Origin of the sequence: Carnobacterium sp. (genome assembly GCF_045617425.1) — a bacterium.
Taxonomy (GTDB): Bacteria; Bacillota; Bacilli; order Lactobacillales; family Carnobacteriaceae; genus Carnobacterium_B.
Genome location: NZ_JAZLIO010000003.1, coordinates 57,672 through 115,342, shown reverse-complemented (window position 1 = coordinate 115,342; position 57,671 = coordinate 57,672). Strand labels below are relative to the sequence as shown.

Annotated in this window: 52 protein-coding genes, 1 pseudogene, 1 riboswitch and 1 other annotated feature (2 of these 55 cut by a window edge); of the genes and pseudogenes, 5 read left to right on the top strand and 48 right to left on the bottom strand. The window is 34.9% G+C overall.

Annotated features, from left to right (window positions below; translation table 11 throughout):
• From coaBC to ACKI3H_RS01065, 14 genes are all read right to left on the bottom strand, one after another.
• Positions 1–525, bottom strand: partial view of a bifunctional phosphopantothenoylcysteine decarboxylase/phosphopantothenate--cysteine ligase CoaBC gene (gene coaBC, locus ACKI3H_RS01130; protein ID WP_407370470.1) — the beginning only. 681 nt of this gene lie to the left of the window's left edge; only the first 525 of its 1,206 coding nucleotides appear in the window; its start codon is at positions 523–525; the stop codon falls past the left edge of the window.
• Between the two features lie 188 nt (positions 526–713).
• Positions 714–929 (bottom strand): DNA-directed RNA polymerase subunit omega, encoded by a 216-nt coding sequence (rpoZ, locus tag ACKI3H_RS01125; RefSeq protein ID WP_350450191.1) that lies wholly within the window; start codon positions 927–929, stop codon positions 714–716.
• 5 nt (positions 930–934) lie between these two features.
• Positions 935–1,549 (bottom strand): guanylate kinase, encoded by a 615-nt coding sequence (gene gmk / locus ACKI3H_RS01120; RefSeq protein ID WP_407370469.1) that lies wholly within the window; start codon positions 1,547–1,549, stop codon positions 935–937.
• 75 nt (positions 1,550–1,624) lie between these two features.
• A complete protein-coding gene (locus tag ACKI3H_RS01115; RefSeq protein WP_013710604.1) occupies positions 1,625–1,840 on the bottom strand; it encodes a YdbC family protein in 216 nt (71 codons plus the stop codon).
• 220 nt (positions 1,841–2,060) lie between these two features.
• Positions 2,061–2,687, bottom strand: a complete 627-nt coding sequence (locus tag ACKI3H_RS01110; protein WP_407370468.1) for a V-type ATP synthase subunit D — start codon at positions 2,685–2,687, stop codon at positions 2,061–2,063.
• Between the two features lie 6 nt (positions 2,688–2,693).
• Entirely contained in the window at positions 2,694–4,070 is a 1,377-nt protein-coding gene (locus ACKI3H_RS01105) for a V-type ATP synthase subunit B (RefSeq protein WP_407370467.1), read from the bottom strand.
• Positions 4,071–5,846, bottom strand: a complete 1,776-nt coding sequence (locus ACKI3H_RS01100; protein WP_407370466.1) for a V-type ATP synthase subunit A — start codon at positions 5,844–5,846, stop codon at positions 4,071–4,073.
• Between the two features lie 12 nt (positions 5,847–5,858).
• Positions 5,859–6,170, bottom strand: a complete 312-nt coding sequence (locus ACKI3H_RS01095; protein WP_013710600.1) for a V-type ATP synthase subunit F — start codon at positions 6,168–6,170, stop codon at positions 5,859–5,861.
• Positions 6,160–7,164 (bottom strand): V-type ATP synthase subunit C, encoded by a 1,005-nt coding sequence (locus tag ACKI3H_RS01090; protein WP_407370465.1) that lies wholly within the window; start codon positions 7,162–7,164, stop codon positions 6,160–6,162. Before ACKI3H_RS01090 ends, ACKI3H_RS01095 begins: the two co-directional genes overlap by 11 nt.
• A 15-nt stretch (positions 7,165–7,179) precedes the next feature.
• Positions 7,180–7,761, bottom strand: a complete 582-nt coding sequence (locus tag ACKI3H_RS01085) for an ATPase (protein ID WP_407370464.1) — start codon at positions 7,759–7,761, stop codon at positions 7,180–7,182.
• A gap of 49 nt (positions 7,762–7,810) precedes the next feature.
• Positions 7,811–8,287 carry a V-type ATP synthase subunit K gene (locus ACKI3H_RS01080; RefSeq protein ID WP_407370463.1) on the bottom strand — a complete coding sequence of 159 codons (477 nt, stop codon included), beginning with the start codon at positions 8,285–8,287 and terminating at the stop codon, positions 7,811–7,813.
• Between the two features lie 29 nt (positions 8,288–8,316).
• Positions 8,317–10,278 carry a V-type ATP synthase subunit I gene (locus ACKI3H_RS01075; protein WP_407370462.1) on the bottom strand — a complete coding sequence of 654 codons (1,962 nt, stop codon included), beginning with the start codon at positions 10,276–10,278 and terminating at the stop codon, positions 8,317–8,319.
• Complete coding sequence (locus tag ACKI3H_RS01070; RefSeq protein WP_407370461.1) at positions 10,265–10,591, bottom strand: hypothetical protein; 327 nt, start codon at positions 10,589–10,591, stop codon at positions 10,265–10,267. Before ACKI3H_RS01070 ends, ACKI3H_RS01075 begins: the two co-directional genes overlap by 14 nt.
• Positions 10,592–10,637: 46 nt before the next feature.
• Positions 10,638–10,685, bottom strand: a sequence feature (sodium ion sensor (DUF1646 type); this cis-regulatory element may regulate processes involved in with the transportation of sodium ions).
• A gap of 247 nt (positions 10,686–10,932) precedes the next feature.
• Complete coding sequence (locus tag ACKI3H_RS01065; RefSeq protein ID WP_407370460.1) at positions 10,933–11,802, bottom strand: DegV family protein; 870 nt, start codon at positions 11,800–11,802, stop codon at positions 10,933–10,935.
• 156 nt (positions 11,803–11,958) lie between these two features.
• On the opposite strand from ACKI3H_RS01065, the gene ACKI3H_RS01060 reads away from it, so the two are divergent.
• Positions 11,959–12,285 (top strand): hypothetical protein, encoded by a 327-nt coding sequence (locus tag ACKI3H_RS01060; protein WP_407370459.1) that lies wholly within the window; start codon positions 11,959–11,961, stop codon positions 12,283–12,285.
• A 135-nt stretch (positions 12,286–12,420) separates the two neighbouring features.
• Here ACKI3H_RS01060 and ACKI3H_RS01055 read toward each other — a convergent pair whose 3' ends face one another.
• From ACKI3H_RS01055 to ACKI3H_RS01020, 8 genes are all read right to left on the bottom strand, one after another.
• Positions 12,421–13,089 (bottom strand): ABC transporter permease, encoded by a 669-nt coding sequence (locus tag ACKI3H_RS01055; RefSeq protein WP_350467082.1) that lies wholly within the window; start codon positions 13,087–13,089, stop codon positions 12,421–12,423.
• Positions 13,090–13,091: 2 nt separating this feature from the next.
• A complete protein-coding gene (locus ACKI3H_RS01050; RefSeq protein ID WP_407370458.1) occupies positions 13,092–14,036 on the bottom strand; it encodes an osmoprotectant ABC transporter substrate-binding protein in 945 nt (314 codons plus the stop codon).
• 13 nt (positions 14,037–14,049) lie between these two features.
• Complete coding sequence (locus ACKI3H_RS01045; protein ID WP_407370457.1) at positions 14,050–14,685, bottom strand: ABC transporter permease; 636 nt, start codon at positions 14,683–14,685, stop codon at positions 14,050–14,052.
• A 14-nt stretch (positions 14,686–14,699) separates the two neighbouring features.
• On the bottom strand, positions 14,700–15,884 hold the full coding sequence (locus tag ACKI3H_RS01040; RefSeq protein WP_407370456.1) for a betaine/proline/choline family ABC transporter ATP-binding protein: 1,185 nt from the start codon (positions 15,882–15,884) through the stop codon (positions 14,700–14,702).
• A 162-nt stretch (positions 15,885–16,046) separates the two neighbouring features.
• On the bottom strand, positions 16,047–17,498 hold the full coding sequence (cls, locus tag ACKI3H_RS01035; RefSeq protein WP_407370455.1) for a cardiolipin synthase: 1,452 nt from the start codon (positions 17,496–17,498) through the stop codon (positions 16,047–16,049).
• Between the two features lie 160 nt (positions 17,499–17,658).
• Positions 17,659–18,222 (bottom strand): energy-coupled thiamine transporter ThiT, encoded by a 564-nt coding sequence (gene thiT, locus ACKI3H_RS01030; protein ID WP_407370454.1) that lies wholly within the window; start codon positions 18,220–18,222, stop codon positions 17,659–17,661.
• A gap of 78 nt (positions 18,223–18,300) precedes the next feature.
• Positions 18,301–18,404: riboswitch (TPP riboswitch) on the bottom strand.
• A gap of 88 nt (positions 18,405–18,492) precedes the next feature.
• Positions 18,493–18,987 carry a GNAT family N-acetyltransferase gene (locus ACKI3H_RS01025; RefSeq protein ID WP_407370453.1) on the bottom strand — a complete coding sequence of 165 codons (495 nt, stop codon included), beginning with the start codon at positions 18,985–18,987 and terminating at the stop codon, positions 18,493–18,495.
• 54 nt (positions 18,988–19,041) lie between these two features.
• Entirely contained in the window at positions 19,042–19,707 is a 666-nt protein-coding gene (locus ACKI3H_RS01020; RefSeq protein ID WP_407370452.1) for an HD domain-containing protein, read from the bottom strand.
• Positions 19,708–20,153: 446 nt separating this feature from the next.
• On the opposite strand from ACKI3H_RS01020, the gene ACKI3H_RS01015 reads away from it, so the two are divergent.
• Both ACKI3H_RS01015 and ACKI3H_RS01010 read left to right on the top strand, forming a co-directional pair.
• Positions 20,154–21,350: a glycine betaine/L-proline ABC transporter ATP-binding protein gene (locus tag ACKI3H_RS01015; protein WP_407370451.1), complete on the top strand. Its 1,197-nt coding sequence runs from the start codon at positions 20,154–20,156 to the stop codon at positions 21,348–21,350.
• Positions 21,343–23,137: pseudogene (locus tag ACKI3H_RS01010) on the top strand (ABC transporter permease/substrate binding protein). Before ACKI3H_RS01015 ends, ACKI3H_RS01010 begins: the two are co-directional and overlap by 8 nt.
• Before the next feature lie 109 nt (positions 23,138–23,246).
• Here ACKI3H_RS01010 and ACKI3H_RS01005 read toward each other — a convergent pair.
• The 3 genes from ACKI3H_RS01005 to ACKI3H_RS00995 are packed head-to-tail and all read right to left on the bottom strand — an operon-like array spanning position 23,247 to position 26,920.
• Positions 23,247–24,926 (bottom strand): ribonuclease J, encoded by a 1,680-nt coding sequence (locus tag ACKI3H_RS01005; protein WP_407370450.1) that lies wholly within the window; start codon positions 24,924–24,926, stop codon positions 23,247–23,249.
• A gap of 31 nt (positions 24,927–24,957) precedes the next feature.
• A complete protein-coding gene (dapA, locus tag ACKI3H_RS01000) occupies positions 24,958–25,836 on the bottom strand; it encodes a 4-hydroxy-tetrahydrodipicolinate synthase (RefSeq protein ID WP_407370449.1) in 879 nt (292 codons plus the stop codon).
• A gap of 34 nt (positions 25,837–25,870) precedes the next feature.
• Complete coding sequence (locus ACKI3H_RS00995) at positions 25,871–26,920, bottom strand: aspartate-semialdehyde dehydrogenase (RefSeq protein ID WP_407370448.1); 1,050 nt, start codon at positions 26,918–26,920, stop codon at positions 25,871–25,873.
• 213 nt (positions 26,921–27,133) lie between these two features.
• Here ACKI3H_RS00995 and ACKI3H_RS00990 point away from each other — a divergent pair, with 213 nt between their 5' ends.
• A complete protein-coding gene (locus tag ACKI3H_RS00990; protein WP_407370447.1) occupies positions 27,134–27,886 on the top strand; it encodes an alpha/beta hydrolase in 753 nt (250 codons plus the stop codon).
• A gap of 52 nt (positions 27,887–27,938) precedes the next feature.
• Here ACKI3H_RS00990 and pnp read toward each other — a convergent pair whose 3' ends face one another.
• The 8 genes from pnp to ACKI3H_RS00950 all read right to left on the bottom strand — a co-directional run bounded on the left by pnp (position 27,939) and on the right by ACKI3H_RS00950 (position 38,069).
• Positions 27,939–30,047, bottom strand: a complete 2,109-nt coding sequence (gene pnp / locus ACKI3H_RS00985; RefSeq protein ID WP_407370446.1) for a polyribonucleotide nucleotidyltransferase — start codon at positions 30,045–30,047, stop codon at positions 27,939–27,941.
• 196 nt (positions 30,048–30,243) lie between these two features.
• Positions 30,244–30,513, bottom strand: coding sequence for a 30S ribosomal protein S15 (rpsO, locus tag ACKI3H_RS00980; RefSeq protein ID WP_013710576.1), 270 nt, complete (start codon positions 30,511–30,513; stop codon positions 30,244–30,246).
• A gap of 177 nt (positions 30,514–30,690) precedes the next feature.
• Positions 30,691–32,685 carry an excinuclease ABC subunit UvrB gene (gene uvrB / locus ACKI3H_RS00975; protein ID WP_407370445.1) on the bottom strand — a complete coding sequence of 665 codons (1,995 nt, stop codon included), beginning with the start codon at positions 32,683–32,685 and terminating at the stop codon, positions 30,691–30,693.
• Positions 32,686–32,900: 215 nt separating this feature from the next.
• Positions 32,901–33,155, bottom strand: coding sequence for a 30S ribosomal protein S20 (rpsT, locus tag ACKI3H_RS00970; protein WP_350450214.1), 255 nt, complete (start codon positions 33,153–33,155; stop codon positions 32,901–32,903).
• Between the two features lie 132 nt (positions 33,156–33,287).
• The gene (gene holA / locus ACKI3H_RS00965; protein WP_407370444.1) at positions 33,288–34,346 is read right to left on the bottom strand and encodes a DNA polymerase III subunit delta; all 1,059 of its coding nucleotides are present in this window, start codon (positions 34,344–34,346) and stop codon (positions 33,288–33,290) included.
• A 72-nt stretch (positions 34,347–34,418) separates the two neighbouring features.
• Entirely contained in the window at positions 34,419–36,767 is a 2,349-nt protein-coding gene (locus ACKI3H_RS00960; RefSeq protein WP_407370443.1) for a DNA internalization-related competence protein ComEC/Rec2, read from the bottom strand.
• The gene (locus tag ACKI3H_RS00955) at positions 36,768–37,286 is read right to left on the bottom strand and encodes a ComE operon protein 2 (protein WP_407370442.1); all 519 of its coding nucleotides are present in this window, start codon (positions 37,284–37,286) and stop codon (positions 36,768–36,770) included.
• Between the two features lie 90 nt (positions 37,287–37,376).
• Positions 37,377–38,069, bottom strand: coding sequence for a helix-hairpin-helix domain-containing protein (locus tag ACKI3H_RS00950; protein WP_407370441.1), 693 nt, complete (start codon positions 38,067–38,069; stop codon positions 37,377–37,379).
• Between the two features lie 153 nt (positions 38,070–38,222).
• Between ACKI3H_RS00950 and ACKI3H_RS00945 the strand changes: the two genes are divergently transcribed.
• Positions 38,223–38,969 carry a tryptophan-rich sensory protein gene (locus ACKI3H_RS00945; RefSeq protein WP_407370440.1) on the top strand — a complete coding sequence of 249 codons (747 nt, stop codon included), beginning with the start codon at positions 38,223–38,225 and terminating at the stop codon, positions 38,967–38,969.
• 73 nt (positions 38,970–39,042) lie between these two features.
• On the opposite strand, the gene ACKI3H_RS00940 is transcribed toward ACKI3H_RS00945, so the two are convergent.
• The 15 genes from ACKI3H_RS00940 to pdhA form a co-directional block, all read right to left on the bottom strand.
• Positions 39,043–40,095: a SepM family pheromone-processing serine protease gene (locus ACKI3H_RS00940; protein WP_407370439.1), complete on the bottom strand. Its 1,053-nt coding sequence runs from the start codon at positions 40,093–40,095 to the stop codon at positions 39,043–39,045.
• Between the two features lie 38 nt (positions 40,096–40,133).
• A complete protein-coding gene (gene coaD / locus ACKI3H_RS00935; protein ID WP_407370438.1) occupies positions 40,134–40,625 on the bottom strand; it encodes a pantetheine-phosphate adenylyltransferase in 492 nt (163 codons plus the stop codon).
• Positions 40,618–41,190 (bottom strand): 16S rRNA (guanine(966)-N(2))-methyltransferase RsmD, encoded by a 573-nt coding sequence (gene rsmD, locus ACKI3H_RS00930; RefSeq protein WP_407370437.1) that lies wholly within the window; start codon positions 41,188–41,190, stop codon positions 40,618–40,620. The genes coaD and rsmD overlap by 8 nt, the downstream gene beginning before the upstream one ends.
• A 108-nt stretch (positions 41,191–41,298) precedes the next feature.
• Positions 41,299–41,610 (bottom strand): YlbG family protein, encoded by a 312-nt coding sequence (locus tag ACKI3H_RS00925; RefSeq protein ID WP_407370436.1) that lies wholly within the window; start codon positions 41,608–41,610, stop codon positions 41,299–41,301.
• A gap of 67 nt (positions 41,611–41,677) precedes the next feature.
• Positions 41,678–42,868 carry a CAP-associated domain-containing protein gene (locus ACKI3H_RS00920; RefSeq protein ID WP_407370435.1) on the bottom strand — a complete coding sequence of 397 codons (1,191 nt, stop codon included), beginning with the start codon at positions 42,866–42,868 and terminating at the stop codon, positions 41,678–41,680.
• 104 nt (positions 42,869–42,972) lie between these two features.
• Positions 42,973–46,404, bottom strand: a complete 3,432-nt coding sequence (locus ACKI3H_RS00915) for a pyruvate carboxylase (RefSeq protein ID WP_407370434.1) — start codon at positions 46,402–46,404, stop codon at positions 42,973–42,975.
• 109 nt (positions 46,405–46,513) lie between these two features.
• Entirely contained in the window at positions 46,514–47,683 is a 1,170-nt protein-coding gene (locus ACKI3H_RS00910; protein ID WP_407370433.1) for an FtsW/RodA/SpoVE family cell cycle protein, read from the bottom strand.
• 257 nt (positions 47,684–47,940) lie between these two features.
• On the bottom strand, positions 47,941–49,782 hold the full coding sequence (typA, locus tag ACKI3H_RS00905; protein ID WP_407370432.1) for a translational GTPase TypA: 1,842 nt from the start codon (positions 49,780–49,782) through the stop codon (positions 47,941–47,943).
• 322 nt (positions 49,783–50,104) lie between these two features.
• Positions 50,105–50,902 (bottom strand): inositol monophosphatase family protein, encoded by a 798-nt coding sequence (locus tag ACKI3H_RS00900; RefSeq protein WP_407370431.1) that lies wholly within the window; start codon positions 50,900–50,902, stop codon positions 50,105–50,107.
• Between the two features lie 60 nt (positions 50,903–50,962).
• On the bottom strand, positions 50,963–51,244 hold the full coding sequence (locus tag ACKI3H_RS00895; RefSeq protein WP_407370430.1) for a UPF0223 family protein: 282 nt from the start codon (positions 51,242–51,244) through the stop codon (positions 50,963–50,965).
• Positions 51,245–51,261: 17 nt separating this feature from the next.
• Complete coding sequence (locus ACKI3H_RS00890; protein ID WP_407370429.1) at positions 51,262–52,200, bottom strand: lactate/malate family dehydrogenase; 939 nt, start codon at positions 52,198–52,200, stop codon at positions 51,262–51,264.
• Positions 52,201–52,436: 236 nt separating this feature from the next.
• Entirely contained in the window at positions 52,437–53,843 is a 1,407-nt protein-coding gene (lpdA, locus tag ACKI3H_RS00885; RefSeq protein ID WP_407370428.1) for a dihydrolipoyl dehydrogenase, read from the bottom strand.
• Between the two features lie 12 nt (positions 53,844–53,855).
• Positions 53,856–55,478, bottom strand: coding sequence for a dihydrolipoyllysine-residue acetyltransferase (locus tag ACKI3H_RS00880; protein ID WP_407370427.1), 1,623 nt, complete (start codon positions 55,476–55,478; stop codon positions 53,856–53,858).
• A 128-nt stretch (positions 55,479–55,606) separates the two neighbouring features.
• Positions 55,607–56,584: an alpha-ketoacid dehydrogenase subunit beta gene (locus ACKI3H_RS00875; RefSeq protein ID WP_350450232.1), complete on the bottom strand. Its 978-nt coding sequence runs from the start codon at positions 56,582–56,584 to the stop codon at positions 55,607–55,609.
• Between the two features lie 2 nt (positions 56,585–56,586).
• Positions 56,587–57,671, bottom strand: partial view of a pyruvate dehydrogenase (acetyl-transferring) E1 component subunit alpha gene (pdhA, locus tag ACKI3H_RS00870; protein WP_407370426.1) — the 3' portion only. Its footprint extends 25 nt past the window's final position; the window shows 1,085 of its 1,110 coding nt (coding positions 26–1,110); the start codon falls outside the window, past its right edge; its stop codon occupies positions 56,587–56,589.

The window sequence follows — 57,671 nt, the reverse complement described above, 5'->3', positions numbered from 1 at the left end:
AATGGTTTCAATAATCTTTTCTGGTTCAGGAAAACGCCCTTTTCCCTCGTATCCTTCAGCTAGAAAACCTGTGTCTGGTTCCATGATAAAATGTCCATCGTTTTCTAACAATTGAAAATTTCTTATCGTTGCTGCATTTTCAAGCATATGCTCATTCATAGCAGGTACAATAAAAACAGGTGCTGTGGTAGCCAATAATGCAGTAGTCACAAAGTTGTCTCCAATGCCATGTGCTATTTTCGCTAACGTATTAGCTGTTGCCGGAGCAATTACGGCTAAATCTGACCAGTCCGCCAAATGAATATGACTGACTTTGTCACCCTCACGCTCATCAAATGTATCTGTATATACATGGTGCTTGCTCAAAATTTGAAACGTTAAAGGGGTAACAAATTCTGTTGCAGATTCTGTCATTGCTACTTTAACAATAGCTCCTGCTTTTATTAAACGTCTCACCAAATCACAAGCCTTATAAACCGCAATACCCCCGGTAATATATACAACAACTTTTTTTCCTTTTAACAACTGGCATTCCTCCTGACAAAACCTTGAAAGTAATGTTGCTTCTCTTTCCTATTTTACTAGAAATAAAAGCATTTGTCTTAACTATCAGCCAATTCTTAGTATTAACGCATTCTGGTTTGGATTATTTCAAAATAAAAGTGCTTCAAAGTAAGAAAATCATTACTTTGAAGCACTTTTTGTTGTGTGTCTTATTCTTCTGGGCCAACTGTTACTGGATCAATCACTAAATCGCCATTATTAATTTCTTCTAATGCGCGTCCAACATTTTTATGTGAACGATAGTTTTCTAACATCGGCATTGAACCTTCATCCAGTTCGTGTGCACGTTTGCTTGCTAATGTAACTAAAGAATATTTAGATTCAATTTTTTCTAATAAGCTATCAATAGATGGTTCTAACATCATAATTTTTACAACTCCTCGATCATCTTTTTATAACGCTGTATAACGCGTGAAACTTTTAAGTGTTCACTTTCAATGATTTGTTTGATTTTTCTAACAGCATTTTCAACTTTATCGTTTTCAACCGCATAATCATAATAACGCATTAAATCAATTTCTTCAATTGCTTTCGTCATGCGCTGCTCGATTATAGCCATTTCATCTGTTCCACGACCAATAATACGTGATTTTAATTCTTTTAAATCTGGCGGTGTTAAAAAAATAAATATTCCTTCAGGCATTTTTTCGCGAACTTGAAGAGCTCCTTGAACTTCAATTTCTAAAAATACGTCTTTACCGCTCTGTAGCGTTTTTTCAACATATTCAAGAGGAGTTCCATAATAGTTTCCTACATATTCAGCATATTCCAATAATCCTCCACTTTCAATCAAAGCTTCAAATTCTTTTTTTGTTCTGAAAAAGTAATCTATTCCATCTCGTTCTCCTGCTCTTTGCTTTCGAGTTGTCATTGAAATTGAATAATCAAAATCATTATCGCCGCTCTCAAATATTGCCTGTCTTACTGTCCCTTTTCCTACCCCAGATGGTCCAGAAAGAACAATTAAAAGTCCACGTTCAGTCATGTCAAAATCCTTCCTATCATCAAAATGTTCAACTATTCGTTGCCTATTATCAAAATCTAACAAATTCCAACTTGTTTAAGTAGTTAAAAACTGTTTAAGAGTATCCATTTCTTCATTTGTGAATGTAAGACCTTTTCCCATCTTATCGTGGTCAGGACTCCACTCACGAATATCAAATTTAGGAGGATTTCCGTTCCAACAAACTAAATTTAATTCTTTGCGCCATCCTTTAGCATTTTCAGAAAGTACGGCTAATTCTTCAACAATCTCAAAAGAAAATTTTTGATCCATTTATAAACACCTCAACAATCTTTAGCTACTTCTAAATTTTATCTGTTAAAGATAACTTATTCTCCAGTTTAGCATAAAATGCTATTTTCTTATAGCTTTTTATTTGCAGAATGGGGTTTTTTCGTACTCATTCCCAATTTTTGAGTATACCAATCTATTTTTGGGACTAAAAAATAAACGTTAGACCAAGGATAGTATCCTTGATCTAACGTTTGCTCTCTTAACCCATGTCTTTAACTTTCATCAAGCGCGTAATTGCTGCTCGTTCACTTTCATCTAATTTCATTTGAATAAAATAGATGGTTTCTTCGTAACGAGGAATCGTCATGTATTCAAGAGCATTTACTCGACGACGTGTTTTTTCTATTTCATTTGCCATCAACTGACAAGTTTTTTCTATTTCAGATAACTCTAGCAGTTGTGTCATAACATCAGCCATTTGTTCAATTGACGTATCCAACTCACTATTAGAGTTAAGATAACCATAAATCAATTCATTAGAATCGTCATCATCGTCATAATTGAAATTCATTACTGGAACTTTAACACTCATAATGTTTTTCTCATACAAGTCAAGACTTACACTGCGAGGTGGAATAGCCACTAATTCTTCAATAAATTTTTCGTTCAATAAAGCTTTTGCCATAACAAAAGACTGCATAGCTTTTGTTAATTTTGTTTCAACTTCAGCACGCAATTCATTATTTTTACGGATAAGCAGGATAAATTGTCTCATAAGTTCATCTTGCTTATCTTTTAATAATTTATGTCCACGGTTTGCTGTACTTAATTTTCCTTTTAGTGACGCTAATTCCATCCTTGTCGGATTTACATTTAATTTCACCATTTAGACTTACTCCCCTTTCGGCAGGTATTCGTCTAACATATCGTCTTTAATACGTTTCAATTCAGTTCTTGGTAGAATAGATAACAATTCCCATCCTAGATCCAATGTTTCCTCAATTGTACGATTTGTGTAGTTTCCTTGGTTTACATATTCTTTTTCAAAACGATTTGCAAATTCTGCAAACATTTTATCCTCTGCTGATAATGCAGAATCCCCTAAAACAACTGCTAACTCTTTAGCTTGTTTTCCTTGAGCATAAGCAGCAAACAGTTGGTTCATTGTTGCCGCATGATCTTTTCTTGTTTTACCTTCTCCAGTTCCTTTGTCCTTTAGACGAGATAAAGATGGCAATACATCAATAGGAGGTTGAACACCACTATTGTAAAGATCACGTGATAAAATCAATTGTCCTTCCGTGATATAACCTGTTAAATCCGGAATAGGGTGAGTTTTATCATCTTCCGGCATCGTTAGGATAGGAATTTGTGTTACAGACCCTTTTCCACCTACTAAACGACCAGCGCGTTCATATAAGGTAGCCAAGTTTGTATAAAGATAACCAGGATATCCACGACGACCTGGAACTTCGCGTCTGGCAGCTGAGATTTCTCGTAATGCTTCACAGTAGTTTGTCATATCGGTCATGATAACCAATACATGCATGTCTTTTTCATATGCCAAATATTCAGCTGCAGTTAGAGCCATTTTTGGTGTTGCAATACGTTCAATAGCTGGATCATCTGCTAAGTTGATAAACATGACAGAACGGTCAATTGCTCCAGTTTTCCGGAAATCTTCCATAAAAAACTCAGCTTCTTCAAAAGTAATTCCGATTGCTGCAAAGACAACAGCAAACTTCTCATCTGAATTTTTAACAGTTGCTTGTCTAGCAATTTGCGCAGCTAATTCTTTGTGCGGTAGACCAGAACCTGAAAATACAGGCAATTTTTGTCCACGAACCAGTGTATTCAAATGATCAATAGAAGAGATACCCGTTTGAATAAATTCATCGGGATAGTCACGTGCCATTGGATTGATTGCTTCACCATTGATGTCTAATGTTTTTTCAGGAATCAAATCAGGACCGTTATCGTTAACACGTCCCATCCCATCAAATACTCGTCCAACCATATCTTCTGAAACATCTAAAGATAATGGTCTTCCTAAGAAACGCACCTTTGTGTCTTGCAGATTAATTCCGCTTGACCCTTCGAAAATTTGAACCATAGCTTTATCGCCATCAATTTCAAGAACTTGTCCACGTCTCTTTTCACCGTTTTGCATCTGAATTTCAACTAACTCATCGAATTTAACACCTTCTACGCCTTCAACGGCCATTAAGGGTCCAACAACTTCATTTATCGTACGATATTCTTTAAGCATCTATTCCATACCTCCTTTTGAAACAACATCATGAATCGCTGTTTTGATATCAGTTCTTAATTCTCCAAATTTGCTAATTTGTTCTTCCGGAAAATATTTAGACTTAGCAATTTGTTCACGAGCTGCTACAGTACCCTTCATAATTTCAGCAAAGTATGCACCAAGTTCCATTCCAGCTCTTGATTCATCCTCAAAGCTTAGAATAGTAGCTAGCATTTCGTATTGTTTTTCTCTTGATGTGTATGTATCTACATCATCAAAAGCATTTTGTTGCAGAAAATCTTCACGAATCATTTTAGCTGTTTCTAATTTTAAGCGGTCTTTTTCTGATAAAGAATCAACTCCGACTAGACGCACGATTTCTTCTAACTCGGATTCATCTTGTAATAAAGCCTTTGTTCTTGTAACCATTCCTGCCCAATCTTTATCTAAAATCTTTCCGACATACGCATTTAGCTCATTTGAGTACAGCGAATAAGAAGTCAACCAATCAATTGATGGGAAATGACGTTTTTGAGCTAATAAGTTGTCCAAACTCCAAAAGACCTTAACTACACGTAATGTATTTTGAGTTACCGGCTCAGATGTGTCTCCTCCAGGAGGGGATACTGCTCCAATAGCTGTTATACTACCTTCTCTGCCTTCAGACCCTAAAGTGATTACTTTACCTGCGCGTTCGTAGTATTCCGCGATACGACTACCTAAATAAGCTGGGTAACCTTCATCTCCGGGCATTTCTTCTAAACGACCAGACATTTCACGCAAAGCTTCAGCCCAACGTGAAGTAGAATCCGCCATGATAGCTACACTGTAACCCATATCACGGAAATATTCCGCAATCGTGATACCCGTATAAATTGACGCTTCACGTGCAGCAACCGGCATATTTGATGTATTAGCAATCAAAATCGTTCTTTCCATAATCGATTCACCAGTGTTTGGATCAATCAGTTCAGGGAATTCATTGATTACGTCCGTCATTTCATTTCCACGTTCACCACAACCTACGTATACAACTAAATCAACGTCTGCCCATTTTGCAATTTGGTGTTGAACAACTGTTTTACCTGCCCCAAAGGGACCTGGTACAGCTGCTGATCCACCTTTAGCAACTGGGAACAATGTATCAATAACTCGTTGCCCTGTTACCATTGGTTCAACTGGGTTTAATTTTTTAGCTGTTGGACGACCATGTCGAACAGGCCATTTTTGCATCATCGTAAATTCTTTTACACCATCAGCCGTTTCGATACTATAAATAGTCTCATTGATATCAAATTGACCTTGTTCGATTGTTTTTATTGTTCCCTCTACACCATGTGGAACCATAATTTTATGAGAGATAACTTTCGTTTCCGGAACAGAACCAACAATATCTCCTGTAGAAACTCTTTGTCCAACTTCAACAGCTGGTGTGAATTCCCATTTTTTTTCACGATCTAAAGCTTTGATATTTACTCCTCTAACCAAGAAGTTACTTTCTGTTTTCTCCATAAATTTATCTAATGGACGTTGTATTCCATCAAACATTTGTGCAATCATTCCTGGTGCTAATTCAACAGATAATGCATCTCCTGTCGTTTCAACTGGTTCTCCGGGTCCAATCATGGATGTTTCTTCATATACTTGTATCGAAGCTATATTTCCACGCATTTCAATAATTTCGCCTATTAAGCCCAACTTTCCGACTTTACAAATATCTTGAATATTTGCTTCTTCCATCCCTTCAGCTGTAACTAAAGGGCCGGAAACACTAACAATTTTCCCTGTTTTCAAACTTGTAACCTCCTATAAAATATTCTGTCCAACCGCTTTTTCAACATTCTCTTGGATACGATTTTTCCCGATATCTAATGATCCCATATGATTAGGAATCAATATAATAGCTGGTGAAATCTCTTCATCGTATCGTTTTATGGTATCCGGAATCAATTTACCTAATGGTTCCGTTAAATAAATAATGCCATAATTTTCTGTTGCTAATCGATCAATCGTTTTTCTGGCTTCTTTAGCCTCAGATGCGAAAAAAACGTCAAAACCTAACATTTTAAATGGTAAAATAGAATCTTTATCTCCTACTACACCAATTTTATGAGCCATAGTTCATTCGCATCCTTTCTCTGATAGCTGAAATTGGAAGATTATTTTCTTTACCAACTAGAATAAGTCTTAAATTTTTCACTTCATTCTCTTTAGCGTAAAGATAAGCAATCATCGGTAATGGGCCAAAAACTTCAAGTTTAGCATCTTTTATACGATTGATAAAAGCATTATCTGTTTCTAAGTCTATTTTTTCTGGTGATAACTCTTTTGTTTCATCATCAATTGACGCTAGTATAATGTTTTTGTATTTAGTTTCTGCAAGTTTTTTACCAGCATTGACTAAATTATCTGCCCCAATTTGAACGAGTTGATCTTTAGGTATTGTCCCAGAACTAGATAGAATAGTTGTTAAAAAATTACGCGTTCTTTTTTGACGAATAGCTCTTGTTAAAGTGGATAGATTATTCATATCAATATAAAAAGTTACTAAGTCTAAAATTTTTGTATCATTCATTTGTTCAGCAATATGTCTTAAATGAGTGAAGAACCGACGATCCAGAATAATATCTACGGCTTGACTATTTTTATATTCTTCATATGACTCAGATGCCTCTAATATACTGATTAAATAATCTTCATCTAAATCACTTGATTTTTTTGTATCAACTGCCTGTCTCAATGCTGATATAGGATCCTTACCAATATTTATAAGCAATGAATCAAAATCTTTTTTAGTACCCTTTTCTTTTAACAAAACTTTTAGATTATGATAAGAGTAGCGCAATGAAAATAGTTCAATTAAATCATGATTAGGAGTTAATTGAAATAAATCAGTATAGACAGATTGCAACTCATTCATCAATAGCGTATCGTAATTTTTAGTCTCCTTTAAATCTTCAACATCATTCCGATAAGGAGTATCTTTTAAAACGTTTACCGCTTCTTCAAAATTACTTGCTTGTAACATCCGTTCATATTGATCATTTCTAAGGAGACTACTTTCATATACACGAATGCGTGTATTTGCGCCAACAAAGTCTGTTGATTTCATTTTTTCCTCTCCTTTTTAATCAAATAATTGTTTTGAAACTGATGAAACAAGTTGACCCTTGATATCTTTGACTAGTTCATCAAACAAATAATTGTATTGTATTCCGCTCTTTTTAAGAATAAATCCATTCTTTTTAGAAATAGTTTCAGCAGATAACTGAACATTTACTACTTCTTTAGCTATTTTATCGATCCAGTCGTTTGTTACCTTATTGACTGACTCTTGCCCTACAATCAATTCAATCGAGTCACTGTCTTTATGTTGTTTTAAAACAGACAATAAAAACTGTTGGAATTCTAATTCTGTCCATTGATTCATTTGTTCTTCAGCCTCATTAAAAACGACTGTTAATACTTTTTGTTTTTCAGAAAGCAATTGATTTCGCTTGTTAATCTGTAACGTATGTTTATCTTGTTCAAATTTTCTTGCCAAACGTGAGTCAATTAAACTGATTTGTTTTGCCTTTTCTTCAGCTAAGTTTTTAGCTGATTCCGCAAGCAATTGTTCTTTCTCAGCTTCGGCTTCGTTTATTTTATCTTGTACTTCAGTTTTCTTGTTTTCTATCAAACGATCTGTTAATAGTTTTAAGTCTGACATTTTTACGCCTCCATTCTTTCTTTTTTCACTATAAATGGACTAGTTTTTATTAAGCGTTAAATATCATTAAGAATGAAATAACAAAACCTAAAATTGCATACGTTTCAACCATCGCTGCGTATACGATCCCTTTAGTAGCATGCTCTGGTCTTTTAGCTAAGATTTGAATACCTGCAGCAGCAACACGTCCTTGAGCTATACCAGAAGTTAATCCAGTGAAAGCAATTGGCAATGAAGCCATAAACATGTACATACCTTCACCTAAACTCGTATCCATACCTGTATTCAAATAGATTAAGAAGGCAATAACAAAACCATATAACCCTTGCGTACCTGGTAATAGCATTAAGATTAAAGATTGTCCGAATTTTTCTGGTTGTTCAGTTGTTAAAGCTGCTGCTGCTTCACCAGCGATACCAACACCTTTAGCTGAACCTGTTCCTGCAAATAATGTAGCAAAAGCAACACCTAAAGCTGCAAATACTATTCCACCGTTTTCACTAAAAAAAGTTACCCAATTTTCCATTATAAAATTCCTCCATTACTATCATTTTTTTATTTGTTTGTTCTATCTTTTAAATAAATATGTTTTTCAAAAGTTTTAAAAGGATTTAAGGCTTTTCCTCCGCCTTCGTAAAATTTACCGAAAAACTCAACGTATTGAAGTCTTATTGTATGGATATACGCGCTTAAATAGGTCAAGAAGATATTTAATGCATGTAACACAATAAATAGTAACGCACCAATCGTAAATTTCATTACTGGTGGAAAAATATCTACAATAGAATTAAAAGCAACTGCGATACTCCCACCGGAAACGCCTAAAGCCATTAAACGTGTGTAACTGACTATATCTCCAACATAATTTGTTGCGCCATAAATATTGTAAAGACCTAATCCAAATCCTAAAGCTTTATTATCAGAAGCCAACATAGTCACTAAAATAATTCCTATGACGTTAGCAATGATGACAACTATAGAAATGGTTTGAACAAGATCATTGTTCCAAAAAGTCATGTTAATGACTACAACAGCTATACCTATTAAGATAAGAGCCCAAGCCGTTCCATCAATATAACTAGATGCCCTTTGCTGTTTACGCCATTTTATACCCCCATTTAAAATCAATCCATAAATCAATTGGATAAATCCAAATACTACAGATAAAATTAAAATGGTGATGACATCATTCGTAATTGACAACAACTGGAATGGGAGGGTGTACCCAAAGAAACTTCCATAAATAACTCCCCAAATGATGACTGAATAAGATAAATAGTGAAAGAGTTGGATAAAATTTTTCATTCCCTTATCAAACTTGAACACTTTAGATCCAACCAAAGTCGCTAACCAAAGCAACACTCCATACCCTAAATCCGCACTCATCATTCCAAAAAAGACAAAGTAAAAAGGCATCATTAATGGCGTAGGATCTACATCATCGTACTTAGGCATACTATACATTTCTGTAATGCTTTCAAAAGGTTTAACCAGTTTATGGTTCTTTAAAACAACTGGAACTTTACCGTAATCCTTAAATTTAATCTCATCTGCAATAACGACATAACTTTCTTTTCCAACATGTTCATCTAACAGACTCGTTAATTCCGGAATTTTTTCTTCTTCAAGCCAACCAGTTAAAATAAAAAGATCACTACCATTTAATAAAAGATCTTTTCCAACTTCTCTTTCAACTAGATTGTAGTAATATTCCTCACCTAATTGTAATTCTCTTGTTTTTTCTTTGAATGTCTTTATTGTATTTTTTAATTTATTTTCTTCTTTTTGCAGATCTTCAATTTCTTTAAGCGTTATCTTCAACTCATCGGTGGGTTTCAGATCATATGGATAAACCAATTTTGATAATTGGAATTGATCAAAAACTTCGTCCAATCGAGAGTTCAATTTTGATGGAATCAAAATCAGATAAGAAGCTTCGTCTTTGTAATGAAATATTTTTTCTAAATAGCTATTTTCTATCGATTCAACATTTTCTTCGAAACTTTCTACATTGTTAGAAGCTATACTTCCAACTGTTCCAGACATCAATTGAAATGATTTCAAATCATTAGGATTGAAATCCATATTCTGCCATTTCCGAAGAAAGTCTTCTTTTTCTCCGAGATTTTTTTTACTCTGATCAAGTTCAACTAGCCTTTTTTCAATGTCACCTAGTTCAACGATTACTTGGTCTAAATCGGAATGAAGAACATGCTTTTCAAGTTCTTCGAGAGTATACTCTTCACGACCCTTTTTCAGCTTTTCAATCATACCTGGTTGAGAAATATGTTGGTTCAAAAAGCTTAAAGCAGCTTGACTTTCTTTTAGTTTTTCTTCATATTCAACACGTTTCTGAGGTTTTGTATTTGTTGAATAATAATCAAGAAATTCTGATTCTTCTAAAGTAGACAATTCAACCAGTTCAAGTTTTTGCAATTCTTGAACTGCTCTTAATAAAGAATCTTTATTTTCTTGTTCACCTAAAAGTGTCATTTGTTTCATTTTAGCTATTGCCATAGTGAGTGCTTACCTCCTTTACAATATGATCAACAACACTGTTTTGCTTATCTTCTACTGATTTAAGCATTGCTTTTATTTCAATAGATAATTCTTGATCAACTGTTTGCTTTTCTTTTGCTAAACGATCACGATACAGATCTTGTTGTTTAGTTTCATAATCATGTAGTTCTTGTTGCATTTTGTGATCATTTTGTTGAATACTTTGTTTAATGGACTGACTAATTTCTTGTACTTTTTTTTCTCCATTAATTTCTACTTGTCGGGCTCTTTCTTCTGCTTCTTTAACGTATTCAATTGCTTCTAAGCTCATTCATACACCTCCTTAAAATACAAAAAAAGGCATCACTTAAGAACTATTCTTCTCACCCCTTGAAGAATTCATCCTTGAAAGCAAATGCCCAACCTTTTTTTATTTAACTAAGTATATTTTAACATCTTTCTCTCTCATTGTCAATCATAAACTCTTGATAATCAACGTTTTAAAGCGCTTTTCGATATATTTTTTTTACCGTTGATTCTAAATTTATTATTATTATATGAAGAGATCTAACAAAAAAATACTCAGATGAACAAAAAAAGTAATAGGTATTCTTACTAGTATATCGGCATTTTATCTTTTCTTATTAAGACTTCTTCAAATATAAATAGTGCTTATTTTCTTACATTACCAAAAGAAAATAACGCCACTGATCCAAATCCTGTGTGAGCAGCGATGGTAGGTCCATAAGGGTATACTTGTACATCTTTTACCTTGATTTTCGATTCAATTTCTTGTTTGATCCATTCAGCTTCTTCGGGAACACCAACATGTCCAATAAAAACGGTTTGATTTTCCGGTTCTATCATACCTTCAACTGTTTTATTGATTAAATAATGCAATGATTTTCTTCTTCCTCGCACTTTAGCAGTGGGTACCAAACCACCTTTTTCATTCATTATGATAATCGGCTTAACATTTAAAACACTTCCAAGTGTTGCAGAAACTGAAGATATTCTCCCACTACGTTCAAGATGTCTGATATCATCAACGGTTACCCATGAATGAAGTTTCATTTTATATTCTTCTAGCCAATCCACTACTTCTTCTAACGATTGACCTTCTTTTTTTCGATGTACTGCTTCATACACTAAAAGACCTTCTCCTAAACAAGCAGCTTTAGAATCTACAATTATTATATTCACTTGGTTATATTCTTCTTTCAACATCTCTACAGCTGTTACAGCATTATTGTAAGATCCACTTAATGCGGACGAAAGTCCTAGAAATAGAACAGGTTGTCCTTTATCAACATATTTTTTAAATACTTCTAAAAATGTGCCAATATTAACTTGAGAACTTGTTGCCATTGCACCATTTTTTAATGCTTCAAAGAAGGCGTTACGGTCAAAAGTTTCCCCCATATCATCTAAATAATCTTTCCCATCCATATTGATCATTAAATTGATAATTTCAATGTCATTATTTTTTATAAAATCTAATGGCAAATCGCAGCATGAATCTGCAATAATTTTATAATCCATTGTTCAAACCCCTTTTTCAGAACTCTATATATACTTATTTCATTATGCCATTTTTTCATAAAAATAGAAACTTTTTAAAAAATAATTAAACAGCTTGCTTTGTTGAACGTTTGTTCGTATAATAAAATTATCAAACAAACGTTCGGAGGAATAAAGATGAAAAAAAATACTTTAGAAGAATCTGTTCATCCCTTTGCCTTTTTACAAAAAAAATTTTTTTTACCTAATTCAACTAATGAATTAGAATTTTTGCCTCAAATGCCTGAAGCACAAATTATTCTTTTCTTAAATCAAGCTTTTACTAAAAAGAAGAAAATAATTTTACAGATTAATCAACAAAAAAACCAATCTAACATAACCGAAGCTACTGGTTTTATTAGGTACACGCCTTTTAAAAGACCTCAAATCGTCTTAGAAAACACTCTTCTTCATATGACTTACCTTATCCACCCAAGTGACATAAGACATATTCGTTTACCTTAAACTAATCGGTACTTACTTCTTTTAGTTATTGAACAATACTAAAAAGCTCTCCAAATGACGATTAGATATGCAACTATCTAATGCGCTCAAATGGAAAGCTTTTTTATATTGAACTGATTTTATACGTTTTGATTATTACGATAATATTTTTTTGTTTTTTGTTGGATCTAATTTTTTCTCAATCCAACCTAACAGTAAATCACTGATAACTGCCATGAAAGCTGTAGGAATAGCACCTGCAAGAATAATAGCACCACCATCAGTTACATTGACTCCCCTAGTAATGATATCGCCTAAACCACCGGCTCCTATAAAGGTTCCTATTGCGGTTACTCCAATACCTACAACCATAGCATTACGAATCCCTGCCATAATAATTGATAAAGCTAATGGAAGTTCAACCATATAAGTTAGTTGCCATCTTGTCATACCCATTCCTTTACCAGAATCTAAAATATTTTTGTCTACGCTTTGAACTCCAGCGTAAGTATTTTTAATAATCGGCAATAAAGAGTATAAGAATACTGTAGAGATAACGGTATTAACACCTAACCCCAATCCTAACATTAGAATAGACAACATGGCTAAAGAAGGAATTGTTTGGATCACATTAGCGGCTCCTATAACCCAATCAGCTAACTTTCCATGCCTAGAAATCCAGAAACCGAGAGGGATTCCTACAATCGCTGCAAATAACACCCCATAAATTGAAATTAAGAAGTGACGAAAAAATTGACTCCAAATGTAAAGGCCATTTTCTGAGAAATAATAAAGTAATTGTTCCCATAAATTCATGTCTGCCATCATTATTGTTCGCCTCCTTCTTCATTTACTTCAACCGATTCAAAATAATTATTTTCTTTCAAAAAATCGTCCGCTACAACCTTAGGTTCGATTAAATTGTTATCTGAAATATAGTTTAATTCTTGCATTTTTTCATCCGATATTGTATTTTTCAACTTCGTTAATACTTCATTTAATTCAGGGTACGCTTCTAAAACTTCAAAAGTTGCAACCGGACTTGCATCATATGGCGGGAATAGTCGTTTGTCATCTTCCAACACCACTAAGTCATAACTCTTAATACGACCATCTGTTGAATAACCTAGTACAACATCCATTTCACCAGCTTGTAAGGCATTATAAACTAGACCAATTTGCATTGGATAGACACGGTTAAAATCAAAACCATAAGTCTCTAGAAACGCATCATAGCCATCTCCTTCACGTTGGATCCAAGAGGTATCTACTCCAGCATCAAGTTCACCAGCAATGTCTTCCAAATCACTAATCGTAACTAAATCATATTGATCTGCCAGTTCTTGTGTCACCATAAAGGCATAGGTATTAGCAAATCCGTATGTCGGAAACCATTTTTGATCAAACTCAGCCGCAAATCCCTCTACAACTAATTCCAGCGCTATTTCAGGATCCGTAATTGGATCTTGTCCTAACTCACCAGTTAACGAAGTTCCAGTATATTTTATTGCAGATACATTCGCATCTTCACCAATTAGAGCTTGATGATTTAGGGAAGAGGAACCTAGATTATTAACAATTTGAGCGTCTATATCAATGTAATGCTCAACCATACCTTCAACAATATAACCCATAATCTGTTGTTCTGTGGTTGAACCACCTGTGATGGTGATACCTTCTTCATTAAATCCGCTGCCTAGTCCAGGCAATGAACAACTGCTTAATAGTATTGCTGCTAAAAAAAGGGCAGCAATTTTTTGAATCTTCTTCATAGTTGAAGCCCTCCTATTCAATACCTTGCACAACTCTAGGCGTTACTTTTTTTTCTAATTTTCCTAGTGCATAATCTGTCAATAATGCAAGAATAGTTACAGGTATAGTTCCGCCAATAATTAAACTAGGAATATAAAGAGTTAATCCGTTAAAGATAAAATCACCTAACCCACCTGCTCCAATGTATGAAGCTAAAGCAGCCCATGAGATAACATAAACACCGGACAAACGAATTCCAGCCATAATAACCGGTGCTGCTTGAGGCAACTCCACATTACGAATGAGTTGAATGTTTGTCATTCCCATTCCTTTTCCTGCATCTCTTAAGTTAACATCTACTCCATTCATTCCTATATAAGTATTTCTCAAAATAGGCAATAAAGAATAGATGAATAACGCTACAATTGCAGGAACCTTACCAATTCCAAATAAGGGAATCATTAGAGCCAGTAATGCTAATGAAGGAACTGTTTGTAAAATAGTAGCTAAACCAATAATAAACTTAGCACTCTTCTCAAATCGCGTTAATAAAACTCCCAAAGGGACAGCTACACTAACACCTAATGCCAATGCAATTGCAGAAATATAAAAATGTTCCCATGTCTTTAGGAGTAAATCAGAGCCGTTTGCTGCAAAAAATTCAGCCATTGTCTTTTCCTCCTCTATTCATTGTTTTCTTTAGGAATGGTTGTTTCAAAAACACTGCTGGTTGTCAGCTCTTCTTCTTGCTCTTCACCCCATATTGTATCGTAAACCACATCTACTAACGATGCACGAGTAACTAGACCAATTAAACGACCTTTATTGTCCACAACTGGAATATTTTTAAAACCGCGTTTTAAAATTCTTTGAACGGTGTCTCTTAAAAGTGTACCTTCTCGAACAAAATAAACTTTATCGATCATAATATCGCCAACACTTGTAGCACGCTTGCGGTTACGGTCAATTTTCTCGATATCTACATACCCTTTTAACACACCTGAATCATCTGTAACAAATAACGAATCCACACGTTTGTCTCTCATTAAACGGATAGCTTCAGAAATAGATTTTCCAGGCGTTACTGAAATTGGATTTTTTATCATGACTTGATCTACCGTTTGAATATTGGGTCTAGCTTGAATCAAGCGGTCTTCACCAATAAAATCTTCAACAAATTGATTAGCTGGTTCTGCTAATATATTATCTGGCGTATCAAACTGCACTACACGCCCATTTTGCATAATGACAATGCGATCAGCTAATTTTAACGCTTCATCCATATCATGAGTAACAAAAATAAATGTTTTCCCCATTTCCACTTGTAACTCTTTAACTAATTCTTGTAAAGCATCTCTAGTAATAGGGTCTAATGCTCCAAATGGTTCATCCATCAATATCACATCTTGATCAGCAGCTAATGCACGAATAACTCCAATCCTTTGTTGTTGTCCTCCGGAAAGCTCAGCAGGGTAACGTGACAAAAATTCTTTTGGTAAATCGACTTTCTCCAACAAACGTTCTGCAGATTCTCGTTGCTTATCTTCAGACCATTTTAATAATTTAGGTACCATTACGATATTGTCATAAATGGTCATATGTGGCATTAAGCCAATTTGTTGGATAACATAGCCAATTTTACGTCTTAGCTGAACAGGATCTTTCTTCATAATATCTTCACCATTAATTAAAATCTGGCCTGAAGTTGGTTCAATCATGCGATTGACCATACGCATAGAAGTTGTTTTCCCACTTCCACTCGTACCAATAAAGACAATAAACTCTCCATCATTAAATGTGAGGTTAATATTGTCAACAGCTTTTTTCCCACCTTTGTAGACTTTGGAAACATTTTTAAATTCTATCACTACATTCACCTCTTATATAATTTCGTTTTTTGACCATACACTCTCTTATTATCTCAAAGAAGCCACTCCTTATCAAATTTGATGCTTTCTAATTAAAATTCTCTAATAAAATAAACAAGGTTGAAACAAATGATTTTTGTTTCAACCTTGTTCATTCATTGTTTATAATATTGGAGAGAATAGCCTTGAAAAGATTTGCTTGAATTTTAACCATTTAGATTGATTGTCTAGCATTTCTTTAGTTAACAGATAACTTTTTTTCATATCTTCGTAGAAAAAGTGTTCTTGTTGCTTTGCAATCTTATCATCGTAGATAAAAACATTTACCTCAAAATTTAATTTAAAACTTCGAATATCAAAATTGGCTGTACCAATTGAACAAATATCTCCATCAACAACAACTGTTTTTGCATGCAGAAACCCATTATCATAAATATATACTTCTGCTCCAGCATCCACCATCGCTTCTGCATAATACATTGTTGCACGATAAATAAAAGGGTGATCTGGTTTATTCGGTATCATAATTTTTACGTTAATTCCAGACATAACGGCAATTTGGATAGATTCTAATACTGAATCATCTGGAACAAAATACGGTGTTTGTATGAAAACTGACTCTTTAGCCATACTGATCATCTTGATATAGCCTTTTTTTATTTGTTCTAAATCTGAATCAGGTCCGCTAGATACAACTTGGATATTAGCGTGTCCTTTTTTGTCAATTAAAGGAAAGTAATTTTCTTCGTATTCCAATTTATGATTTGAAACAGCTGCATTCCAGTCCATCAAAAAGCGAGTTTGTAGAGCTAGCACTGCATTTCCTTGAATTTTTAAGTGGGTATCTCTCCAGTAGCCAAATTTCTTATATTCACCTAAATATTCGTCGCCTACATTGAAACCACCGGTATAACCAATTTTTCCGTCGATTACTACAATTTTACGATGATTTCGATAGTTAAAACGTAGATTAATAATTGGTAGCTTAGATCCAAAAAATGGTTCAGCTTTTCCACCTAATTTTTTTAAGGTTTTAAAAAAATTAGGTCTTAAAGATCTAGATCCTAACGCATCATAGATGACTAGAACTTCTACTCCTGCAGCTGCACGTTCTTCTAATGCTTTAAGAACTCGTTTTCCAATTTTATCATTATGAATAATATAATAAATCATATGAATGTGATGTTCCGCTTTAGAAAGATCTTCAATCAAGGAATCAAATTTTTTTGCCCCATCAGTAAATAACTCAACTTTATTTCCTTTTGTTAAAATGGATTCATCACTTTCTAAAAACAAACTAGCCATTTCTTTGGCATTTTCAGATGCTTGTTTTTCAGATAATAAATCTTCATCCTCAGCCAGCATTTCTTTCTGAGCTTGTACAAGCTCTGGCATCCCTATATTTTCTTGCGAATTAATATCAAATATTTTTTCGCGGGTCAATTTTTTCCCAATAAATAAATAAAAAATAAAACCTATACCTGGTAAAAGAATAAGTACAAGCAACCAAGCCCAAGTAGCTGCAATATCACGTTTTTCACGAAATACCGTGATGATAGAAAGCAAAACATTTAGAAAGTAGAGCCCAAAAATTATGTATATTATAATGTTCATTCAATTATTCCTCTCCAGCTCGTTATTGTCTAATCTTACTACTTCCCTTTTCTTTTAGCTACTAGAAACTAGCTGTAAAAAAGAAAGAATTGTCAAAAAAAGAGACTGGAGTAATTATCCAATCTCACTATACTATAATCTTACTTAATTGAATCAATCCTTATTTTTTTGGTAAAAACAAGGTTGGCGTCGTTTTGGCCATGATGAATAGTACTACACTAGTAACTATTCCCGTTGCTAAAGCACTCCCACCATTCGCAATAAAAGAGTACCAAATGGGATTCATACCTTCTGGCGCATAGCTGCCCCAAAAATAATAACCGGCAACAAAGTGCCAAAAGAAACGGGCAACTGTTCCCATAATCGTTCCGATTAAAATAAATTGATATTGTTTAAATTGATTGTTTTCTCTAAATGCAAGTTGTAAAGGTTTCCTAACTATACCTGCAAAACCAACAAATGCAAAAGCAACAAAATATTCTATAAAACCCTGTAACGGATGCAAAATACTAGCATTTCCTATCAAAAAATGCAGGACCCCCCAAAGAAAACCCGCTGCAGTCGCTGCTACAAATCCACGTCTAAAAGCAAACAAGGTCATCGGTATCATCCCTAATGAAACGGTAAAGCCTGTTCCAATATTTGTTGGAACCAAAGACAATACAATTGCTAAAGCCGCAAATATTGTTCCTTCTATCCAAACTCGTAATCGTTCATTTCTCAAAAAAAATTCCTCCTTAATGTGTTGAACAGTGCCACACATCAAAGGAGGAGCTCGAATTATCATTATAAATAAATAACATTTCGTCCCCGTCACAATCCCTACGCTCGTACTAACGAACAGGTTCCAAGGGTTAGAATCATTTGATTCAATCTCAGCTTCTTACAGCACCCCTTTGTGATGGTTGTTCATTTAATTTTTCTTACATTCTCTATTTTACGATGTTTGTTAGGAGTTGTCAATGAACCTTTTATATTGCCTTTTCCCCTAATTCTATTTTTTTTCATTTGTGAGTTTTTTTGAGTAAATAAATTTATAGCCACCCAACTCTTTAACTTTATTTTTTGTATTTTCAAATCCAGATTTTATATACATCATTTGTCCACTAATGTTATCGTGATCAATCAATAAGATAATTTCAGTAATAGAAGGGAAATGTTCATTAATAAAGCTGGGTAATTTTTCTATTGAAGCTTTTCCGTATCCTTGTTTTAAATAATGCTTATCAACTGAATGGGCTTTTAATAAAATCGCATGAAGATTTGAACAATAATTTAAAATAGTGTCTCCAGTTTGAAGGATAAAAAAACCCACCATTATATCCTCATCTAACACTAAAATTGGGTGTTTTTCACTTTCATGTAGACTTTCTGTCATAGCATCCATAGGTTTCACTGTATAGGGTGTTTCTTCTATTGTATAGTTTTCTATTATAAGGATATCGCCTACCGTTGCTTCTCTTAAAATTATACCCCTCATATCATCCATAATAAACCTCCTACACTTTTCATTTCAAATCCCATCGAATTTTTAAGGAAAGACCTATTTTTCTCCATCCCATTCAGCGTAAAATTCTTCTAAGTAATTTTCCATATAAGCGTGCCTTTTTTCAGCCATTTCTTTTCCAATACTTGTATTCATCTTGTCTTTTAATTTCAACAATTTTTCATAAAAATGCATAATTGCTGTATCTTCTCCCGAACGATAGTCTTCGATTGTAAGCTGATTTCGTGGTTCTTTTGCTGGATCATGAATTAACCGATTTTTTGAACCCGAGTAGACCATTGTTCGTGCAATTCCAATTGCCCCTATTGCATCCAATCGATCTGCATCCTGAACAATTTGTCCTTCTATAGAAGATAATACCACTTTATTTGTTCCACCCTTATAAGACATATGAAGAATAATTTCCATTATCTGTTCAATTTCTTGTTCACTTAGGAAATATCTAGATAGCCATACTCTAACCTTTTTCTCCCCCTCAGCTTCTGTCTTATTTAATTTGCCGTCTGCTACGTCATGTAAGAGAGCTGCCATTTCACAAATAAAAAGATCAATATTTCCTTCTTCCTTCTGAGCTATACTTATAGTTAAGTTTTGTACACGTTGAATGTGCCACCAATCATGACCGCTAGCATCATCTTTTAAAAGTTGGTAGACATATTCTTCTGTCTCATTTATTATCTTTTTTTGCAATTCCGTTAACATCCATCGTTCACCTCAATTGAGCCATTAAAGTACTTAAAATCAGTTTATCAATCCCACTTAAAAACCACAAGTTATATATCCGACGTAAAATTAACTTTTATCAGATTCTTTTCAAAAAATAAGCAAAAAAATGGTTCAAAAAAAATTTTTTCTTTTTTTTATTCATGCTCTAAGGTCTGTTATGAAGGCAAAACGAAGGTATTAAAGCTTATTATTGAAAATGATTTGATTTTTCATTTGTTTTCATTCATGTTACACTGATAATTGTGTTCCATTTAGAACTATTTTTTTTATGAATAGTTGTCGTTGTTTTTTCGTAAAAGGGTTTTAGATAAAACTACTATGGACAGTAGTTTGCTAGTCAATTTATGTTTGGATTCTCTTTTACATCAATTTTGATTTACTAGTTTGGAATTCATACCTAAAAAGGAAAAGGAGATGTTATTTTGTCAAAAATAACTGTTGAAAATGTATCGAAGGTTTTTGGTAAAAAAACAACACAAGCCTTAGAAATGTTGAAAGAACAAAAATCTAAGCAAGAAATTTTAAAAGAAACGGGGGCCACTGTTGGAGTTAATAATGTTAGTTTCACTGTTGAAGAAGGTGAAATTTTCGTTATTATGGGATTATCTGGTAGTGGAAAATCAACTCTTGTTCGAATGTTTAATCGTTTAATCGATCCTACAAAAGGAGATATCTATATAGATGATGAAAATCTCTCTAAAATGGATAAAAAAGCTCTACGCCAAGTCAGAAGAGAGAAATTGAGTATGGTTTTCCAAAACTTTGGTCTCTTTCCTCACCGGACAATTTTAGAAAATACAGAATATGGTCTAGAAATCCAAGGTGTTGATAAAGCTGAAAGACAACAAAAAGCTCAAAAAGCTCTAGATAATGCAGGTTTAGGAGAATACAAAGATCAATACCCTAATCAACTATCTGGCGGAATGCAACAACGAGTAGGATTAGCACGTGCTTTAGCGAATGATCCTGAAATCTTATTAATGGATGAAGCTTTCTCAGCACTAGATCCATTGATTCGTCGTGAAATGCAAGATGAATTAATCGAACTTCAGTCTAAAGTGAAAAAGACAATAATTTTTATAACTCATGATTTAAATGAAGCTTTACGAATTGGTGATAAAATTGCTTTGATGAAAGATGGATCAATTGTACAGATTGGTTCTCCTGAAGAAATACTAACTAACCCGGCTAATGACTATGTTGAAAAATTTGTTGAAGACGTTGATCGTTCTAAAGTATTAACAGCTGAGAACATCATGCAACGTCCTGAAACATTGAATATAAAAAATCATGGTCCGCGTTTTGCGCTTGAACAAATGCGTAGTGAAGGAATATCCAGCATCCTAGTTGTAGATAGCCAACGTAATCTTTTAGGCTATATCACAGCAGAAGATGCTTCAGATGCTCGAAAAAATAATGTTACAACAATTGAAAACATCCTGAAAAAAGACATTCCAACAGTTACTAGAACAACTTCTATGAATGATATATTTTCAGTTATTCATGATGCAACTACTCCCGTAGCAGTTGTAGATGATGGTAAGTTAGTTGGTATAATTGTCAGAGGCGCTGTAATAGCTGCCCTTGCAGGAGAAAGTGAGGTGCTTGAAAATGTCTAGTATATTAGATATCATTCCAGAATTGCCAGTAGCTGATGCTGTAGAAAACTTTACAAGTTGGGTAACTCAAACTTTTGCGTTTTTGTTTGACCCTATTCAAAAATATTCAGAAATTGTTATGGAATTTGTGACAAATACGTTATTACTTGTTCCACCAATTTTGTTTATTTTGATTATTGCTTTGATTGCTTTTATTGCTTCAAAGAAAAAAATTGGATTGGCTACATTTACAATAATCGGCCTTTGGTTTACCTATAATCAAGGTCTTTGGGAAGACTTAATGAACACTCTGACTTTGGTTCTGGTTGCAAGTTTATTATCTGTTATCATCGGTGTTCCATTCGGAATTTTAATGGCTAAAAGCAAAATTGCAAATGCCATTATTACTCCTATTCTTGATTTTATGCAAACAATGCCTGCCTTTGTCTACTTGATTCCCGCAGTTGCTTTCTTTGGTATTGGTATGGTTCCAGGGGTATTCGCCTCTTTAATTTTTGCCATCCCACCTACTGTTCGCTTTACTAACCTTGGAATCAGACAAGTTTCACACGAATTAGTTGAAGCTGCTGAATCATTTGGTAGCACAGGTGCTCAAAAATTATTTAAAGTAGAATTGCCTTTAGCAAAATCAACAATTATGGCTGGTATCAACCAAACTGTTATGTTGGCTTTATCTATGGTAGTTATTGCTTCAATGATTGGAGCTCCAGGTCTTGGTAGAGAAGTTCTTTCTTCACTACAACGTGCACAAATCGGAACAGGTTTTGTATCTGGTTTAGGTTTAGTTGTCTTAGCGATTATTATTGACCGCTTAACGCAAAAATTAAATAAAAAATAAATTAATTAATCATTAAAAAAATAGTTTACAAAAAAGGGGAAATAAATTTAATATGAAAAAACTTAATTGGAAACATTTAGGACTTACAGCTGGTTTAGGGTTATCACTAGTTGCAGCAGGTTGTTCAACAGAACAGTCATCAACTGAGGATGAATCAGCAACTGTTGGTAAAGGACAAGAAATTGAGCTATCTTATGTTGAATGGGATACTGAAGTTGCTTCTACTAACGTTATTGGTAAAGTATTGGAAGACTTAGGGTATGATGTAAAACTAACACCATTAGATAACGCTGTAATGTGGCAAGCCGTAGCTAGCGGAGATGCTGACGCTATGGTAGCTGCATGGTTACCAGCTACTCATGGTTCTCAATTTGAAGAATATGGCGATCAAATGGTTGATTTAGGACCAAACTTAGAAGGCGCATTAGTTGGCCTTGTGGTTCCTGAATATATGGATGTTGATTCAATAGCTGATCTTAAAGATGAAGCTGCAATGAGCATTACCGGTATTGAACCAGGTGCGGGTGTTGTTGCTGCAACAGAGAAAGCTTTAGAAGATTACGATAACTTGAGTGAGTGGGATCTTAAAACCTCTTCATCTGGTGCCATGACTGTTGCATTAGGTCAAGCAATTCAAAATGAAGAAGACATTGTTATCACTGGTTGGTCTCCGCACTGGATGTTCGCTTCTTATGACTTAAAATATTTAGAAGATCCTGAAAATTCGTTTGGCGAATCAGAAACAATCAATACTATGGCTCGTGAAGGTCTTGAAGAAGACATGCCTGAAGCTTATCAAGTATTAGATCAATTTAATTGGACAACTGAAGAAATGGAAAGTATTATGTTAGATATTTCTGAAGGAGAAGATCCTGAAGATGCGGCTGAAACTTGGATTGAAGCAAATCCTGACCGTGTTACTGAGTGGACTGAAGGCGTATCAAAATAAGCTAGTCTGAAATCACTTTCGATCAAAGAGCATTCACTTAAAGTGAATGCTCTTCTTTTACAAAAAAAGCTCTTATTTCCTTTAAAAAGGAAATAAGATCTTTTTTTGTTTAATTTTTACGGTTGCGTGAACTTGTTTCCATGATGATTGGTAGAATAACTGGACGTCTACGTGTCTGTTCAAAAAGATGTTTATTTAAAGCATCTCTGATTTCTTGTTTCAAACGGCTCCATTCAAATTCTTTACGGTTTAAATTCTCTTCAACTACTTCTCTAATAATCTCATTACTTTGATTAATCAGATCTGTATTTTCTTTAACATATACGAAACCTCTTGTCATGACTTCAGGACCTGAAATAATTTTACTTTTTCTACGGTTAATAGTAACTACCGCTACAAAAATACCATCTTCAGATAACAATTTACGGTCGCGTAAAACAATATTTCCAATATCACCAATTCCGATACCATCGACCATTGTATTTCCTGCTGTCACTTGTCCAGCTACATGCATACGCTCATTTTTGTATTCCATAATATCGCCTTTACCCGGTATAAAAATATTTTTATACGGCATTCCAACTTCATGTGCAAGTTTTGCATGAGCCGAAAGCATACGATATTCTCCTTGAACTGGAATAAAGTAAGTAGGTTTAATCAGATTGATCATTAATTTCAAATCATTTGGAGTAGCATGGCCAGAAGCTTTCAAATTATCTGAAATTTGTTTTACTGTTCCACCTGCTCGATAAATTAAGTTTTCTGCTTGAGCAACCGTTACTTCCATTGCGGTTGATGGGCTTGTTACGATATAGACTAGATCACCCTCTTTGATGTTTACCTGAGTGTGTTTTCCTTTTGCCATACGTGTTAACGTTTTAATTGGCTCACCAGTAACACCCGTCTCTAACACAACAATTTCTTGGTCACTGTACTTTTCAATATCTGTTATTGGAACAATTAGATCTTCGTTAGGTAATTGAAGTTTATTCAGCTGCATAGCAATTTGAACGATTTCTTCAAGATTGCTTCCTGTAATGAAAATTTTCTTATGCGATTTGTGAGCAGCATCAAACACTTGTTGGATACGCAAGATATTACTAGCTACGCTGGCAACAATGATACGACCGTCAGCATTTTGGAAAGTATCCAATACTTCTTCTGCTATTTTTAGATCGCTTATATTTTCAACAGAACTTTCAGCTTCACTTGAATCACTCAATAAAGCTAAAACCTTACTTTTACCAATATCTGCAATACGTGATAAATTGCTTTGGTACATTGATTTTGCACTTTGATCGAACTTAAAATCACCTGTATAGACAATACTTCCTTCACTTGTCTTAAGAGCTACTCCAACAGAATCTGGAATAGTATGAGTTGTTCTAAAGAAACTAGCCACAACATCTCCAAATTCAATCTCTGTATTTTCATCAACCACGTGATAATCATCAAATGTATTAACTTGACTATCTTTTTCAACAAATAATTTTGCTAAAGCTATGGTTAATTCAGTTCCAAATACTGGAACATCAAATTTTTGAAGAAAATAAGGTAGTGCTCCAATTGCATCTTCATGACCATGAGTTAGAAACACAGCTGTAACACGGTGTTTATTTTCTTCTAAATAACTAAAGTCAGGAATGACTACATCAATTCCTAATAATTCTGTTTCTGGAAACATTAACCCGCAATCTAAAACGAATATGTCTTCATCCACCTCAACAGCATACATGTTTTTTCCATTTTCACGCACACCCCCTAGTGGGATAATTTTTATCGTGCTCATTTCTTCACCTCTTTTACTTTCATTTCGTTTTTTATTTTTTCCAATTTAATTCAGCTAACACATAATCTTCTTCTGTTTTTGTACAAGGTACTAATGGCAATCTCAATCCACCGACATTAATTCCTAAGTGGTTCAACGCAAATTTAACAGGTGCTGGAGAAGGAACAGTAAATAAACTGTTCATTTTAGGCACTAGTTGACGATGAATCTGTGCTGCTTCATCCATAGATCCTTCTTGCAACAAGTTGTACATTTCAGACATCTCATTCCCTAAAACATGACTTGCTACAGAAATCACGCCCGTTGCTCCAACGCATTTAGCAGGAAAAGCATTACCATCTTCACCAGTATAAACTAAAAAGTCATCTGGTGTTTGTTGAATTTCTTCGCTTAAAGCATCTAAACCTAAACATTCTTTCACACCAATAATATTTTCAATCGATGAGAGTTTTATGGTTGTCTTAGGATCAATCGAAACACTAGTACGTCCAGGAACGTTATATATGATAATCGGGAGTTTAGTACTTTTAGCTACTGTTTCAAAATGAGCATACAGACCAGCTTGGTTAGGCTTACTGTAGTATGGCGTCACTACAAGTGCTGCATCTATACCTGCAAGGGTTTCGACCTCTTTTGTAAATGCAATCGTCTCAGCAGTGTTAAATGACCCCGTACCGGCAATGATTGGTACACGTCCTGCAACTAATTCAATTGTCTTACGGTATAAGTCTAATTTTTCCTCATGTGCTAATGTAGGAGATTCTCCAGTAGTGCCTCCCACTACTAAACCTTCTGTCCCATTTTTAAGTAAGAAGTTGATTAACTTTTCTAATCGTCCATAATCAATTGATCCTTCTTCATCAAATGGAGTAGTCATAGCGGTTATAATACGTGCTTTTTTTAAATCCAATACCATCACCCTCTATTTTATATTCAACTTATTCTTAATTATTTGTTTTAATTAATTTTAACTTGTGTAAGCTTTCAGCAATTTGAACAGAGTTCCATGCTGCGCCTTTGATTAAGTTATCCGACACGATCCACATATGATAACCTTTGTCTAAGTCACGATCTTTCCGAATTCTTCCAACAAATGTTTCTCTTTTGCCCTCTGCTTCCAAAGCTGTTGGATAAACTTGATTATCCGGATCATCTTGAAGCACTACACCTGGTGCATTTTTTAAGAGTTCTTGAATAGAAGCTACGCTAGCTCCCTCGTCTTTCAATTCAATATAAACAGATTCTGAATGTCCTGAAACGACTGGAATACGGACGCATGTTGCAGAAACTTTTAGATGATCATCGCCCATAATTTTTTTAGTTTCATTGATCATTTTCAATTCTTCAAATGTATAACCATCTTCCGTAAACAAATCGATTTGTGGCAATGCATTGAAAGCAATTGGAAAATGTTTTTTATCTCCACCTGATGGCAAAATAGCTGCTTCATAAGGCTCACCATTCAGCATATGCTGTGCTTGTTCTTTCATTTCTTTAACAGCTGAAACTCCAGCTCCGCTTACAGCTTGATACGTTGACACAATCACCCGATCTAATCCGTATTGTTTGCGAATTGGCTCTAAGGCAACCATCATTTGAATCGTTGAGCAGTTCGGGTTAGCTATAATTCCCTTATGAGAACGGATTTCTTCCTCATTTACTTCCGGAACGACTAAAGGTACTTCAGCATCCATCCGGTATGCGCTTGTATTATCAATGACAACTGCACCACGTTTTACCGCTTCAGGAGCAAATTGTTTTGAAATCGATCCACCTGCACTAAATAATGCAATATCAACATTTTCAAAAGAATCTGCCGTTGTTTCTTGGATTTCGATTTCTTTTCCATTAAATAAAGCTTTTTTCCCAGCAGATCGTTTCGAGGCTAAGAGCTTCACTTTATTAATTGGAAAAGTGGCTTGCTCCAACATTTGAATCATTTTTGTTCCTACAGCTCCCGTTGCTCCTACGACTGCAATAGTATATCCATTCATTTATATCTCTCCTAAATACATATTTCTTTTTATAATGTTTATCTTATGACTCCATGTACTCCCATTATACATTTTAGCACAATTCTTGAGTAATTTATACAAATGTAGATTATTCACTCTGTTTTGTTTGATTTATCTAACGAATAATACGAAATATATGATACACTTTTTCTGTTCAACTTTAATAAACTAATTATTTGGGAAGGAGCATCTATGAAGCGCAGCTATAAAATTTTAATTGGTTGTCTTATTTTTTTCATTTTGGTTTTATTAGGCAGTTTCGTTTTTGTACAGTCTAAAACGTATCAACCTTTAAGTAAAGCACTGAAAGAGACAGAGTCTACTGATCAATACACTGTTGAAGAATCCTCAGATACAATTATTTTCAGGCCAATAAATGAACAACAATCTACTTCTGTCCTCTTTTATCAAGGTGGGCTTGTAGAAGAAAAAAGTTATAGTTCAATTGCGGCAAAACTCGCTGCAGAAGGATATCCCGTTTACCTTGTTAAGCATACTTTGAATCTTGCCGTGACAGACGCAGATAAAGCAGAAACCATTATCACTGATGAGGAGATTCTAAAATTTGTTATAGGGGGTCATTCCTTAGGTGGTGTGATGGCTAGTCGATTTGCTAATGAAAGTTATTCAGAATCCTTAAAAGGTGTTTTTTTACTAGCTAGTTATCCAGATGAAAAAGGTCGGTTAGATAAACTGCCTATTTCAGTTCTCTCCCTTATTGGTTCTAATGATGGTGTAGTGAATGAAGAGGCCTATCATCTTGGCAAAAACTACTTACCTGCTTCTGCCATATTTTATACTATTGAAGGGGGCAATCATTCAGGTTTTGGCGATTACGGTGACCAAGAGGGAGATCTCCCTGCCACCATTTCATCCGAAAAACAGCAAGAACAGTCAGTCAACCAATTAGTAAAATGGCTAAGAAACATTGATGAAAATGAATAGCAAAAAAAGAGCTCAATTTTTTTAAAATTAGGCTCTTTTTTTGTTTATTCTCTTAAGCTTCTTCGGTTGTTAACAACACTTTGCGAGAAAGGTTAATTCTTCCTTGTTTATCGATTTCGATAACTTTAACGTCCATTACTTCACCTAAAGTCAAAACATCTTCAACTTTAGCGACACGTTCGTTAGCTAATTCAGAAATATGAACTAATCCATCTTTTCCTTTAGCAATTTCAACAAAAGCTCCAAATTTTTCAATTCGTTTTACTTTTCCTGAATAAATTTTACCAACTTCGATATCTTTTGTTAATTCTTCAATAATTTCTTTAGCGCGTCTAATCATAGCTGCGTCTTCAGATGCAATACTGATATTTCCTTCTTGATCGATATCAATTTTAACGCCGGTTTCATCAATAATAGCATTAATTTGGTCACCACCACGGCCAATAACAACTTTGATTTTTTCCGGTTTGATTTGCATCATTTCAATTTTAGGAGCGTATGCACTTAATTCTTCATGTGGCTCAGCAATTGTAGAAATTAATTCATCAAGAATTTCCATTCTAGCTTTTTTAGCTTGAGTTAATGCTTCTTCTAAAATTTGTTGTGTGATACCTTCAATTTTAATATCCATTTGAAGAGCAGTGATTCCTTTGCTCGTACCCGCCACTTTAAAGTCCATATCGCCTAAATGATCTTCTAAACCTTGGATATCTGTTAAGACAGTATAGTTTTCGCCTTCTTTAACAAGTCCCATTGCAATACCAGCTACTGGAGCTTTGATTGGAACACCTGCATCCATTAAAGCTAGAGTACCTGCACAAATGCTTGCTTGTGATGAAGATCCATTTGACTCTAAAACTTCAGCAACTAAACGAATCATGTATGGAAAATCTTCTTCGCTAGGGATAACTTGTGCTAATGCACGTTCTCCTAACGCCCCATGTCCAATTTCACGACGGCCTGGTCCACGTGACGGTCCAGTACTTCCAACTGAGTATTGAGGGAAGTTGTAGTGATGGATGAATCGTTTGCTGTTTTCAATTCCTAAACCATCAATAATTTGATGTTCGCCTAGTGGTGCTAAAGTAGCTATAGACAATGCTTGAGTTTGTCCACGAGTGAATAAACCAGAACCATGTGCTCTTGGCAATAATCCAATTTCTGAAGATAAAGAACGAATTTCATCAATTTTACGGCCATCTGGTCTAATTTTGTCAACTGTAATCAAACGACGAACTTCATTCTTTTCCATGTCTTCAACAATTTGTTTTACTTCTTTATTGATTCGTTTAGCTTCATCGTTGTCTTGATATTTTTCTTCGTAAAAAGTCATTGCTTCTTCTTTAACCGCTTCGATATTTTCTTCACGAGCTAATTTTTCTTCGGTTTGAATTGCAGCAATCATTTTAGTTTGGAAAGCATCGTTCACTTCTTTTTCTAAATCTGCATCAATTTGCAACAATTGAATAGTCATTTTTTCTTTTCCAATAACAGCTACGATTTCTTCTTGGAAAGCCACTAATTCTTGAATGGCTTTATGACCAAACATTAAAGCACCAAGCATATCTTCTTCTGAAACTTCAGCAGCTCCACTTTCAACCATGTTAATTGCATCTTTAGTTCCTGCAACTGTTAAATGAATGTCTGATAATGCTTCTTGCTCAAGAGTTGGATTAATGATGTATTCTCCGTCTACACGGCCTACATCAACACTTGCAATCGGTCCGTTAAACGGAATATCTGAAATAGCAAGTGATAAAGAAGAACCAAACATTGCTGAAAAAGCTGGTGAACAATTTTGATCTACAGACATTACAGTATTTGTAATTTGAACTTCATTACGAAATCCTTCTGCAAACATCGGACGAATCGGACGGTCAATTAATCGAGCTGTTAAAGTAGCCGCTTCACTTGGGCGTGCTTCTCGCTTAATAAAACCACCTGGTATTTTACCGACTGAATACATTTTTTCATCGTAATTTACTGTTAAAGGAAAGAAATCTACGTCTTTCGCTTTTTTACTAGCTACTGCTGCAGATAGCACTACAGTATCGTTATAGCGAATCAATGCTGCACCATTAGCTTGTTTTGCTAATTGTCCAACTTCAACTTCTAGTGTACGACCTGCCCATTCTTTAGTAAAAACTTGTTTCTCTGTCATTGTGTGCATTTCTCCTTTTATTAAAGCTTTTATTCGTTTTTTCCAAACAGACTACTAAACAAATGTCAGCATTTAAGCTGATTAAACACTCACATTTGTATAGTAGGATGGACAACAAAATAAATAGCTTTTTTCTTTTACAAACAAAATGAAGCGAGATTCGTTAGAACCTCGCTTCTAAATAGACTACGAAAAATTAACGACGTAGACCTAATCTTTGAATCAATTCACGGTAACGAGTAATATCTTTGTTGCGTAGGTACGCAAGCAAGTTACGACGGTGACCAATTTTTTTCATAAGCCCACGGTAAGAATGGTGGTCTTTTTTGTGAACACGTGCGTGTTCGTTTAAATGATTGATTTCAGCTGTTAATACAGCAACTTGTACTTCGGGAGAACCTGTATCTCCTTCGTGGATTGCGTATTCTTTGATGATCTCATTTTTGCGTTCTTTAGAAATTGACATTTCTAAGCACCTCTTTCCTCAATTTTTCCTCTTACTGAGTAGACGTTGGTGATTCGTTTTACCAAGTAAAAGGTATGTGTTTAGTACACAATTAAATTTTACTAGAATCTATAAGAAATTGCAAGTTTTTAATCGGTTTTTCCATTTTTAATCGATTTGTTTCATTCTTCTGTACCTTTATTTTAATTTATACTGTGCCGTTATTTCTAAAATCATATCTCTTATATTAGCCGCTTTTTCGAAGTTTAATTCTTTTGCTGCCACCTTCATTTCAACTTCCATACCATCAATCAGCTCTAGACGCTGCTCTCTCGTCATCTTAGCAATATTTTCTAATCCAGATGCTCCCTCATCGTCACCTTCTACTACTGAAGTAATCGAGATCAAATCACGAATATCTTTGATAATTGTTTTAGGCGTAATGCCATGTTTTTCATTGTATTCTTCTTGGGTTTCACGACGCCTCTCAGTCTCTGATATAGCGGCTCTCATAGAGTCTGTGATACGGTCCGCATACATAATAACTTTCCCGTTTTCATTACGTGCAGCCCTACCAATCGTCTGTACAAGAGAACGTTCACTTCTTAAGAAGCCTTCTTTATCTGCATCTAAAATAATAACTAACGATACTTCTGGGACATCGATACCTTCACGTAGCAAGTTGATTCCGATCAATACGTCGTATACACCTAAACGCAGATTTCGAATGATCTCGGTTCGTTCTAATGTTTTTATCTCACTATGCAAGTAGGCAACTTTGATTCCAACCTCTTTCAAATAATCCGTTAGATCTTCTGACATCTTTTTAGTTAATGTAGTAATAAATACTCGCTCATTTTTTTCAGTTCGTTCATTTATTTCGCCAATCAAATCATCAATTTGACCTTTGATTGGACGCACTTCAATAATTGGATCTAATAATCCTGTAGGACGAATGATTTGTTCAATAACTTCTGGAGCGCGTTCCAATTCATAAGGTCCTGGCGTTGCCGAAATGTACATAATTTGATTTACGTGGTTTTCGAATTCTTCCAGGCGAAGCGGACGGTTATCCAAAGCACTCGGCAATCTGAAACCATACTCAATCAATTGTTCTTTTCTAGCTCTATCGCCATTATACATCCCTCTAATTTGGGACATCGTGATATGAGACTCATCTATCACAATCAGAAAATCATCTGGGAAGAAATCAATTAGTGTATAAGGTGCTTCACCAGGTTTACGTCCATCCATGTGTCTAGAGTAATTTTCAATTCCTGAACAATACCCCATTTCCAACAACATTTCCAAATCATAGTTTGTTCGCTGTTCTAACCGTTGAGCCTCAATTAATTTATCTTCCGCTCGTAAAACTTTTAATCGTTCTTCTAGTTCTTCTTGGATATTTTTTATAGCAGATCTTGTTTGTTCATCGTTCGCTACAAAGTGAGTGGCCGGAAAAATAGGGACATGTTGGACATTGGCCTTGATTTCACCTGTTAAGACGTCTACTTCTCTAATACGATCAATTTCATCTCCAAAGAACTCTACACGTATTGCTTCACTGTCACGTGATGCTAAGAAAATTTCCACGACATCTCCTCTAACACGAAAGCGTCCGCGTTGAAAGTCAATATCGTTACGTTCAAACTGCATGTCGACTAAACGACGTAACATCTCATCACGATTCATTTCAGCACCTACGCGTAAAGACAGAACGTGATCTCGATAATCCTCAGGGTTAACTAGTCCATAGATACATGAAACTGAAGCTACTACAATGACATCTCTCCGTTCTAACAACGCGCTCGTTGCGGAATGACGCAGTTTATCTATCTCATCGTTAACGCTTGATTCTTTTTCAATAAAGGTATCACTTGAAGGAACATATGCTTCTGGTTGATAGTAGTCATAATAGCTGACAAAATACTCTACAGCGTTATCAGGAAAAAATTCTTTAAACTCTCCATATAATTGACCTGCTAAAGTTTTATTGTGTGCAATAACTAAAGTTGGCTTATTTACTTCCTTAATAACATTTGAGACCGTAAATGTTTTTCCGGTTCCTGTGGCACCTAATAAGGTTTGTTCTTTCTCTCCAGCTTCGATACCTTTTATTAATTTTTTTATGGCATCCGGCTGATCACCACTAGGCTGGTATTTAGAAACCAGTTCAAATTGGTCTTTTGGCATTTCAAGTACCTCCTCGCACTTCTATTCAGTATAAAAAGAAGCCTGTCTAATTCAAGACACACCTTTTCAATTCTATTTTATTATTCTAGCACTGAACGTGTGTTCTTACAACTAATTTGATAAAACTTCACTAGTATTCAAAAAATAAAAAAGCCTCAAATCTTGAATACTCAAGACTTGAGGCTTTTTTACTTACACTTTATAACAATGACCTCTTATTTAGCTAATTTAGCAGTTAAACGAGATTTGTCACGGTTAGCTTTATTTTTATGAATCAATCCTTTAGATGCAGCCATGTCAATTGCTTTGATTGCTTCTTTAAGTAATTGTTCAGAATTTTCGTTACCTGCTTCAATAGATTGAACATATTTTTTAATAGCAGTACGCATTGAACTTTTTTGAACGTTGTTTTGTACAGCTGATTTTTCAGAAGTACGGACACGTTTGATTGCAGCTTCGATGTTTGGCATTTGATTCACCCCACTTTCAATTATTTACAACTTAAAATAGTCTATTCTAGTTGTTTCAACAAATTCAATTATACATAAAGACAAGCTTCAATGCAATAAAAATGTGTAAAGTTTTTTTACTTGATAGCTTGATTATCTTAAACGCTTGGATTGATCTCTATTCACTGTCTTTTTTTGCGCATACTGCAGAACGAATAATTCAAATTGCATTTCTTTATCGCCTTTTCCTGTCTTCAGTCTATACTCAGCATCAATCAATCCATTGTACGCTTCGATTAATGAATGCTCCTCAATTTTTCTCATTTGTTGAATAGCTAATTTCACACGATAGGGGTGCGTTTTTAATTGTTTGGCAATGTCTCCTTGCTGATACCCTTTTTTTTCTAAAATTTTGACTTGGATAAGCAATCTAAATTGAGAGGTCATAATCGCATTTATTTTAATAGGATCCTCTTTTTGTAATAATAAATCTTGGTATAAATTAAGGGCTTGTCCTACGTCTTTTTTCAAAACGTATTCATTCAGCGCAAAAATATTTTGTTCTAATGACTTAGCCACTAATTCTTGAACTGCATCTAGTGTAATAAATTTAGTATCTTGAGCATAAATGAAAAGTTTCGGCAATTCTCCCATTGCTACAGATAATTTCGCATCTGTTAATTGAATAAATAATTCAAACGCTTCTGGTGAATAACGGTATTCTTCATTTATTATAGTATCCTTGATGTATTTTCGCATATCTTTTTCTGATAATGCATTTACCTCTATTATAGTAGCTGTTTTTTTTAGTAATTTAGTTATTTTTTTGCGTTCATCCAATTTTTCATACGGGGCAAAGAATACAAGTGTCGTTGATTCAGAAGGATGAGTTAAGTAACTTTCTAACCATTTTACATCATGTTCTGTCTTTAATTTTGTTTTATCACCTGTTAAGAAGACAGGTCTGTCTACAAAAACGAGACGACGATCGCCAAAAAACGGAATCGATTCTGCATCCTCTAAGGCTGTTCCAATCGAAACTTCTTCCATATCGTAAGCACCGTAGTTTAATTCCAGTTCTTCTGCGCTAAGTAATGAATCCAACAATGTTTTTCTAGCTACGCTTGCTAAATAGGATTCTGTTCCTAATACAATGTAAACATGGGCAATCGTGCCGTTTTTTATTTTTGCTAATTCTGATACAAAATTCACTCTGTTCCACCACTTTCTTGTATTACCTTAATGGTACAAAGCATTAATTTATTTTGCAAGCCTATTTTTAATTTATTTTAAGATCGTTTGAAAGTCATTTTCTAATCCTTGGTGTAAATAATCGGCGTAGGTATACCTAAAACTTCCTTGTAAATCTGTTCGATAAACCGTTGTATTTAATGAAGCCAATCGATCTAGCACGTCCTCATTTGGATGATTGTAGCGATTGTTTAACCCACAAGATATCAAAGCTATTTTTGGTTTTATCCTTTTAATGAAATGATCACTAGTTGACGTTTGGCTTCCATGATGTGCTACTTTTAAAATATCCACTTTTAGATTAGGGTAAAGAGTCGTTATCTCTGCTTCTCCCAATTCTTCAATATCCCCTGTGAAAATCCAATTAAACTGACCAATTTTCCCATACAATACAAGCGAATCATTGTTTTCACCTTCACCATTGTCTAAGGGCCACAAAACAGCTAAAGAGGGTCCGAAAAGTTGATCTCGTGATCGTTTAGCACTGACTTCACGTAAGGACACACCACTTTTTGCTAATGCTTGAGCTGCATCAAAAAATGATTGTTTTTTAGTTGTCCCTATTGGGAAAATAAGTTCTTTAATTTCAATACTCTGAGCTAGTTCGATTAATTCACCCATGTGGTCTTCGTCTCCATGAGTAATCAACACTTGGTCTAATTGGGTTACACCTAAAGATTTAATCACCGGAATCAACACACGGCTTGACACTGTTGACTGGGTTTTTCTTATTTGCCATTCTTCTTTTTCAAATGCTAATGCTCCGCCTGTATCTATTAGATAGACACCTTTTCCAAAAGGTTCTTTAATTAAAGTCGCATCTCCCTGGCCTACATCTAGTATCAAAACTTCTCCAAATGGACTGTACTTTTGATACTGAATAAAGACTATAAAAACAGTTAACAATAAAATAAGAGCTCGTTTCTTTTTCTTTTGCTGTTCTAATGCGATCAAAAAGAAAACCATGACAATGATCGTTACACTAAATAACATCAAAGGAACTTTTCCTGTAACAATCGTACCATATGGAAAAAGTCTGATTTTTAATACCAGCCATTCTATCGTACCCAACAATTGTTCCGCCAAGTGTATAAGAAACTGGAAAAACAGTGTTCCCGAAAAAAAATAGGAACTAAAAAACAATAAAATCATCAAGGGCATAATAAACCACGTAAATAATGGAACAAAGAGCAAATTCGCAAACATTCCAATCCACGAAAACTCAAAAAAATGGAAACTGAGAATCGGTATAGAGATAAGGGTTAAAATAAAAGAAATAAATAAACTATTGATAATGCTATATTTTGATTGATTGAACAACGAGGTTGAAAATAAAATCAAGGTTAAACTAAGTAGATAGCTCAATTGAAAACCAACAGAAAATAATTGATAAGGATCTATCCAAAGCCCGATAATCAGTGTCCATGACCACGCATCTAATCCGGAAATAGGTCTACGTATCCTTGAACCCGTCTGACGGATCAGACTCATCAAAACAGCTCTAAAAATACTGGTTCCCCAACCGGTCAAACTTCCATATATGGGAAGAAAAATAATTAAAAGAAGATAAGTGTGCTCACGTGTTATCCCCATTCGCCATAGAATGTAAGTAAGACCAGCTATTAGAAATTGGATATGTACGCCTGAAATACTTAATAAATGGATAATTCCGACTTCCTTGTATCCATTCATTACTTGATCATCAATAGAACTAGTATCTGCGAACAATAGGGTTTTTATGTAACTTGACACAGTAACGGATGTTTTACTTTCAATGTGAATCAAGACAGTTTGTCTGATATTTTTTAAGTTAAATAGATCTAAAAAAGTTTGTTTCTCAGTTCCAGAATACGCTTTAATTGATGTTGCCTCTAGTATCCAATGAATTTTGTTATGAGACAAATATCGCTGATAATCAAATTGATTTAAGTTCCTATTTTTTTCAGGTTTCGTTAAAGATCCTATCACTATAAACTTTGCTATTTTTTGTTGCTTTTCCCAATACTCTTTTTCTTCTTTAGTAGATAAACGATAAAAAACAACAATTTTCTCAGAACGTTTTAGCGTTTCTCCAGCTTGATTAACTGTACCGTAAAATTGCACTTGATCGCCATCGATTTTTAGTTGATTGGGATCCATTTCAAGCAAAAAATTTTGAGTATCCATCGAAAGACGCGTTTGATTGTTGTACTTTTCTATCCCTACAAAAAAAGCTGTTACACTCATGAACAAACAACAATAGATGAGCCATTTTTTTCTATGTGTAAATAACAATCGAATCAACCACATCAGGAATATAAAAACACTTAACCAATTAGGGTTTAAAATAACAATAGCGCACAACAAACAAGAAATAGCTGAAAAAAGAGCGTATCCTTTCACTTATTGAAATGGCATGTGTCCATTAAGGTGGCTTAAACTAGTTTGAGCATTCGTATTGAAATCTAGTTGTTGGAAAAAATCTTTTGGAAGGACAACTTTTTGACACTGAACGTGGGCTTGTTCAATCAATTTTAAAGCGTACTCATTGTTGTGGTAATCTTCTAAGTAATTTATTTTTATGATACCCGCTTGAATAATCATTTTCGTACACTGTAAGCATGGGAAATGAGTAACATAAATTTCTGCACCTTCAGTTTGCGCTCCAAATTTTGCACATTGAAGAATCGCATTCATCTCAGCATGGATTGTACGTAAACAATGACCGTCAACAATATAGCAACCGTCATCTATACAATGCGCATCCCCACTTACCGAACCGTTGTAACCTCCTGCGATAATCCTCTTTTCCCTTACAATTGTAGCTCCAACAGTTAATCGAGCACAGGTGCTTCGTAAAGACAGCAACAAACTCTGAGACATAAAATATTGATCCCATGGTATACGTTCAGTCATATTCATCCTCCTACTCATTTTTTTGTTTAAGTTTTTAATGATCTTAAGCATTTTCTCAAGTATACAAAAGCCCACAAAGACTTTCAATACTTCATTTTATTCACCATCGCCCACAGTAATGCTTGCTCGTAATGCCTCAAAAGTTTTTTCACCAATGCCGGACACATTTTTCAGATCTTCAATTTTTTGAAACGAACCATTCTCTTGTCTATAGCTCATGATTTGCTCTGCTTTTTTCTCCCCTATTCCAGGTAATTGTTGGAGTTCAATTGAGTCTGCGAGATTGATATTTATCTTTTCAGACGTTGATGCTTCACTATCTTCTTGAGGGACTGTGATGACGGCTTCTTCAATTGGAACGACTGCAGCTTTTTCATCAACTGCTCCAATTTCTGGAATAAAAATCACCATTTGATCTGCCAACTTTAAAGATAAATTTACCGGGTTTTGATTTGCTTTATCGCTAAAACCACCAGCTAATTCAATAGCATCAATTAACCTCATTTCACTTGTCACTTCATACACACCAGGAAGATATACCGCACCTTTAACATCTACATAAATTGTTTCTGATTGACTCTTTGATTGTTGTTCATCTTGATTTGAGGCGACTGAATAGTGACTTTCACTTTCCAAATAACTCATCATATTTGAGGTTTCTTCTACATTGTCTGTGCTTTTTAAAACTATTAAAACCATTCCAAATACACTAATCACTAGGAAACTGAGCATACCTATCTCAATAAACAAACGATTTTTTATTAGCCAGTCTTTGCTAGTTTTCAACATCCCCTAACACTCCTTTTGAGTCCTTCTAATAAGTAATATGCGTAAAAAACACCTATTTCTTTTAACCAGTCGCTTTAATTTATTTTCTTTACTATTTATAGTATGGTTAAGTTAACGTAATTTTTAAAATTACTAAATTAAGGAGTGATGAAAATGACTATAGGAAAACAGCTTGTTTTATATTTAGCTTATGGAATAATGATTGCCGTAAACGCTTTAGCTAATATCCTTCCCATTAATGGTTATCAAACAGGAGAAATTTCCGATATGTATGATGTGTTTTTTACTCCTGCTGGTTTTATTTTTAGTATTTGGGGAGTCATTTATTTTGCATTGTTATTATGGCTGTTAAGTTTTAGTTTAAAAAAACAAACGTTAAGTTCCGCACAATTCTGGGGATTTTTAATAACTTGTTTGTTTAATACATTATGGATTTTAGTTTGGCATTTTCTATTGGACGGAATTGCTTTTATTGTTATTTTTTTACTGCTTCTATCCCTTATTTTTTTATATCGAACTCAAAAAAAAGCTACTCATTCTAAACTTTACCTCATTCCTATTTCACTTTACTTAGGTTGGATCATTGTTGCTACCATTACAAATTTCAGTTATTGGTTAGTTGCTAGTATCGGTATCGAGGCAAATCTCCAAACAATAGTCACTTATGTACTCTTATCACTAGCGACTCTTTTAGGACTAGGGATTGCTTATTTTTTAAAAGATTGGGCTATTATCTTAGTTTTTATATGGGCAATGTATGGGATATTTACTAAGAACTTACCAGATCATCGCTCAATTGCTATTGTTACCGCCGGATTAATGATTGTCCTTATAATTGGAAGTATCACTTCATTCTTCATCAATCGAAGAACAGCCCAAAAAAATCCTTATCACTTTTAAAGTTAGTTCAAAAAAGCCGAAGACATAATTGTCTTCGGCTTTTTTTATGGATTTTTTGATTAGATCAAATGGTTTATAGATTTTTCAAATAATCAATGGCATCTTGAAATGTTTTTACAGGTACAATCTTCATATCGGTATCAATTTCTTTTGCTGCATCTAGGGCTTCTTGGTAATTAGACTTCATTTCAGGATAATTTTTTTGTATGACTGGATCTATCGTATCATCTGGAGCAAAAAAGACTGTCGCTCCTTCTTTACTGGCTGCAACAACTTTTTTATCAATTCCGCCGATTCGACCAATTGTGCCATCTGGTTGCATCGTTCCAGTACCAGCAATTTCATTTCCCTTTCGCAAATCCTCATCAATCAACTGCGTATAGATCTGTAAAGCAAACATAAAACCAGCAGATGGCCCTCCAATATCTCCGGCATCAATAGATACTGGGATATCTGTTTCAATTGACGTATTATCCACTAAAGAGATTCCTAGACCAGCTTTTTTAGTTTCTTCCATTTCCATTAATTTCCCAGATGTAATTTGTTGTTCGCCATTCCGTTCATACGTTACTTCAATGACTTGACCAACTTTTTGTTGTTGAACGTATTCAATAAATTCAGCTGAACTATCAAAAGACTGTCCATCAATTGAAAGTATGGTGTCTCCAATCTCTAACTTACCTTCAAAATCGGACCCTTCTAAAATAGACATGATATAAACGCCATTATACGTCAACTGATACTCTTCTCCAGCAGCCTCATAAGCTTGTTCGATTGCTGAATTGATTGAACTAGTCATATAATAATTCTGTAGGTTAGTGTATTCTGCATCAGAAGTATTTGTCCCAAACAATTCTTCGGTAGTGAGCCCTTCATGAAAAGGCAAATATTTCATGAAATACGTAAAAGGAGTCGCTCTTCTAATTGCAACGGTCGTTAACATAAAATGACCATCTTCTGGGTCTTTTTTGTTGTCAACTTCTACCAATTCGTTCAACTGCACTGCCGAACCCGGTCCTTCTATATAATATGGAATAGGAATAAAAACTCCTGCAAGAATAATTACGATTAGTGCAACAAGCAAACCCTTGCGACTCTTTTTTTCTTTAACCTTCATTCCAATCATCCTCTGCATACCTAAATTTACTAACGAATTAAATTGATTTATTCTATTTTAGCATACTTTTCTTTGATAGCTTTATTAACTCCATCTGGAACGAGACTGGAAACATCGCCACCAAACATCGCCACTTCTTTAATTAAGCTTGAGCTTAAAAATCGGTACTTTTCATTTGACATTAAAAATACAGTTTCAATATCTTTATGCTGAATTTTATTCATTGTTGCAATCGTAGATTCATACTCAAAATCGGCATTATTCCTTAATCCTCTTACCAAAGTGACTGCTCCAATTTTTTTTGCAAGCTCTACCGTCAATCCGCCACTATGTTCCGTAACCCTTACATTTTCAATATGTTCGACAGACTTTTTAATAAAGGTCATTTTTTCTTCTAAAGAGAATAAAGCATTTTTTGATGTATTAGTCGCTACAGCGATAACAACTTGATCAAATAATTTTGAGGTTCTTTCAACTGTATCGAGATGGCCATTAGTAAATGGATCGAAACTTCCAGGAAATAAAGCAATTTTAGTCATTTCCCTGCCCCATTTCCTTAGTGTATTCATACATTACAATTTGGCTTGCCCCGTAAAGTTCTTTTCTAAAAACTTTTGCTGCACCAATAGTTTCATTTAATTGGGTCCGTTTATCCACCTCACAAATAATCATAGCTTCATCATTCAATAAATCAGAATCGACTATTTTTTCAATTTGTTTTTCAATCTCTTGTTTAGCATAAGGAGGATCTAAAAATAAGAGGTCAAATTTTTTCTTCCCTCTTAGTAAGTCGATTGCTCGATTGGCGTCATTCCGATAAATTTCAAATTTATCTAATTCCTTTGTTACGCTAATATTTTCTTTTATCGTTTTGATGGCTAAAGGATCTCGGTCAATTAATACGGCACTATCCATACCACGAGAAACTGCTTCAATAGCTAGTCCTCCACTTCCAGCAAATAAATCTAAACAATTTCCCCCGTCAAAATAAGGTCCTATGATATTGAAGATGGATTCTTTTACTTTATCTGTTGTGGGTCTTGTATTGTTACCTGGGACAGCTTTTAATTTTCTGCCTCCATATTCTCCTGTAATGATACGCATACATACAACTTCCTTTCAGTTTATCTTTATCTTTGAGAAACCCTTTTACACTATAAAATGCTAAATAAGCCGATGAACTTATGGTATCGACTTATTTAGCATTTATGTTTAGAATACAGTTTTGCTAGACCCTTTTTCTTCTATTTGTTCTTTAGCAGCGTCTCTTTTTTCTTTTCCGAAAAAATCTTTAAAATCTAAATTAATAAACGGCCTATAGGATAACTCTACTTTTCGAACGAAATGTAAATCAGCTAATTTTTTTTGCGTCATTTCTACATCAGATTGATTGATATACATCACAACGTATTTCATTCTTCTAGAAGCATAGTGAATCAACCCAAAACGTTTAAGTGTTTTAAAATGTCTTAAACTATAAACCCAAACAATGATTCCTTGTCTCTCATTTGTAGTTAATTCCATATCGCCCCTCCTTAATTTAATATTTTTAACTGTACTGTTTCTTATTCTTTAAAAATGTCTTATTTAGTTAATGGAGGATAAGCAACATATCATTCGCACGATAAGCTAGTCCTATTTCTGTCATACCAGCATCCATCAAAAAATTCCGTTCAATTTCAAGACTAAACCAGTTGGTTGCAAGCCATGCTACATCTGTTTCTTGAATCGAATACAACACACGTACTTCATTTAACTCCAACTCGGTTTCTTGTAAGGTAAACTCTATTTGCTCACTTGTTAAAGTTTGATAGGTTTGATTTGATTGTTCATCAATAGAGTTAGAGTTGTCATCCAGAATAAACGTTTCAATTGAAGAATTCTGATTCTTAATTGCTTTGTTCGAGCTTTCCGTTTCCGAAAAATCACTTTCCTTATTGGCTTGACGATCCGCAATAATTTGTTCTTCTTGATTGATAAAAATAGTTTCAGCTACGCCAGTTAAAGCATCACTCGGAGTTAAGGCAGAAAGTTCATATCGATATCGCAAGATATTTAATATCTCATACACTTGCTTTTGATTGGCTTTATTAATGGCCTCTTGTCTTATTTCATCTACCTCAAGAGAAGGAATTATGTGTTTTTTTGAACCATCATCATAGATTCCCAAGCGAATTAGCGATGGTGAGTCTAGATAACGAACAGCAATAATTTGATTTGTCGAACGATCCATCATCAATACAGCAAATGTTTGATTGTCAAAAGCAATTAGAGGGCGATAGTTTAAATCACTTTCTGTTAATTCTAAGGTTACCTGTTCTCCTTGATTCTCTACAGAATATGTGGGATAAAAACTCGCTAATTGAAACACTTCAGTAATGGACATACCAATTTTAAATGGCGCTACATCTAATTCGGATCCCAATACAAATAAATCGGTTATTATGTCATCTTTTACTATTAACTGCGCATAATCTTTTTCATTTTCTCCAAATATCCAGCGTTCTTCTTTATAAACAGTTGGATCGATTCGCTTTGGATCACCAAACTTTTCGGTAAAATTTGCAATGTTTTGACCAACATAACTGCCTAAACCTGCAACCGGAAGCTGTTCAGGTTCTAAATCTGTTGTTTGATAATCAAAAGATTCAGATTGAATAGTTTCACTTTCTTCTTTAGGCGTAATGATGTCTGATGGATTTCTTGAAATGACTTCTGGCAACCAATAAGTAGCCAGAAGCATAATGAAAATCAGCGGCAAAGATCTTAAAAATGTCTTCACTCATTTAGCCTCCTCAATTTGGTAGCTAAATCATTTTAACTAAACCTTAGTGCTAGTTATCATCATTAAAATGAGTATTACTTTGTTCGTCAATCTATTCGGTTTTAGTTAGCTTTCACTTCAATCAGTAAATCTCCTGTTTCAATAATATCCTCATCTGCAACATAAATCTGATCAATTATCCCTTCAACATTGGCTTTAATTGTTGTTTCCATTTTCATTGCTTCTGTGATAATGATTGGCTGTCCTTGAGCTACACGATCTCCCTTTTGTACCAATACTTCAAGTACAGATCCTGGCATAGTAGCTCCAATATGTTCTTTATTTGTAGGTTCTGCTTTTTTACGTACAGCTTTTGTACTTGTGATGCTGTAATCTTTTACCACTACTTCTCTTCCTTGACCGTTTAAATCAAAGTATAAAATACGCATACCTTCAGAATTAGGTTCACCTATTTGATTTAATTTTATAATCAACGTTTTCCCTTTTTCAATTTGAACTTCGACAGATTCTCCAGTTCGCATACCATGGAAAAATGTCATCGTATCTAAAAGTGTTACCTCTCCAAAAGTTTCTAGATTATTACGGTAATCTAAAAATACTTGGGGATACATGATGTAACTAAGGACATCTTCTTGAGTAGGCTCTGCTTGAATTTTTTCAGCTAGCTCTTTTTTTACTTCGTTAAAATCAACTGGTGCTGCTAAGCTACCTGGGCGAACATTAATCGGTTCTTTGCCTTTTAATACAATACGTTGAAGTTTTTCAGGGAAACCACCAGTCGGTTGTCCTAAATCACCCATAAAGAAACTGATAACAGACTCAGGAAAATCGATATCCATTCCTTTTTCGTATACATCCTCTTCAGATAATTTATTTTGTATCATAAATAAAGCCATATCTCCAACTACTTTTGATGAAGGCGTAACTTTAACAATGTCTCCAAACATTCGGTTGACTGTTGCATACATTACTTTGACTTCATCCCATTGCTCGGCTAATCCAATTGCTTTAGCTTGCTGTTGCAAATTGGTGTACTGTCCACCAGGCATCTCATGTTGATACACTTCAGTAGAAGGTGCACTGATTCCTACTTCAAAGTCACTATAATGTGCACGAATATCTTCCCAATAATGATTGATCTGTTGTACGTTCTCAATATTAATATCAGGTGCTCTATCTGCATTTAACAAGGCATAATACAAACTATTCATGCTTGGTTGACTAGTTGCTCCGCTCATTGCGCTCATAGCCACATCCACAATATCCACATCAGCTTTTACAGCAGCAGCATAGGTAAAGATCCCGTTACCGCTCGTATCGTGTGTATGCAAGTGAATTGGGACATTTACTGTTTCCTTTAATTCACTAATTAAACGATAAGCAGCTTGCGGCATTAATATGCCAGACATGTCTTTAACGGCAATAATGTGTGCACCTTGGTTTTCCAATTCTTTAGCCATATCTTTATAGTAGTCGACTGTATACTTATCTCTCTTAGGATCATTGATATCCCCAGTATAACAAATCGTTGCTTCTGCAATTTTACCCGCATCACGTACACTTTGAATACTCTTTTCCATTTGTTGGATCCAGTTCAGACTATCAAAAATACGGAACACATCAATCCCATTTTTAGCCGCTTGCTGAATAAAAGCTTCAATAACATTATCCGGGTAATTTTGATACCCTACAGCATTGGAACCTCTAAATAGCATTTGGAATAAAGTATCTGGCATTTTTTTACGTAATTTATCTAATCTTTCCCAAGGGTCTTCATTTAAAAAGCGATAAGCTACATCAAATGTAGCTCCTCCCCACATTTCAGAAGAAAACAACTGTGGAATACCTTTTTGAGTTTCCTCAGCAATATTTAAAAAGTCTTGAGTCCTCACGCGAGTAGCTAACAGGCTTTGGTGTGCATCTCTAAAGGTTGTATCTGTCAGCAATACTTCATTTTTATTTTTGATCCATTCTACCACGGCATCTGCACCACTATTGTCTAGGACATTTTTTGCACTTACGTAGTCATTATCTAGTGTTACTAACTTCGCAGGTTTTCTAGCTGGTTCAAAGAATTTTTTCTCTCTTTGTTCAATACCAGGAAATCCATTGACCGTAATATTTCCGATGTAATGCATCGTTTTATTTCCACGGTCTCTCACTTTTGAGAATTTAAATAATTCAGGTGTCGTATCAATGAACGTCGTTTTAGCTTCACCAGATAGAAAAACCGGATGTGAAATAACGTTTTGCATAAAGGGAATATTCGTTTTTACTCCGCGTATACGGAATTCTTTTAACGAGCGAGCCATTTTTTGTACCGCCAATTCAAACGTTGTCGCATGGACACAAGCTTTAACCAACAATGAATCAAAGAAAGGTGTAACTACACTCCCTTGAAATCCATTTCCTGCATCCAGACGAATACCAAATCCACCTGGAGAACGATAAGTATTGATTTTACCTGTATCCGGCAAAAAATTATTCATAGGATCTTCAGTAGTGATACGGCATTGAATGGCAGCACCAATCAACGGAATATCTTTTTGTTGTGGAATCTGAATATCTTTGTGTAGATCTTTCCCTTGAGCAATTAGAATTTGAGCTTGAACGATATCTATACCTGTAATCATTTCAGTTATGGTGTGTTCAACTTGTACACGAGGATTTACTTCGATAAAGTAAAACTTTTCGCCTTCTAATAAAAATTCAACCGTTCCAGCATTTACATAACCAACATGTTCCATCAATTGAACAGCAGACAGACACATTTCAGCTCTCAACTCTTCTGAAATAGAAACACAAGGTGCGACTTCTACAACTTTTTGATGACGACGTTGAACAGAGCAATCTCTTTCATATAAATGAACGATATTTCCATGTGTATCCCCTAAAATTTGTACTTCGATGTGTTTTGGATCCTGAATATAGCGTTCTACATAGATCTCATCGCTACCAAATGCAGCTCTAGCTTCACTTTGTGCACGTTCAAAACTATCTTTTACATCAGCTTCGCTGTTAGCCACACGCATTCCACGTCCGCCTCCACCAAGAGCAGCTTTAATAATAATTGGATAGCCATATAGGTTCCCAAACTCTTTTACACTTTCTAGATCTGCAACTGGACCGTCTGATCCTGGAATAGACTGAATACCCGCCGCGATTGCAGCTTCTTTTGCTTTTATCTTATCTCCAAAAATATCTAAATGGTGTAGTTTAGGTCCGATAAAAATGATTCCTTCTTCTTCACAACGTCTAGCAAAATCAATATTTTCAGATAAAAAACCGTATCCTGGATGAATGGCATCTGCTTCAGAATCTTTAGCGATACGAATCAAGTCTTCAATATCTAAATAAGCATCAATAGGTTTTTTTCCCTTACCTACTAAATAAGCTTCATCAGCTTTAAAACGATGAACAGATCCCTCATCTTCTTGTGCATAGACAGCTACTGTTTCAATAGATAGCTCTGTTAAAGCTCTAAAAATGCGAATGGCTATTTCACCGCGATTTGCTACTAATACTTTTTTCATCATGTCACTCCTAATCTTTGTAATTTCTCCTTCTATAGGCAGGATGCACCTTATCATAAAAAAAAAACAGTCCTGTAAACAACTAGCTTACTACATCCAATAAATACATTTAATTCTTGCTATTTTTTTCTAATACTTGCTGATTGTGCTTTTTATCTGTTGCACTAACATTTAATACCAAACCAATAGAAATTGTTAAAACAATCGTGCTCGAACCTCCATAACTGATAAAAGGAAAGGTTACTCCTGTGATAGGCATTAATCCAATAACCCCGCCTAAATTAACAAGACCTTGTACTAATAACATTGTTGCGATACCGATGCAAATGAGTGATCCAAATGAATCTTTTGCTCGAATACCGACTAAATAAATACGCAAAATCAATAAACTAAACAGTGACATAATAACCAGTATACCAATTAAGCCCATTTCTTCACCAATAATAGACATGATGAAGTCTGTATAAGGTTCAGGTAAATATCCCGTTTTTTGAATACTTCCCCCGATTCCTACTCCAAAAATGCCACCACGTCGTAAAGCATAATACGAATTCACTAATTGAAGTCCAGCACTTTCAGATACGGCAAAAGGATCCCAAAAAGCTAAGAATCGATCGTATTGGTATTTTTCTAAAAAGGGAAGACTCATACCAAATACACGTACTAGTGCAAGTATACCTCCTATTAAAAAAACTCCTAAAGTTCCAACCGCTACTGATAATTTTGTTGAAACTCCACTTGCTAAGATCATACTGGTTCCTGTAATAAGTAGAATACCAGCACCTCCAACGTCGGGCTGCAAAAGAATCAACACTAAATAAAAACCAAAAAGTGTTAGTGGTGGAGAAACCGTATCTTTAAAATTATGCATAAGTTGATTTTGTTTTTTTGAAAAAATATAAGCAAAATACCAAATAACAACTATTTTTGCAAACTCTGCCGGTTGAAATCCAAAACCAAAAATGAATAGCCAACCTTTTGCTCCATTTGTGACTTGTCCAAAAAAGAATAAGTAGACAAGTAAAAGTGCAACAAAACCATTTACACCCACTAAAAAACGTTTACTTTTCAATAACTTATATTTGAATAAAAAAACAAACATACTTGTAATTAATCCCAAAATAACAAAGGCAGCTTGTCTGGTAAAATAATATTGAGAATTATTATACTGACTAATAGCAATGTAGCTACTAGCACTATAAATCATCAAAATCCCTATGATAGATAAAATTAAATAAGGAATAAAGATATAGTAATCAAGATATTTAAATTTTTTCATATTTACGGCTAAAAGAAGCCTTTGGCCTCCCTATTCTATAATTTTAATCCTGTATTGATTAGATTTCAATACAGTCTTAATCCATCATTCTTTAGTTGCAGATTAGGCAACATTATTATTATAGCAACAAACTATCCATCCAACAATAACAAAGGGCACGAATTTAGCCTAATTCCTCTTTTAGTAGGAACTAGATATAAAAAAAGACAGTTCCAAAAAAATGAATCAACCATTTTTTTGGAACTGTCTCTTTAATTTTAGTTTTGTGACGCTTTATTTTTCTTAGCTGATTTTTCACGTTCGTTTTTATTCAAGACTTGTTTACGTAAACGAACATTCAATGGAGTGATTTCACAGTACTCATCATCACCTAAGAATTCTAACGATTCTTCAAGTGTTAAATGACGAGGTGCTTTGATTACGTTAGTTTGGTCTTTATTCGCAGAACGTACGTTAGTTTTTTGTTTAGCTTTCGTGATGTTAACAGTGATGTCATTTTCACGAGAGTTTTCCCCAACGATCATTCCTTCATAAATTTCAGTAGTTGGTTCAATAAAGATCGTCCCACGGTCTTCAACACCCATGATACCGTAAGTTGTTGCTTTACCCGTTTCAGTTGAAACTAAAGCACCATTACGACGACCACCGATTTTAGTTTTTAAACGGGGCAAGTATTGATCAAATGTGTGGTTCATAATTCCGTATCCACGAGTCATTGAAAGGAACTCAGTAGAGTATCCAATTAATCCACGTGCAGGAGCTAGAAAAGTCAATTTAACTTGGCCATTTCCATTATTGATCATATCTTTCATTTCACCTTTACGAGCACTTAAAGATTCAATGATTGAACCCATGTACTCTTCTGGAGTATCGATTTGAACCAATTCGAATGGTTCACACTGAACACCATCAAAGTCTCTCAAGATAACTTCTGGACGAGAAACTTGCAATTCGTAACCTTCACGACGCATGTTTTCAATAAGAATTGACAAATGTAATTCTCCACGACCTGAAACGATCCATGCATCTGGAGAATCAGTAGGATCAATACGTAAAGACACATCAGTATGCAATTCAGACATTAAGCGTTCTTCAATTTTACGTGAAGTAACCCATTTACCTTCGCGACCTGCAAAAGGTGAGTTGTTTACTAAGAAAGTCATTTGCAATGTTGGTTCATCAATATGAAGAACTGGTAATGGATCTACATGGTCAACTGGTGTAACAGTTTCCCCAACGAAGATGTCTTCCATACCTGAAACTGCAATTAAATCTCCAGCTTTTGCTTCATTGATTTCTACACGTTGCAATCCGAAGAATCCAAAAAGTTTTGTTACACGGAAGTTTTTAGTTGAACCGTCTAACTTACTTAATGTTACAGAATCTCCAACTTTGATGGTTCCACGGAATACACGTCCGATACCAATACGTCCAACATAATCATTATAGTCTAATAATGAAACTTGGAATTGTAAAGGTTCGTCAGAGTTATCAATTGGAGCAGGGATTTTTTCAAGAATCGTATCAAAGACATGAGCCATTGTTGGTTCTTGATCATTTTTGTCATCTGATAAACTAGACGTACCATTCATAGCAGAAGCATAAATAACCGGGAAATCCAATTGATCGTCATCTGCACCTAATTCAATAAATAATTCTAACACTTCGTCTACTACTTCTGCAGGACGAGCTGAATCTTTATCGATTTTGTTTACTACTACGATTGGAACAACTTTTTGTTCCAAAGCCTTTTTCAATACAAAACGAGTTTGTGGCATTGTTCCTTCATAAGAATCGACAACTAGAACTACACCGTCAACCATTTTCATAATACGTTCAACTTCTCCACCAAAGTCAGCATGGCCTGGTGTATCCAAGATGTTGATGTGCGTATCTTTGTATTTAACAGCCGTATTTTTAGCCAAAATTGTAATACCACGTTCTTGTTCTAAAGCATTTGAATCCATCGCACGTTCCGCTAATTGATTACGTGCATCTAATGTATCTGATTGCTTTAAAAGTTCATCAACTAAGGTTGTTTTACCGTGGTCGACGTGGGCAATTATAGCGATATTTCTAAGATTTTCTCTTTTTTTCATAAATGTATTCCTCCAAGATTCTTCTTGTTATTTCAATGCTACTGAATCGCTATCTACGAATAAAAAATTGTCCAATACATTTTTTTGCATATGAACTATTCATAAGTTTTTTGCAATTCTTTAATGAAAACGCATTGAAAACTTATGAAGACAACTATCAACTTATCCATTCTAACACTTATCTAAGCAATTGAAAAGAAAAAAGATAAGATATTCACAACTTTCCAATTGTAAGCGATTCATTAATGAGACGATTCACAGATACCGTTTTTGATTCGATAACGTTCAATCACTTAGTAAATGAAAGTTATTTTTTTGATCCTCAAACTTTGTTTTCAGCACTCAACAGACGAATAATTTCTTCGTGAGCTAGAGGTGAGGCCACGAGAGAAGCATTTTTTTTCAACAAATCAATCCTATCTCCATTTAACTTAGTATAGATTAGCCCCACTTCTTCAGCAATCACTTTACCAGCTGCAATGTCCCATGGTGCAAGCGACGCAGCAAGATACCCTATCAGCCTTCCAGAAACAACATGAGCGGTTTCAATACCTGCTGATCCTATTAAACGAACGCCAGAACTTGCTCGACCAACTATCCTTGCCAAACCTTCTTCTTTAGACATCAATGCACTACTTATAGCCACTAGACCTTCTTTTAATGGTTTATCATCAACCACTGGGATAAGGGATTGATTGCAATAGGCTCCGTTACCCTTTTGAGCAGAATACAGTTTATCCTGCATGACATCATAGATATAACCCATTTGACCCATTCCGTTTTCATAAATAGCTACCATAATCGCAAAGTCAGACTGTTGTTTAATAAAATTTAATGTTCCATCGATTGGATCTATAATCCATACCACACCATCTAAATTCTGAACGTCATCTCCAAAACCTTCTTCTCCCAAAATACGCTCTCCAGGAAAAAACTGCTGAATTTTTTCGATAAACAGTTTCTCTATAGCTTTATCCATATTGGTGACTAAATCATTACGATTCGTTTTTTGCTGGATATCTAATTCATTATTAAATGAAGTTTTTATTGTCTTAGCAGCCTCATAAATCCATTCTTTGATTAACCGGTCTCTTTTCACAAGCTGATCCAAAAAATCCACTTCCTTTCAAGAAATAATTTAAACTAATTTATTAAAAAAGACAACTAAAATAGAACGAGCTTATTTCTCCGTTAAGCGAATGTTTTTTTTAGTAGATGATTGTGCTTCTTTTACTACACGATACAGAGAATAATTTGAAATATCTTCAAATTTTTTACCCCATCTTTTTTCCTCACCAATAGCAGGAATAACTTTTTTGAATTTTTTATATTTCCGTAAAAACTCTTCACGGTCTATTCCTTTTTCATAGGCCAACTCTACCATACGCCATACATTCACTACATCTTCCATTTGTTCTTTAGTCCAATCGTAATCAATTGGGTAACTGTAACTCTTTTCCATTAGTTTGACCTCCATAATTATCCTTGCTCAACCCAATCCAGCTGGATTCTTATTTCATTAGCACTGATTAATAAACTTTTTTGTTCTGTTTCAGAAAAATTCAATCCTGCAATTTGTCTTATACCATTCTCTCCTAAGATTACAGGTATAGATAAAGGTATATCTTTCAATTCACCAATGTCCATAAGGTGAACAAGTGGTACAATGGCTTTTTTATTTGTTAAAATATACTGGACCAGTTCAATTAAAGCTGTTGCAGTTGTTAATGTCAATTCTTTATTTTCGTTCATTCGATTCCGTTTAGCTATCTTTTCTTCTATTATACTCATATCATCTTGGTTAAAATTAGTATTTGGATCCATTGTTAAGCCTAATACTGAATTTCCTCCCATACTTGAACGACTCCAGGCAACTGTTTTTTGCAAAGGGTTGCTTCCTCCGATAATATACCCTTTAACTTCATTAAAAGAAACATCTAGCGATTCACTTAATAATTTTTGGAAATAAACAGTATCAATGTATGTTCCTAATCCGATAATTTTATTTTTGGGTAAGCCAGAAAATTTCCAAACTAAGTATGTAAACAAATCATCTAATTTATTCGCAACAATAATTAATCCACTAAAACCTGAAGCCATTGCTTGATTAATCATTTTACGTACCAATAAAATATTTCTTCTAAGGTATTCTGAATCTGATTCGTTTTCTAGTCGGTTCTCTTTTGCGGTTAAAATTAAAATATCCGCATCTGCATAATCTTTTTCATTGCCCATTTTTATTTTACTCATAGGAAATAACTCGGAAGCATACTGCAAATCATTCGTTTTATCTTCTTGAGGAATTGGAAGTGGATACAGATAAACTTCTTTTACATTTAATGTTGTCATGCTTAAAAAACAAAAATGATAGGCGATATCGTCTGATCCAACAACTAGAATTTTTTTATCACTTTTCATTTGATCTCCCCCCAACTTTATAAGTGCGATTCCTTTTATTTATTATAATAAACCCAACTCTAACAAGCTTAGTATACCAAACTAACCAGTTAAAGTGGGTATAATGAACTTTTAACTAATTAAAAAGTTAAAAAGAGCTTCTCATTCCAAATAAGAATGAGAAGCCCTTTTTCAGTATGGACACGTCTTAATTGGTTCAATTAGGACGACTACAAAAATAGTAGTTCTTTTAATAATTACGCGTGAATTGGTAAACCTAAAGCTAATTCAGCAGCATCCATAGATACTTCAGCTAAAGATGGGTGAGCATGAATAGTTGAAGCAATATCTTCTGCAACCATTCCTGATTCAACTGCTAAAGCAAGCTCCGCAATTACATCACTAGCGCTAACACCAGCAATTTGAGCTCCTACAATAACACCTTCATCTTTAGTTGTAACTAGGCGAACAAAACCTTCAGTAGCATTTAAAGACAATGCACGTCCATTACCAGCTAATGGGAATTTAGAAGTTTTCACATCTAATCCTTTTTCTTTAGCTTCTGCAGCTGTATAACCAACAACCGCTAGTTCAGGATCTGTAAAGGCAACAGCAGGCATAGCTCTGTAATCAATAGCAACTTTTTTACCAGAAATTGCTTCTGCAGCAATTTTTGCTTCATAACTAGCTTTGTGAGCCAAAGCTGCTCCTGGAGTGATATCACCGATTGCATAAATATTTTTCACGTTTGTGCGACCTTGAGCGTCAACTTTAACAAGTCCACGTTCATTCATTTCAACACCAGTTGATTCTAAACCTAGTTCATCTGTGTTTGGACGACGACCAACTGTTACCATTACATAATCAGCTTCAATTGTTTTTTCTTCGCCTTTCACTTCATAAGTGATAGATACGCCATTTTCAGTTTCAACAGCTTCTTTAGCCATTGCATTGTTTTCAATTGTAACATTTTTCTTTTTAAAGTTATCCGTTACTAATTTAACCATGTCTTTTTCGAATGTTGGTAAAATAGATGGTGCAAATTCAAGAATGGTTACTTCAGCTCCTAAGTTTGCGTAAGCTCCAGCTAATTCACTACCAATATATCCGCCACCAACTACAACAAGTTTTTTAGGTACTTCTGGTAAAGCCAATCCACCAGTTGAGTCGATTACACGTTTGCCAAATTTGAAACCTTTGATTTCAATTGGACGGCTACCAGTTGCAACGATTGCATTCTTAAATGAATACGTTTGTGCAGCTACTTCAGTCATTACACGTAAAGTATGTTCATCATTGAAGTAAGCTTCGCCACGAAGAATCTCTACTTTATTTTTTTTCAATAAACCTTCAACACCTTTAGTTAAAGATGCTACAACTTTATTGTTTTTCCACTCTTGAGTTTTAGCAAAATCTAGAACCACGTTTTCAGCAGAAACTCCAAAAACAGATGAATCTAATGCATCTTGATAATGATGTCCAGCACTGATTAGTGCTTTAGAAGGAATACACCCAACGTTAAGACAAACCCCACCAATATACTCTTTTTCTACGATGGCAACTTTTTGTCCCATTTGAGCAGCACGAATGGCTGCTACATATCCTCCTGGACCAGAACCGATGACAACTGTATCTAACTCTATTGCGAAATCTCCTACTACCATTTAACCTTCACCTTACCCTTCCATTAACAATAATTCTGGATCAGCAAGTAATGTTTTCAATTCATTCATTGCTTTTTGTGCAGTTGCTCCATCAATGATACGGTGGTCAAAACTTAATGACAATTGCATAACTGGTGCTACAACAATTTCATCATCTGCATTAACAATTGCTTTTTTAGCGATACGGCCTACACCTAAAATTGCAACTTCAGGGTAGTTGATTACTGGAGTGAACCAACCTCCACCGATTGAACCGATGTTACTGATTGAAAGTGAACCGTTGCTCATTTCGTTAGCAGCTAATTTACCTTCTGTAGCTTTACCAGAAAGTTCAGTAATTTCGCTTGCGATAGAGAAAATGCTCTTAGCATCAGCATCTTTAACAACTGGTACAAACAATCCGCGGTCAGTATCTGTAGCGATGCCGATATTGAAGTAATGTTTGTAAACAATTTCGTTTGTTGAATCATCAATTGATGCATTCAATGCTGGATATTTACGTAATACTGAAACGATAGCTTTAACAACGTAAGGTAAGAATGTTAGTTTAACACCTTTACTTGCTGCTATATCTTTAAAGTGTTTACGGTGAGCCATCAACTTAGTTGAATCTACTTCATCAAACAATGTAACATGTGGAGCAGTCGCTTTGCTGTTTACCATTGCTTTAGCGATAGCTTTACGCATTGGAGTCATTGCTTCACGAGTTTCAAGTTCAGCTTGGTTAGATTTGAATGCTTTAGCTGGAGCAGCTTCTTTCTTAGCTGCTGGAGCTTTAGCTTCAGTTGCTTTTTCAGTTTGTGCTGATGCTGCAACTTCAGGGGCTTTCCCACCATTGTTCTTGAAGTTTTCAATATCTTCTTTAGTTGTACGACCATTTTTACCAGTAGCAGCAACTAAAGTGATGTCAACATCGTTTTCACGAGCAAATTGACGAACAGATGGCATAGCTAAAACATTTTTATTTGAAGCTGATGCTTCTGTTGAAGTTGATGTTACAGTTGGTGCAGCAGGCGCTTCTTGAGTAGCTGGTGCTGAACCTTTAGGATTATGCTCTGGAGAGTCAATTTCTATCAATACTTGACCTACCATTGCTACTGTTCCTTCTTCAACTAAAATCTTTTTGATTGTTCCAGAAACTGGAGTTGCAATCTCTTCTACAGATTTATCGTTTTGGATTTCTGCAACAGAATCTTCTTCATTAACTGTATCGCCTTCAGCTACTAACCATTTTACGATTTCACCTTCAGCCATTCCTTCTCCAACGTCTGGCATTTTGAATTGGAAGAATGAAGTTCCTGATGAAGCTGGTGCTGCTGCCGGTTCTGGAGCAGATGCGGCTGGTGCTTCTGGTGAAGTAGCTGGAACAGATCCCTCTTCTTCGTCATCTTCATGTCCTGGAGCATCGATTTCAATAATAACTTGTCCAACTGTTGCTACTGTTCCTTCTTCAACCATAATTTTTTTAACGGTTCCAGAAACTGGAGTTGCAATTTCTTCTACAGATTTGTCGTTTTGAATTTCTACGATTGAATCTTCTTCTTCAATTGTATCGCCTTCAGCTACTAACCATTTTACGATTTCGCCTTCAGCCATTCCTTCTCCAACATCTGGTAATTTAAATTTAAATGACATTTTATTTTTCTTCCCTTCTATGTTTAGCTATTCTTTTAGAAATATCAGTTTAGTTTTTAATACTAGAACAAACAAATGCAATAGACTCTATAAGCTTTATCGCATTTGTTATTTCACATATGAATAGATTAGAAATTGTACGTTTCTTTAACTTTATCAGCAATATCAGTTGCATTTGGTAACCATGCATTTTCAGCTAAACCAAATGGGAAAACTGTATCTGGTGCTGCTACACGTCCGATTGGAGCTTGTAGTGAAAGGATAGCACGTTCAGAAATTTCAGACATAACCATTGCGCCTACACCTGCTTGACGTTGTGCTTCTTGAACTACTACAACGCGTCCAGTTTTTTCAACTGAAGCTACAATTGTTTCGATATCTAATGGAGAAATAGTTCTTAAATCAACGATTTCTACAGAGATACCTTCTTTTTCTAGTTCATCAGCAGCTTTGATTGCTTCACGCACCATAGCTCCGTAAGTGATAACAGAAACATCTTTACCTTCACGAGTGATGGCAGCTTTTCCTAGAGGAACAGTGTAAATTTCTTCAGGAACTTCATCACGGAATGAACGGTATAATTTCATGTGTTCCATGAATACTACTGGGTCATTGTCACGTAATGCGGAGATTAATAAACCTTTTGCATCGTATGGGTTTGATGGAACAACTACTTTGATACCTGGAGATTGAGTGAGCAAACCTTCAAGATTATCTGAGTGCATTTCTGGAGTATGAACTCCTCCACCAAATGGCGTACGAATCGTAATAGGCATGTTACGAGTGCTACTCATACGGTAACGAGTACGTGCAGCTTGTCCTACGATTGAATCTAATACTTCAAATAAGAAACCAATAAATTGGATTTCTGGAACAGGACGGAAACCTTGGAAAGCAAGTCCAATAGCTAATCCACCAATACCTGATTCAGCAAGTGGTGTATCTGAAACACGCTCTTCACCATATTTTTCTTGAAGACCGGCAGTTGCACGGAATACACCGCCATTTTTACCCACATCTTCACCAAAAATCAAAATATCTTGATCGCGTTCCATTTCTTGGTCAAGCGCTTCAGTAATCGCTTGAATCATTGTTTTTTGTGCCATGTTTATTTACTCTCCTTTGCTTCGAAAGTTGCAATTTGTTCAGCGATAACTTGAGTTGGTGTTTCATACATATTTTTCAAGAAATCAGAAACTTTTTGTTTTGGTGCTTGGTCAGCTTCTTTAACAGATGCTTTAACTTCTTCTTTAGTTTTTTCAATTAATTCATTTTCTTTTTCTTCAGACCATAAACCTTTTTCAGTTAAGAAATTACGGAAACGAATTAATGGATCGCGTTGTTCCCAGTAATCAAAACTATCTTTATCACGGTAACGTGTTGGGTCATCTCCAGATGTAGAATGAGGACCGAAACGTGAAGTGATTGTTTCAATTAGGACAGGACCATTTCCAGCTACAGCCCATTCTCTTGCTTGTTTAGTAACAGCATAAACTGCTAATGGGTCCATACCATCTACTTGAACTCCAGGGATTCCAGCTGCTACAGCTTTTTGAGCTAAAGTAGTTGCTGCAGTTTGTTTGTGACGAGGAGTTGAGATTGCGTATCCGTTATTTTGAACAAAGAATACTACAGGAGCTTTGTAGGCACCAGCAAAATTCAATCCTTCATAGAAATCTCCTTGAGATGAACCGCCATCACCAGTGTAAGTGAACGCAACGTTTTGTTTGCCACGTTTTTTAAGCCCGATACCAGCACCCATAGCTTGGATGATTTGAGCACCAATAATAATTTGTGGTGGCACAGCGTGTAAATCTTCAGGATATTCGTTTCCTGCTGAATGTCCACGAGACCATAAGAATGCTTTTGATATTGGCAAACCATGTTGAATCAATTGAGGAATATCACGGTATCCTGGATATAATTCATCTTCTTTTTCAAATGCATAATGACTTGCTAATTGAGAAGCCTCTTGTCCAGCTGTAGGAGCGTAGAAACCTAGGCGTCCTTGACGAGCTAAAGCCATTGAACGTTCGTGTAAGATTCTAGACCAAACCATTTTTTCCATTAATTCAACAAGTTGGTCGTCAGACAAATCAGGCATAATATCTTTATTTACTACTTTACCGTCTTTATCTAAGATTTGTACCATTGGGAAAGCAGCATCAATTGTGCTTAACAATGCTTCAAAAT

What these genes read in the sequence shown, in the direction of transcription:
- ACKI3H_RS00995 (WP_407370448.1), bottom strand. Translation starts at nt 26,920, where the DNA reads ATGAATGGATATACTATTGCAGTCGTAGGAGCAACGGGAGCTGTAGGA.
- ACKI3H_RS01080 (WP_407370463.1), bottom strand. Translation starts at nt 8,287, where the DNA reads ATGGAAAATTGGGTAACTTTTTTTAGTGAAAACGGTGGAATAGTATTT.
- ACKI3H_RS01110 (WP_407370468.1), bottom strand. Translation starts at nt 2,687, where the DNA reads ATGGTGAAATTAAATGTAAATCCGACAAGGATGGAATTAGCGTCACTA.
- ACKI3H_RS00910 (WP_407370433.1), bottom strand. Translation starts at nt 47,683, where the DNA reads ATGAAAAAATTTAAATATCTTGATTACTATATCTTTATTCCTTATTTA.
- gmk (WP_407370469.1), bottom strand. Translation starts at nt 1,549, where the DNA reads ATGACTGAACGTGGACTTTTAATTGTTCTTTCTGGACCATCTGGGGTA.
- ACKI3H_RS00890 (WP_407370429.1), bottom strand. Translation starts at nt 52,200, where the DNA reads ATGAAAAGTGATAAAAAAATTCTAGTTGTTGGATCAGACGATATCGCC.
- ACKI3H_RS01050 (WP_407370458.1), bottom strand. Translation starts at nt 14,036, where the DNA reads ATGAAGAAGATTCAAAAAATTGCTGCCCTTTTTTTAGCAGCAATACTA.
- rpsT (WP_350450214.1), bottom strand. Translation starts at nt 33,155, where the DNA reads ATGCCAAACATCGAAGCTGCAATCAAACGTGTCCGTACTTCTGAAAAA.
- typA (WP_407370432.1), bottom strand. Translation starts at nt 49,782, where the DNA reads ATGAAAAAAAGAGAAAATCTTAGAAATATCGCTATAATTGCCCACGTC.
- ACKI3H_RS01090 (WP_407370465.1), bottom strand. Translation starts at nt 7,164, where the DNA reads ATGAAATCAACAGACTTTGTTGGCGCAAATACACGCATTCGTGTATAT.
- ACKI3H_RS00950 (WP_407370441.1), bottom strand. Translation starts at nt 38,069, where the DNA reads ATGTTGAAAACTAGCAAAGACTGGCTAATAAAAAATCGTTTGTTTATT.
- rsmD (WP_407370437.1), bottom strand. Translation starts at nt 41,190, where the DNA reads ATGCGTATCATTACAGGAGAATATGGAGGCAGAAAATTAAAAGCTGTC.
- ACKI3H_RS00990 (WP_407370447.1), top strand. Translation starts at nt 27,134, where the DNA reads ATGAAGCGCAGCTATAAAATTTTAATTGGTTGTCTTATTTTTTTCATT.
- ACKI3H_RS00945 (WP_407370440.1), top strand. Translation starts at nt 38,223, where the DNA reads ATGACTATAGGAAAACAGCTTGTTTTATATTTAGCTTATGGAATAATG.
- ACKI3H_RS00940 (WP_407370439.1), bottom strand. Translation starts at nt 40,095, where the DNA reads ATGATTGGAATGAAGGTTAAAGAAAAAAAGAGTCGCAAGGGTTTGCTT.
- ACKI3H_RS01105 (WP_407370467.1), bottom strand. Translation starts at nt 4,070, where the DNA reads ATGCTTAAAGAATATCGTACGATAAATGAAGTTGTTGGACCCTTAATG.
- ACKI3H_RS01060 (WP_407370459.1), top strand. Translation starts at nt 11,959, where the DNA reads ATGAAAAAAAATACTTTAGAAGAATCTGTTCATCCCTTTGCCTTTTTA.
- ACKI3H_RS01005 (WP_407370450.1), bottom strand. Translation starts at nt 24,926, where the DNA reads ATGAGCACGATAAAAATTATCCCACTAGGGGGTGTGCGTGAAAATGGA.
- cls (WP_407370455.1), bottom strand. Translation starts at nt 17,498, where the DNA reads ATGAACATTATAATATACATAATTTTTGGGCTCTACTTTCTAAATGTT.
- ACKI3H_RS01025 (WP_407370453.1), bottom strand. Translation starts at nt 18,987, where the DNA reads ATGGATGATATGAGGGGTATAATTTTAAGAGAAGCAACGGTAGGCGAT.
- rpoZ (WP_350450191.1), bottom strand. Translation starts at nt 929, where the DNA reads ATGATGTTAGAACCATCTATTGATAGCTTATTAGAAAAAATTGAATCT.
- ACKI3H_RS01070 (WP_407370461.1), bottom strand. Translation starts at nt 10,591, where the DNA reads ATGAGCTTAGAAGCAATTGAATACGTTAAAGAAGCAGAAGAAAGAGCC.
- ACKI3H_RS01045 (WP_407370457.1), bottom strand. Translation starts at nt 14,685, where the DNA reads ATGGCTGAATTTTTTGCAGCAAACGGCTCTGATTTACTCCTAAAGACA.
- ACKI3H_RS00895 (WP_407370430.1), bottom strand. Translation starts at nt 51,244, where the DNA reads ATGGAAAAGAGTTACAGTTACCCAATTGATTACGATTGGACTAAAGAA.
- ACKI3H_RS00915 (WP_407370434.1), bottom strand. Translation starts at nt 46,404, where the DNA reads ATGAAAAAAGTATTAGTAGCAAATCGCGGTGAAATAGCCATTCGCATT.
- uvrB (WP_407370445.1), bottom strand. Translation starts at nt 32,685, where the DNA reads ATGCCAAAAGACCAATTTGAACTGGTTTCTAAATACCAGCCTAGTGGT.
- lpdA (WP_407370428.1), bottom strand. Translation starts at nt 53,843, where the DNA reads ATGGTAGTAGGAGATTTCGCAATAGAGTTAGATACAGTTGTCATCGGT.
- ACKI3H_RS00925 (WP_407370436.1), bottom strand. Translation starts at nt 41,610, where the DNA reads ATGGAATTAACTACAAATGAGAGACAAGGAATCATTGTTTGGGTTTAT.
- rpsO (WP_013710576.1), bottom strand. Translation starts at nt 30,513, where the DNA reads ATGTCAATTTCTAAAGAACGCAAAAATGAGATCATCAAAGAATACGCA.
- pnp (WP_407370446.1), bottom strand. Translation starts at nt 30,047, where the DNA reads ATGACAGAGAAACAAGTTTTTACTAAAGAATGGGCAGGTCGTACACTA.
- ACKI3H_RS01095 (WP_013710600.1), bottom strand. Translation starts at nt 6,170, where the DNA reads ATGGCTCATAAAATTGGTGTAGTAGGAGATAAAGATTCTATTTTACCA.
- ACKI3H_RS01085 (WP_407370464.1), bottom strand. Translation starts at nt 7,761, where the DNA reads ATGTCAGACTTAAAACTATTAACAGATCGTTTGATAGAAAACAAGAAA.
- ACKI3H_RS00875 (WP_350450232.1), bottom strand. Translation starts at nt 56,584, where the DNA reads ATGGCACAAAAAACAATGATTCAAGCGATTACTGAAGCGCTTGACCAA.
- ACKI3H_RS01115 (WP_013710604.1), bottom strand. Translation starts at nt 1,840, where the DNA reads ATGGATCAAAAATTTTCTTTTGAGATTGTTGAAGAATTAGCCGTACTT.
- coaD (WP_407370438.1), bottom strand. Translation starts at nt 40,625, where the DNA reads ATGACTAAAATTGCTTTATTTCCTGGAAGTTTCGATCCATTTACTAAT.
- ACKI3H_RS01075 (WP_407370462.1), bottom strand. Translation starts at nt 10,278, where the DNA reads ATGGCAATAGCTAAAATGAAACAAATGACACTTTTAGGTGAACAAGAA.
- ACKI3H_RS00955 (WP_407370442.1), bottom strand. Translation starts at nt 37,286, where the DNA reads ATGAATATGACTGAACGTATACCATGGGATCAATATTTTATGTCTCAG.
- ACKI3H_RS01020 (WP_407370452.1), bottom strand. Translation starts at nt 19,707, where the DNA reads ATGTTAACGGAATTGCAAAAAAAGATAATAAATGAGACAGAAGAATAT.
- ACKI3H_RS00880 (WP_407370427.1), bottom strand. Translation starts at nt 55,478, where the DNA reads ATGTCATTTAAATTTAAATTACCAGATGTTGGAGAAGGAATGGCTGAA.
- ACKI3H_RS01055 (WP_350467082.1), bottom strand. Translation starts at nt 13,089, where the DNA reads ATGGCAGACATGAATTTATGGGAACAATTACTTTATTATTTCTCAGAA.
- ACKI3H_RS01065 (WP_407370460.1), bottom strand. Translation starts at nt 11,802, where the DNA reads ATGGATTATAAAATTATTGCAGATTCATGCTGCGATTTGCCATTAGAT.